At 41.8% G+C, this 57,671-nt stretch carries 66 protein-coding genes and 1 other RNA gene (2 of these 67 cut by a window edge); 63 read left to right on the top strand and 4 right to left on the bottom strand.

What is annotated here, in order from left to right:
- Positions 1 to 752, top strand: partial view of an ATP-binding protein gene (locus tag BLR15_RS04025; RefSeq protein WP_245696564.1) — the 3' end only. The gene continues 919 nt to the left of window position 1, outside the view; only the last 752 of its 1,671 coding nucleotides appear in the window; the start codon falls outside the window, past its left edge; it ends in the stop codon at positions 750 to 752.
- A gap of 10 nt (positions 753 to 762) precedes the next feature.
- Positions 763 to 1,314 carry an ECF transporter S component gene (locus tag BLR15_RS04020; protein ID WP_092984918.1) on the top strand — a complete coding sequence of 184 codons (552 nt, stop codon included), beginning with the start codon at positions 763 to 765 and terminating at the stop codon, positions 1,312 to 1,314.
- Positions 1,315 to 1,345: 31 nt separating this feature from the next.
- Here BLR15_RS04020 and BLR15_RS04015 read toward each other — a convergent pair whose 3' ends face one another.
- On the bottom strand, positions 1,346 to 1,600 hold the full coding sequence (locus BLR15_RS04015) for a ferredoxin (RefSeq protein ID WP_092984916.1): 255 nt from the start codon (positions 1,598 to 1,600) through the stop codon (positions 1,346 to 1,348).
- Positions 1,601 to 1,771: 171 nt separating this feature from the next.
- On the opposite strand from BLR15_RS04015, the gene BLR15_RS04010 reads away from it, so the two are divergent.
- Together BLR15_RS04010 and BLR15_RS04005 are read left to right on the top strand one after the other, a co-directional pair.
- Complete coding sequence (locus BLR15_RS04010; protein ID WP_092984914.1) at positions 1,772 to 2,863, top strand: LysM peptidoglycan-binding domain-containing protein; 1,092 nt, start codon at positions 1,772 to 1,774, stop codon at positions 2,861 to 2,863.
- A gap of 16 nt (positions 2,864 to 2,879) precedes the next feature.
- Positions 2,880 to 3,857 (top strand): YpdA family putative bacillithiol disulfide reductase, encoded by a 978-nt coding sequence (locus tag BLR15_RS04005; protein WP_092984912.1) that lies wholly within the window; start codon positions 2,880 to 2,882, stop codon positions 3,855 to 3,857.
- Between the two features lie 32 nt (positions 3,858 to 3,889).
- On the opposite strand, the gene BLR15_RS04000 is transcribed toward BLR15_RS04005, so the two are convergent.
- Positions 3,890 to 4,843, bottom strand: a complete 954-nt coding sequence (locus tag BLR15_RS04000) for an asparaginase (RefSeq protein WP_092984910.1) — start codon at positions 4,841 to 4,843, stop codon at positions 3,890 to 3,892.
- Between the two features lie 125 nt (positions 4,844 to 4,968).
- On the opposite strand from BLR15_RS04000, the gene cmk reads away from it, so the two are divergent.
- The 32 genes from cmk to nth all read left to right on the top strand — a co-directional run bounded on the left by cmk (position 4,969) and on the right by nth (position 33,489).
- Entirely contained in the window at positions 4,969 to 5,625 is a 657-nt protein-coding gene (gene cmk, locus BLR15_RS03995; RefSeq protein WP_176754054.1) for a (d)CMP kinase, read from the top strand.
- A 1-nt stretch (position 5,626) separates the two neighbouring features.
- Positions 5,627 to 6,199 carry a lysophospholipid acyltransferase family protein gene (locus BLR15_RS03990; protein ID WP_092984906.1) on the top strand — a complete coding sequence of 191 codons (573 nt, stop codon included), beginning with the start codon at positions 5,627 to 5,629 and terminating at the stop codon, positions 6,197 to 6,199.
- 74 nt (positions 6,200 to 6,273) lie between these two features.
- Entirely contained in the window at positions 6,274 to 7,557 is a 1,284-nt protein-coding gene (rpsA, locus tag BLR15_RS03985; RefSeq protein WP_092984904.1) for a 30S ribosomal protein S1, read from the top strand.
- A 90-nt stretch (positions 7,558 to 7,647) separates the two neighbouring features.
- Entirely contained in the window at positions 7,648 to 8,961 is a 1,314-nt protein-coding gene (gene der / locus BLR15_RS03980) for a ribosome biogenesis GTPase Der (protein WP_092984902.1), read from the top strand.
- 14 nt (positions 8,962 to 8,975) lie between these two features.
- Positions 8,976 to 10,034, top strand: coding sequence for an NAD(P)H-dependent glycerol-3-phosphate dehydrogenase (locus tag BLR15_RS03975; RefSeq protein WP_281182351.1), 1,059 nt, complete (start codon positions 8,976 to 8,978; stop codon positions 10,032 to 10,034).
- A gap of 3 nt (positions 10,035 to 10,037) precedes the next feature.
- Positions 10,038 to 10,235, top strand: coding sequence for a DUF2768 family protein (locus BLR15_RS03970; RefSeq protein ID WP_092984900.1), 198 nt, complete (start codon positions 10,038 to 10,040; stop codon positions 10,233 to 10,235).
- The gene (locus tag BLR15_RS03965) at positions 10,236 to 10,961 is read left to right on the top strand and encodes a hypothetical protein (RefSeq protein ID WP_092984898.1); all 726 of its coding nucleotides are present in this window, start codon (positions 10,236 to 10,238) and stop codon (positions 10,959 to 10,961) included.
- A gap of 118 nt (positions 10,962 to 11,079) precedes the next feature.
- Entirely contained in the window at positions 11,080 to 11,352 is a 273-nt protein-coding gene (locus tag BLR15_RS03960) for an HU family DNA-binding protein (protein ID WP_052256329.1), read from the top strand.
- Between the two features lie 60 nt (positions 11,353 to 11,412).
- On the top strand, positions 11,413 to 11,919 hold the full coding sequence (locus BLR15_RS03955) for a hypothetical protein (protein ID WP_092984896.1): 507 nt from the start codon (positions 11,413 to 11,415) through the stop codon (positions 11,917 to 11,919).
- Positions 11,912 to 12,607, top strand: coding sequence for a demethylmenaquinone methyltransferase (locus BLR15_RS03950; RefSeq protein ID WP_092984894.1), 696 nt, complete (start codon positions 11,912 to 11,914; stop codon positions 12,605 to 12,607). Before BLR15_RS03955 ends, BLR15_RS03950 begins: the two co-directional genes overlap by 8 nt.
- Before the next feature lie 2 nt (positions 12,608 to 12,609).
- A complete protein-coding gene (locus BLR15_RS03945; protein ID WP_092984892.1) occupies positions 12,610 to 13,563 on the top strand; it encodes a polyprenyl synthetase family protein in 954 nt (317 codons plus the stop codon).
- A gap of 63 nt (positions 13,564 to 13,626) precedes the next feature.
- Positions 13,627 to 14,073, top strand: a complete 447-nt coding sequence (ndk, locus tag BLR15_RS03940) for a nucleoside-diphosphate kinase (protein WP_092984890.1) — start codon at positions 13,627 to 13,629, stop codon at positions 14,071 to 14,073.
- A gap of 69 nt (positions 14,074 to 14,142) precedes the next feature.
- Positions 14,143 to 15,309: a chorismate synthase gene (gene aroC / locus BLR15_RS03935; protein WP_092984888.1), complete on the top strand. Its 1,167-nt coding sequence runs from the start codon at positions 14,143 to 14,145 to the stop codon at positions 15,307 to 15,309.
- Positions 15,310 to 15,311: 2 nt separating this feature from the next.
- Positions 15,312 to 16,364 (top strand): 3-dehydroquinate synthase, encoded by a 1,053-nt coding sequence (locus BLR15_RS03930; RefSeq protein ID WP_092984886.1) that lies wholly within the window; start codon positions 15,312 to 15,314, stop codon positions 16,362 to 16,364.
- Positions 16,361 to 17,647 (top strand): 3-phosphoshikimate 1-carboxyvinyltransferase, encoded by a 1,287-nt coding sequence (aroA, locus tag BLR15_RS03925; protein WP_092984884.1) that lies wholly within the window; start codon positions 16,361 to 16,363, stop codon positions 17,645 to 17,647. The genes BLR15_RS03930 and aroA overlap by 4 nt, the downstream gene beginning before the upstream one ends.
- Positions 17,648 to 17,660: 13 nt before the next feature.
- Positions 17,661 to 18,932 carry a tetratricopeptide repeat protein gene (locus BLR15_RS03920; protein WP_092984882.1) on the top strand — a complete coding sequence of 424 codons (1,272 nt, stop codon included), beginning with the start codon at positions 17,661 to 17,663 and terminating at the stop codon, positions 18,930 to 18,932.
- A complete protein-coding gene (locus tag BLR15_RS03915) occupies positions 18,913 to 19,389 on the top strand; it encodes a YpiB family protein (protein ID WP_092984880.1) in 477 nt (158 codons plus the stop codon). Before BLR15_RS03920 ends, BLR15_RS03915 begins: the two co-directional genes overlap by 20 nt.
- A 4-nt stretch (positions 19,390 to 19,393) precedes the next feature.
- Positions 19,394 to 19,819: a DUF2487 family protein gene (locus BLR15_RS03910; protein WP_092984878.1), complete on the top strand. Its 426-nt coding sequence runs from the start codon at positions 19,394 to 19,396 to the stop codon at positions 19,817 to 19,819.
- 149 nt (positions 19,820 to 19,968) lie between these two features.
- Positions 19,969 to 20,469, top strand: a complete 501-nt coding sequence (locus BLR15_RS03905; protein WP_092984876.1) for a QcrA and Rieske domain-containing protein — start codon at positions 19,969 to 19,971, stop codon at positions 20,467 to 20,469.
- A gap of 11 nt (positions 20,470 to 20,480) precedes the next feature.
- Entirely contained in the window at positions 20,481 to 21,155 is a 675-nt protein-coding gene (gene qcrB, locus BLR15_RS03900; protein ID WP_052256318.1) for a menaquinol-cytochrome c reductase cytochrome b subunit, read from the top strand.
- Between the two features lie 22 nt (positions 21,156 to 21,177).
- Entirely contained in the window at positions 21,178 to 21,981 is an 804-nt protein-coding gene (locus tag BLR15_RS03895) for a menaquinol-cytochrome c reductase cytochrome b/c subunit (RefSeq protein ID WP_092984874.1), read from the top strand.
- 47 nt (positions 21,982 to 22,028) lie between these two features.
- Positions 22,029 to 22,616, top strand: coding sequence for a DUF1405 domain-containing protein (locus BLR15_RS03890; RefSeq protein WP_092984872.1), 588 nt, complete (start codon positions 22,029 to 22,031; stop codon positions 22,614 to 22,616).
- Between the two features lie 49 nt (positions 22,617 to 22,665).
- Positions 22,666 to 23,355: a zinc metallopeptidase gene (locus BLR15_RS03885; protein WP_092984870.1), complete on the top strand. Its 690-nt coding sequence runs from the start codon at positions 22,666 to 22,668 to the stop codon at positions 23,353 to 23,355.
- Between the two features lie 109 nt (positions 23,356 to 23,464).
- Positions 23,465 to 23,842: a methylglyoxal synthase gene (locus BLR15_RS03880; protein WP_092984868.1), complete on the top strand. Its 378-nt coding sequence runs from the start codon at positions 23,465 to 23,467 to the stop codon at positions 23,840 to 23,842.
- A 4-nt stretch (positions 23,843 to 23,846) separates the two neighbouring features.
- Complete coding sequence (bshA, locus tag BLR15_RS03875) at positions 23,847 to 24,980, top strand: N-acetyl-alpha-D-glucosaminyl L-malate synthase BshA (protein ID WP_092984866.1); 1,134 nt, start codon at positions 23,847 to 23,849, stop codon at positions 24,978 to 24,980.
- A 2-nt stretch (positions 24,981 to 24,982) separates the two neighbouring features.
- Positions 24,983 to 26,155, top strand: coding sequence for a CCA tRNA nucleotidyltransferase (locus tag BLR15_RS03870; protein ID WP_176754045.1), 1,173 nt, complete (start codon positions 24,983 to 24,985; stop codon positions 26,153 to 26,155).
- The gene (locus BLR15_RS03865) at positions 26,115 to 27,083 is read left to right on the top strand and encodes a biotin--[acetyl-CoA-carboxylase] ligase (protein ID WP_092984862.1); all 969 of its coding nucleotides are present in this window, start codon (positions 26,115 to 26,117) and stop codon (positions 27,081 to 27,083) included. The genes BLR15_RS03870 and BLR15_RS03865 overlap by 41 nt, the downstream gene beginning before the upstream one ends.
- Positions 27,084 to 27,099: 16 nt before the next feature.
- On the top strand, positions 27,100 to 29,616 hold the full coding sequence (locus BLR15_RS03860; protein WP_092984860.1) for a helicase C-terminal domain-containing protein: 2,517 nt from the start codon (positions 27,100 to 27,102) through the stop codon (positions 29,614 to 29,616).
- 44 nt (positions 29,617 to 29,660) lie between these two features.
- On the top strand, positions 29,661 to 30,848 hold the full coding sequence (locus BLR15_RS03855; protein WP_092984858.1) for a pyridoxal phosphate-dependent aminotransferase: 1,188 nt from the start codon (positions 29,661 to 29,663) through the stop codon (positions 30,846 to 30,848).
- Positions 30,849 to 30,850: 2 nt separating this feature from the next.
- Positions 30,851 to 32,140 (top strand): asparagine--tRNA ligase, encoded by a 1,290-nt coding sequence (asnS, locus tag BLR15_RS03850; RefSeq protein ID WP_092984856.1) that lies wholly within the window; start codon positions 30,851 to 30,853, stop codon positions 32,138 to 32,140.
- Between the two features lie 76 nt (positions 32,141 to 32,216).
- The gene (locus tag BLR15_RS03845) at positions 32,217 to 32,834 is read left to right on the top strand and encodes a DnaD domain-containing protein (RefSeq protein ID WP_092984854.1); all 618 of its coding nucleotides are present in this window, start codon (positions 32,217 to 32,219) and stop codon (positions 32,832 to 32,834) included.
- Entirely contained in the window at positions 32,827 to 33,489 is a 663-nt protein-coding gene (gene nth / locus BLR15_RS03840) for an endonuclease III (protein WP_092984852.1), read from the top strand. The genes BLR15_RS03845 and nth overlap by 8 nt, the downstream gene beginning before the upstream one ends.
- Positions 33,490 to 33,539: 50 nt before the next feature.
- Here the strand turns inward: nth and BLR15_RS03835 are convergent, their stop codons facing one another.
- Positions 33,540 to 36,014: a transglycosylase domain-containing protein gene (locus tag BLR15_RS03835; protein WP_092984850.1), complete on the bottom strand. Its 2,475-nt coding sequence runs from the start codon at positions 36,012 to 36,014 to the stop codon at positions 33,540 to 33,542.
- The gene (recU, locus tag BLR15_RS03830) at positions 36,011 to 36,625 is read right to left on the bottom strand and encodes a Holliday junction resolvase RecU (protein WP_092984848.1); all 615 of its coding nucleotides are present in this window, start codon (positions 36,623 to 36,625) and stop codon (positions 36,011 to 36,013) included. The genes BLR15_RS03835 and recU overlap by 4 nt, the downstream gene beginning before the upstream one ends.
- Before the next feature lie 92 nt (positions 36,626 to 36,717).
- Between recU and BLR15_RS03825 the strand changes: the two genes are divergently transcribed.
- The 27 genes from BLR15_RS03825 to BLR15_RS03700 form a co-directional block, all read left to right on the top strand.
- Entirely contained in the window at positions 36,718 to 37,044 is a 327-nt protein-coding gene (locus BLR15_RS03825) for a DUF1798 family protein (protein WP_245696561.1), read from the top strand.
- Positions 37,008 to 37,583 carry an SLOG family protein gene (locus BLR15_RS03820; protein WP_245696558.1) on the top strand — a complete coding sequence of 192 codons (576 nt, stop codon included), beginning with the start codon at positions 37,008 to 37,010 and terminating at the stop codon, positions 37,581 to 37,583. Before BLR15_RS03825 ends, BLR15_RS03820 begins: the two co-directional genes overlap by 37 nt.
- Positions 37,584 to 37,594: 11 nt before the next feature.
- Positions 37,595 to 37,921: a cell division regulator GpsB gene (gpsB, locus tag BLR15_RS03815; protein WP_092984842.1), complete on the top strand. Its 327-nt coding sequence runs from the start codon at positions 37,595 to 37,597 to the stop codon at positions 37,919 to 37,921.
- A 10-nt stretch (positions 37,922 to 37,931) separates the two neighbouring features.
- Positions 37,932 to 38,319, top strand: an RNA gene (rnpB, locus tag BLR15_RS03810) — RNase P RNA component class B.
- A gap of 97 nt (positions 38,320 to 38,416) precedes the next feature.
- A complete protein-coding gene (locus BLR15_RS03805; protein ID WP_092984840.1) occupies positions 38,417 to 39,538 on the top strand; it encodes a THUMP domain-containing class I SAM-dependent RNA methyltransferase in 1,122 nt (373 codons plus the stop codon).
- 3 nt (positions 39,539 to 39,541) lie between these two features.
- Positions 39,542 to 42,916 carry a dynamin family protein gene (locus BLR15_RS03800; RefSeq protein WP_245696556.1) on the top strand — a complete coding sequence of 1,125 codons (3,375 nt, stop codon included), beginning with the start codon at positions 39,542 to 39,544 and terminating at the stop codon, positions 42,914 to 42,916.
- On the top strand, positions 42,917 to 43,768 hold the full coding sequence (locus BLR15_RS03795) for a sulfurtransferase (protein WP_092984839.1): 852 nt from the start codon (positions 42,917 to 42,919) through the stop codon (positions 43,766 to 43,768).
- Positions 43,758 to 44,630: a 5'-3' exonuclease gene (locus BLR15_RS03790; protein ID WP_092984838.1), complete on the top strand. Its 873-nt coding sequence runs from the start codon at positions 43,758 to 43,760 to the stop codon at positions 44,628 to 44,630. Before BLR15_RS03795 ends, BLR15_RS03790 begins: the two co-directional genes overlap by 11 nt.
- A 9-nt stretch (positions 44,631 to 44,639) precedes the next feature.
- Positions 44,640 to 45,035: a ribonuclease HI family protein gene (locus BLR15_RS03785; protein WP_092984836.1), complete on the top strand. Its 396-nt coding sequence runs from the start codon at positions 44,640 to 44,642 to the stop codon at positions 45,033 to 45,035.
- Positions 45,036 to 45,095: 60 nt separating this feature from the next.
- Complete coding sequence (locus tag BLR15_RS03780) at positions 45,096 to 45,269, top strand: zinc-finger domain-containing protein (protein WP_092984834.1); 174 nt, start codon at positions 45,096 to 45,098, stop codon at positions 45,267 to 45,269.
- A gap of 13 nt (positions 45,270 to 45,282) precedes the next feature.
- Positions 45,283 to 45,570, top strand: coding sequence for a NifU N-terminal domain-containing protein (locus BLR15_RS14510; protein ID WP_456236148.1), 288 nt, complete (start codon positions 45,283 to 45,285; stop codon positions 45,568 to 45,570).
- A gap of 26 nt (positions 45,571 to 45,596) precedes the next feature.
- On the top strand, positions 45,597 to 46,397 hold the full coding sequence (locus BLR15_RS03775; RefSeq protein ID WP_456236147.1) for a virulence factor: 801 nt from the start codon (positions 45,597 to 45,599) through the stop codon (positions 46,395 to 46,397).
- Position 46,398: 1 nt separating this feature from the next.
- Complete coding sequence (locus BLR15_RS03770; protein ID WP_092984832.1) at positions 46,399 to 46,836, top strand: BrxA/BrxB family bacilliredoxin; 438 nt, start codon at positions 46,399 to 46,401, stop codon at positions 46,834 to 46,836.
- A gap of 185 nt (positions 46,837 to 47,021) precedes the next feature.
- Entirely contained in the window at positions 47,022 to 47,978 is a 957-nt protein-coding gene (locus BLR15_RS03765) for a thymidylate synthase (protein ID WP_245696588.1), read from the top strand.
- A gap of 14 nt (positions 47,979 to 47,992) precedes the next feature.
- On the top strand, positions 47,993 to 48,469 hold the full coding sequence (locus BLR15_RS03760; RefSeq protein ID WP_092984828.1) for a dihydrofolate reductase: 477 nt from the start codon (positions 47,993 to 47,995) through the stop codon (positions 48,467 to 48,469).
- A 20-nt stretch (positions 48,470 to 48,489) separates the two neighbouring features.
- A complete protein-coding gene (locus BLR15_RS03755; protein WP_176754044.1) occupies positions 48,490 to 49,038 on the top strand; it encodes a DUF2140 family protein in 549 nt (182 codons plus the stop codon).
- An 11-nt stretch (positions 49,039 to 49,049) separates the two neighbouring features.
- Positions 49,050 to 49,571 (top strand): peptide-methionine (S)-S-oxide reductase MsrA, encoded by a 522-nt coding sequence (gene msrA / locus BLR15_RS03750; RefSeq protein ID WP_092984824.1) that lies wholly within the window; start codon positions 49,050 to 49,052, stop codon positions 49,569 to 49,571.
- Entirely contained in the window at positions 49,571 to 49,999 is a 429-nt protein-coding gene (gene msrB / locus BLR15_RS03745) for a peptide-methionine (R)-S-oxide reductase MsrB (RefSeq protein WP_092984822.1), read from the top strand. Before msrA ends, msrB begins: the two co-directional genes overlap by 1 nt.
- 16 nt (positions 50,000 to 50,015) lie before the next feature.
- Positions 50,016 to 50,522: a PTS sugar transporter subunit IIA gene (locus tag BLR15_RS03740; RefSeq protein ID WP_092984820.1), complete on the top strand. Its 507-nt coding sequence runs from the start codon at positions 50,016 to 50,018 to the stop codon at positions 50,520 to 50,522.
- Positions 50,522 to 50,743, top strand: coding sequence for a YozE family protein (locus BLR15_RS03735; protein ID WP_092984818.1), 222 nt, complete (start codon positions 50,522 to 50,524; stop codon positions 50,741 to 50,743). The genes BLR15_RS03740 and BLR15_RS03735 overlap by 1 nt, the downstream gene beginning before the upstream one ends.
- A gap of 16 nt (positions 50,744 to 50,759) precedes the next feature.
- A complete protein-coding gene (gene deoD, locus BLR15_RS03730; protein ID WP_092984816.1) occupies positions 50,760 to 51,473 on the top strand; it encodes a purine-nucleoside phosphorylase in 714 nt (237 codons plus the stop codon).
- A 123-nt stretch (positions 51,474 to 51,596) separates the two neighbouring features.
- Positions 51,597 to 53,162 carry a S41 family peptidase gene (locus BLR15_RS03725; RefSeq protein ID WP_092984814.1) on the top strand — a complete coding sequence of 522 codons (1,566 nt, stop codon included), beginning with the start codon at positions 51,597 to 51,599 and terminating at the stop codon, positions 53,160 to 53,162.
- Between the two features lie 94 nt (positions 53,163 to 53,256).
- On the top strand, positions 53,257 to 54,339 hold the full coding sequence (locus tag BLR15_RS03720; RefSeq protein ID WP_092984812.1) for an undecaprenyldiphospho-muramoylpentapeptide beta-N-acetylglucosaminyltransferase: 1,083 nt from the start codon (positions 53,257 to 53,259) through the stop codon (positions 54,337 to 54,339).
- A complete protein-coding gene (locus BLR15_RS03715) occupies positions 54,336 to 54,959 on the top strand; it encodes a phosphatase PAP2 family protein (RefSeq protein ID WP_092984810.1) in 624 nt (207 codons plus the stop codon). Before BLR15_RS03720 ends, BLR15_RS03715 begins: the two co-directional genes overlap by 4 nt.
- Before the next feature lie 99 nt (positions 54,960 to 55,058).
- Positions 55,059 to 55,679: a GNAT family N-acetyltransferase gene (locus tag BLR15_RS03710; protein ID WP_092984808.1), complete on the top strand. Its 621-nt coding sequence runs from the start codon at positions 55,059 to 55,061 to the stop codon at positions 55,677 to 55,679.
- A gap of 77 nt (positions 55,680 to 55,756) precedes the next feature.
- Entirely contained in the window at positions 55,757 to 56,434 is a 678-nt protein-coding gene (locus tag BLR15_RS03705; protein WP_092984806.1) for a response regulator transcription factor, read from the top strand.
- Positions 56,431 to 57,671: the 5' portion of a sensor histidine kinase gene (locus BLR15_RS03700; RefSeq protein ID WP_092984804.1), read on the top strand. It continues 133 nt past the right edge of the window; only the first 1,241 of its 1,374 coding nucleotides appear in the window; it begins with the start codon at positions 56,431 to 56,433; its stop codon lies beyond the right edge, outside the window. Before BLR15_RS03705 ends, BLR15_RS03700 begins: the two co-directional genes overlap by 4 nt.

The raw sequence follows: 57,671 nt of genomic DNA, 5'->3' as shown, positions 1-57,671 counted from the left end.
ATAAGACATATGGTGTCATCGTTCTGATCAGGGACATCACCGAGATTGTCAAGACTGAAACGATGCGTTCTGATTTCATTGCCAACGTATCACATGAGCTGAAAACACCGATGGTCATGCTGAGCGGATATTCAGAAGCGATTCTGGATGAAATCGTCACTGAACCGGAAGAAGTCAAAGAAATGATTAAAATCATCAAAGACGAATCCGACAGAATGAACAAGCTTGTGAATGAATTGATCACAATCGCGAGAATGGACAGCGGTGCTGATCTGCTTGATATTTCAAATAATGATCTGATGGCACTGATCAGCGATATCAGTTTCAAATTTAAACACGAAATGAATAATAAAGAAATCATATTCAAAGTGGACGCGGAAAAAGACAGTGTAACCTTCGACTTTGATTATGGTAAAATAGAGCAAGTCATAAATAATCTGCTCGACAACGCAATCCGCTATACAGAGCCGGATGATAAAATCACTTTGAAGGTCCGTGACATCGGAGAGGAAATCGTCATTTCAGTCGAAGACACGGGCATCGGTCTTAAAGAAGAACACCAGAACCGTATTTTTGAGCGTTTTTATAAAGTCGATGAGTCAAGAACACGGGGAAAGCATGGTACAGGTTTAGGCCTTTATATCGTTTCGTCGATTATAAAAAGACATGAGGGGACGATTGATCTGAAAAGCGAGTACGGCAAGGGTACAATTTTTGAAATTACCCTGCCGAAAAGTCACAGTATGGAATAGAGGAATGCCAATGGACAGAAACCGTTTAAGAAAATTAATCATCATCAGTATACTTTCAGCAATCTCATTCGTGCTGCTGCTCGTGCAGTTCCCGATACCATTCATACCACCTTATCTGACTGTGGATTTATCTGATATCCCTGCTTTTATAGGATTTATGATGTATGGCGGTGCAGTCGGGTCACTGATCATCATTTTGAAAATATTGATATATGGTCTGCTGGCTGCGAGTGAGCCGATTGGACCTCTGGCAAATCTGATTGCGTCATTTTCATTGCTATTGCCGGTATTTTTTATTTATATGAGAAAGAGGACGACGAAATCTTTGATCATCGGATTTATATCCGGTACGGTCACTTTGACGATTATGCTGTCACTTTTGAACTATTTTGTTCTGCTTCCGCTGTACGGCATGATTGTCGACCAGACAGATATCATTGAAAACCTGAGGATAATCGTCACTGCGGGAATCATTCCATTCAATATCATCAAGGGTATCATCGTAGGACTGGTTGCATTTGTCATTTATAAAAAGCTGCTGCCCAAATTGAAAAGACTTTAAAAAAAGAGGCGGTTTTCACCGCCTCTTTTAACTATTCGAATTTTATCGGATCGCCGTCAAACGGTTCTTCTGCAACTTTTATGGAGTCTGTCGGACATCCGTAAAAAGCGTCGTGCAAATCGTCGTGCAGTTCCTCAGGAACCGCCCGGGTTCCTTTATTATCATCTAAAATGACATATGCGATGCCATCATCATCATAATCATATATATCAGGAGCAGAGGCACCGCATGCCCCGCAAGCAATGCATGTATCCATATCAACGATGGTGTACTTTTTTTCAGCCATGCCTTCACCTCATTACAAAGACTTCTATATAATTTTATGATGAACATGCATCTTTTTCAATTAAACAACTTTTATTTGGCACAAAACATACATTGGACTGATAATGCTTTAAAATTCACACAAATAATAATATAATATACATGTAAGATTCAAGGTTGAGGAGAATGTCCAATGAAAGACGATTTTTATAAAGATATCGAACATAAACGTTCGCAGGAAGAGACGGCACAATCCAAAAAGAAAACTAAAAATAAAGAGAAAAATGATAATGCGAAAAAAGAAGAACCGACAATGAAACGCAGTGCCAAATATAAAGAGAAAGAAAATACAAGTAATCAATCCAATCAGGTCTACGATAAATTCAAAAAATACTTAAACAAAGAAAATCTAAATAAGAGCAAGGCCTTTTTCGCCGGTAAATTCGCTACTTATAACAAGCGATTCAATAACGAATTGAAAACAACGAAAGAAAAATTAAATGAGTTAAGAAAAAAACCGCAAAGCCAGAACAATGCTTCGGCTGAAGAACATCAGGAAGAGGATTCCAGGAAAAAAGGACTCATACCGATGATCATCGGCGGAATCATCATAGTACCGATTACAATAATTCTCGCATTTCTGATCATCAGCAATTTCTGGCCGTCAAATGACGGGATGGAGCTCGCTACCGAAGAAAACAATGCCGAAGAAAGTCAGGATGAAGAAGAGGTCAATGATGAACTGGACGAACAGCGCTTTGAAATGGAAAGGCGCATGGCTGAATCAAGGGAAGAGGATAACGGAGATTCAGAAGAAAACCAGTCAGATGAAGGTGAGGATTCAGAGGAGTCCGGAAACACCGAAGGTGACCTCGCGACAGGAGATATAGAAACCGAGTACAGCGATGAGGAAGTATCCATGCTGGAAGATGTTGCAGATGATGCAATCGAAGATAAAGAAAGCGGAAGCTCCGATGACAGCAGCAGTGAAACGGAAGATCAGACTGAAGAAGAGTCGTCCCAGCAGCCAGAGGATTCTGAGCAGGAACAATCACCAGAGGAATCAACACAGGACGAATCCGAGAGTGCTGATGAAAGCAGTGAAGAAAATACCGAAGAGGAATCCGCAGGCGAGACCCATGTCGTCACGAGTGAAGATAACTTATATCAGATTGCTTTAAGATACTATGGTGATGGCGGTTCGGAGTATGTACAGAGAATACGTGATGCCAACGGCATCAGCGGAAATGATATTAACGAGGGTCAGGAACTGATAATACCTTGATGAACGGGACAGTCACATGAAATATTATGAAACCATAGTCGTCGTCGCGGGGCCCTGTGGTCTCGCCGCTGCAATTCATCTGGAACAAAATAACATTGAGTATCTGGTGATTGAAGAAGGCAACATTGTAAATGCCATCTATAATTATCCGACACATCAGACATTCTTTTCTTCGTCAGAAAAACTGGCGATCGGGGATTTTCCTTTTATCACAGAGGCGCATAAACCTAAAAGGAACCAGGCACTTGTATATTACAGGGAAGTGGTCAAACACTTTGGTCTGAACATTAATACTTATGAAAAGGTTACTTCTGCAAGAAAGTCTGAAGACGGCTTTACTGTAGAAACCTCCAAAGGTCAGTATAAGTGCAGATTCCTGATTATAGCAACCGGCTATTACGGTCAGCCCAACAAATTGGATGTACCGGGTGCGGGGAAGGAGAAAGTCTTCCACTACTTTAAAGAGGCGCATCCTTTTTTCAATCAGCATGTGCTCATAATAGGCGGTAAAAACTCAAGTGTGGATGCTGCCATCGAACTTGAAAAAGCAGGGAGCCATGTAACCATCGTCTATCGTGGCAATGATTATTCCAAAAGCATCAAACCATGGATTCTGCCCCAGTTGAAATCGCTGATCAAACAAGGGAAAGTGGCCCATTACTTTAATGCGGAGATGATGGATATCAAGGATGACTCGGTCATTTTCAGTACGGATGAGGGGACAGTTGAGATCAAGAACGATTTTGTATTCGCAATGATCGGCTATCATCCTGACTACCGCTTTTTGAAATCACTCGGCATAGAACTCGAAGAATATAGAAATGGTCTGTCACCGGTACATGATCCTGAAACTATGGAAACGAATGTTGATGATTTATATATTGCAGGAGTCATAGCCGCAGGTAATGATGCCAACATGATTGTCATCGAAAACGGCCGTTTTCACGGCAGCCGAATCATTAAAGATATTTTAAGAAAGAAGTCGCACATATAAAAATACGTCCGGAAATATTTCCGGACGTATTTTTATGCTTCAAAAGCATTTTTGATTTCATCTTTTTTCAGGTTGGAAAGGGCGAGCATCAATTTAAGCCTCGCCTTCGGTCCGTTCAGACCATTCGAAAATATGATGCCCATTTCTTTCAGTTCGTATCCGCCGCCATGATAATCATAATAACTTCCCACAATGCCGTTGAAAGACCTTGAAACGATGACGGTTGTAATATCCGCTGCTGTCACAGCATCAAGTCCGTCCATCGCACTCGGAGGAAGGTTGCCCTGGCCGAGCGCTTCAATGATCAGACCATCATAGCCTGACTGGATGATTGCATTGAAGAAAGTTTCATCCAGGCCGACATGAGCTTTTATCAAGGCAACTTTTATTTCACTGTCGACAGTGGAATATTTATCTTGATGTTTGATGGAGTGGTGATAGTGTACGTTATCCTTCGTCAAAAATCCGATGGGGCCGTGATTTGGACTTTGAAAGGTTGCGACATTCGAGGTATGTGTTTTAGTGACGAATCTTGCCGTATGTATTTCATCATTGAAAACGACGAGCACACCTCTGTCTTTGGAATCCGTAGAGAGAGCTGCCCTGAGGCCCGATAAATAATTATACATGCCGTCGCTCCCGAGTTCGTTGGATGACCGCATAGCCCCTGTAATGATCACAGGCTGTTCCATATTCAGAGTAAGATCGAGAAAAAATGCAGTTTCTTCCAGTGTGTCAGTACCATGAGTGATGACATAGCCTTCATACTCCCCCCTGCTATCTTCTATGATCTTTTTGATTCCATCCATATCATCTATGGTAATGTGTGGCGACGGTTTTTTTATAGGATAAATTTCAGAGATGTCCACATCATCATCCAGGTGTCCTTCAATCTTCAAAGGATTTTCTTCATTTTCACTGATTACACCGTCTTTTTCAGACATACTGATAGTACCGCCCGTATGTATCGCCAGAATTTTTTTCAACTTTTATGCACCTCATAATTAAATTTGTTTGAAACTTGATAAAAGCATATCTATTATTAAGTTTAAGTATGAATCTATGATAAAATAAACAAGAATAATGAATCAAGGCAGGTAACCATCTCATGATTAATAAAATTAATATCGCCATTGACGGCCCGGCCGCCGCTGGAAAAAGCACAATCTCCAAGCGTGTAGCCGAACAATTGAATTACATTTACATTGACACAGGTGCAATGTACAGAGCAGTAACATTATTATACATAGAAAACGGAAAAGATATCATCAATAATCTCGGCAATGTTGAAATATCTTTCAAAAGACAAGACTCAAACCGTGTATTCCTGAACGACAGGGATGTGACTGATGAAATCAGATCACAGGCGGTAACTGCGAATGTAAGTGAAGTTTCAAGCTTCGAAGAGGTCAGGAACTACCTTGTCGCCATGCAGCAGAAAATAGGGCTTGAAAAAGGTGTTGTAATGGATGGCAGAGATATCGGTACGACTGTGCTGCCCGATGCCGAATTGAAAATATTCATGCAGGCATCCCCGAGAGTGAGGGCAGAGCGTCGCCTGCTCGAAGAAAAGGCGAGAGGTAACAATATCGACCTGGATAAACTCACATCTCAGATCATCAGACGTGATGAACTCGATATGAGCCGTGAAATCTCACCGCTGGTGCAGGCTGATGATGCGGTACTGCTGGATACTACCGAACTGTCCATTGAAGATGTCGAAGCACATATTTTATATTTGGCTAAGCAGAAGATAGGAGTAGAGTAATATGCTATATAAAGTCGTAAGAGCAATTGTAAAAAGGTTTTATCATACAAGATTCAAGGTGACTGTCATCGGGGAGGAAAGGATACCGGATTCGGGCCCTGTTCTCATCTGCAGCAATCATATGTCGGAGTTTGATCCGCCGCTGGTGGCAGTCAGTACAAAGCGTGAGATGTCTTTCTTTGCAAAGTCGGAACTTTTTAAAATACCAGTTCTCGGAAATCTGATTGGACGTCTCAATGCCATACCTGTGGACCGCGGTAAAGGTGACAGACAGGCATTGAAAAAATCCGTCGAAGCTTTGAAAGAAGGCAATATGCTTTTGATATTCCCTGAGGGCAGCCGGACTAAGGACGGAAAACTTCAGGATCTCCAGCAGGGTGCAAGCTTCATTGCCGTCAAAGGCGGAGCGAAAATCGTACCTGCGGCAATCAAGGGCAGTTATAACCGTCAAAAAGGCATTACGCTGGTATTTGGCAGACCGATTGATGTAAACGGATTGGTTGAAGAGGGGAAAAACCGTAAGGATGTAACATTGAAATTGAAAGAAGAAATTAATAATTTGTTATTATCATAACAATTACTTGACAAATCAGCATATTTATAAGAAGTTAGGTATATAGTCTATAGTAATGTAATGGAGGCAGGCACATGACGACAGATAATATCTTGAACGAAGAGAACAACGAAGAAGAGAATTCACAGGTCGAGGAAAATTCACCTGAAGAAGAGATTCCGGCTTCACAAGAATCACAGGGAGAAACGTCAAATTCTGAAGAGACGGCTGAACAGGCATCATCAGACAGCAGTTTTAACGAAGGCGACAAAGTAACCGGTACTGTGTTTAAAGTGGAAGAGAAGTTTGTTAGAGCGCATATTGACGGTACTGACTTTGAAGGTATTATTCCAATCAGTCAAGTGACTAACAAAAGAATTGAACATCCTCAGGAAGTCGTCGCAGAAGACGATACGATAGAGGCTGTTGTTATTAAAGTGGAAGATGAAAGTGAGCGTCACAACCTGATCCTTTCAATCAGAAAGCTGGAAGAGGATAAAAGTTATGACGACCTGATCGCTTCCAAGGAGAATGACGAAACAATCTCCGGTACCGTTATGGAAGTTGTCCAGGCGGGCCTTGTAGTGGATGTGGGTGTAAGAGGCTTCATCCCTGCATCACTTTTGTCAGACGAATATGTGGAAGATCTGGAACAGTTTGCAGATCAGACGCTTGAAGTCAAAATGGAAGACATTGATAAAGATAAAAACCGTGTCATCCTAAACCGCAAGAAAATCATCGAAGTCGAAAAGAAGGCAGATCGTAAGACGCAGCTTGAAAAGCTCGAAACCGGCGCGACTGTTGAAGGTGAAGTTGTCAGAACGACCAATTTTGGTGCTTTCATCAACTTGGGTTCCATTGATGGTCTGGCTCATATCTCAGAGCTGAGCTATGAAAGAGTTGAAAATGTCGAAGATGCTGTAAATATAGGAGACAAGGTTGATGTCAAGATTCTTGATGTCGATGTTGACAACGAACGTGTCAGCCTGTCTATCAAGCAGGCACAGGAAAGCCCGTTCGAATTATTCATAAAAGAGCATAACAGCGGCGAAACTCTTGAGGGCACAGTGAAAAGACTTGTCGATTTTGGTGCATTTGTTCAAGTGGCACCCGGCGTGGAAGGTCTCGTACATGTGTCCGAAATCAGCCACGACCATGTCGCACATCCTTCTGATGTACTGGAAGAAGGCCAGGAAATACAGGTCAAAATCCTATCCTTGAGCGAGGACAGCGGCAAAGTTTCACTGTCCATCAAAGAGACGACAGAACGTGTTGAACAACCTGAACAATCATCAAAAGTCTACAGAGACGAAACTGATGAAGATCAACCAACATTAGGTGATGTGTTTGGTGATAAATTTAAGAATTTAGATTTATAAACCGATAAAACATTTGATGATAAAGGGCGATGGAAATCGCCCTTTATTTTATTTTTATGGTAAAATAATTTAAGGTAAGGAGGCGAAATCATGTATAAACCGACAATTGCTGTTGTTGGCCGTCCAAACGTTGGAAAGTCAACTTTATTTAACAGAATCATAGGAGAAAGAAAAGCGATTGTGGAGGACACGCCTGGAGTGACTCGTGACCGGCTGTACGCAGATGGCGAATGGCTGAATCATGAATTCAATGTAATCGATACCGGCGGTATCGAAATAAAGGATGAACCTTTTCAAGAACAGATTAAAATGCAGGCTGAAATTGCCATATTGGAAGCGGATGTCATACTTATGATCACAAACGGCAAAGAAGGTGTGACTGATGATGATATGCATGTGGCACGCATACTGCAGAAATCTGAAAAACCGACTATATTATTAGTGAATAAAATAGATAATTTTGAAATGAGAAATGAGATTTATGACTTTTACCGGCTGGGGCTGGGCGACCCGTTCCCGGTATCCGGTTCCCACGGTCTCGGTCTCGGAGATTCATTGGATGCAGCAGTGGAACACTTTAAAAATATAGAAGTCGACCTCGAGAAGGATGATTCTGTAAAAGTTTCACTTATCGGCAGACCCAACGTTGGAAAATCAAGTCTGATCAATGCGATACTGAATGAAGACAGAGTCATCGTTTCAGATATCGCCGGAACGACCAGGGATGCAGTGGATACCGAATATACTTTTGAAGATGAAGAATATACTCTGATAGATACTGCCGGCATGAGAAAACGCGGTAAAGTATATGAATCCACAGAGAAGTACGCAGTATTAAGGGCTACACGGGCGATTGAACGTTCTGATGTTGTTCTCGTCGTAATCAATGGTGAAGAGGGTATCATAGAACAGGATAAGCGGATTGCGGGTCTTGCACACGAAGCAGGACGCGCGATTGTCATTGTGGTCAATAAGTGGGATGCAGTGGAAAAAGACGATAAAACAATGAAAAAATTCGAAGATGAAATCCGTCAACAGTTCCAGTTTCTGGACTACGCGCCGATCACGTTTTTATCGGCGAAAACCAGATCACGTCTGACTACTTTGTTCCCGCTGATCAAGCTGGTTAACGACTCTCATAAAAAACGTGTCCAATCAAGCACCCTCAATGAAGTGATCGTCGACAGTGTAAGCATGAATCCGACACCGACCGATAAAGGCGGACATCGTCTGAATATCTTTTACGGAACACAGGTCAGCGTAGGACCGCCGACATTTGTCATGTTCGTCAATGATACCGAGCTGATGCATTTCAGTTATAAAAGGTATTTGGAAAATCAGCTGCGGCGGGCATTTGATTTCCATGGGACACCGATTCATATCATCAGCCGAAAAAGAAATTAAAGGAGCGTGTACTTGTGAACATTTCAGTTTTAGGTACTGGAAGCTTTGGTACAAGCTTGGCAATGGTCTTGACAGATAATAAACATGATGTAAAAATGTACGGCAGAAATGAAGCAGTTGTTGAAGAAATCAATGAAAGCCATACAAATCTTCATTATTTGAAAGATGTGGATCTGCCCGCTGCATTACGGGCGACCAGTGATCTGACAGCAGCCGTCGACCATGCTGATCTGCTTGTCATAGCAGTACCTGTCAAAGCAGTCAGAGGACTGACGAAAGACATACATCGTATATTACTTGAGAAAAATAAAAAGGTTCTTATCGTCCATGTTGCCAAAGGTCTGGAGCTCGACAGCTATTTAAGAGTTTCAGAAGTGATAGAACAGGAGACAACACCTGAAACTGTCGAAGATATATGTGTCTTGAGCGGGCCGAGCCATGCCGAAGAGGTTGCCTTGAAATCACCGACGACCGTCAGCACAGCATCTCTTCATAATAAGGGTGTGACGACGATACAGGATGTATTCATGAGTAAATACTTCAGGGTATATGTAAACGAAGACCTGGTAGGCGTTGAAATTGGCGGCGCACTGAAAAACATCATCGCACTCGCGGTCGGCACTTTGCACGGATTGCAGTTTGGAGATAACGCAAAGGCTGCTATAATCACAAGAGGTCTGCAGGAAATTGCGAGACTGGGTACAAAAATGGGTGCAGATCCACTGACTTTCCTTGGCCTGACAGGTATGGGCGATCTGATAGTCACTGCCACAAGCCGTCATTCACGCAACTTCAGATGTGGGATTATGCTTGCAGAAGGATTGAGCCTGACAGAAGCGGAAGCCAGAATGGGCATGGTAGTGGAGGGCGTCAATACCACACGTGCCGCCTATGAATTAAGTGAGAGTCATGGGGTTGAAATGCCTATAACCAAAGTGCTTCATCAATATCTTTTTGATGATATAAGCAAAGATGAAGCATTCTATAAACTGATGATGCGGGAAAAGACTTCCGAGACGATTGGTTTAAAAGAACTTCTTAACGAGCAATACAGAGATTGGAGTAATCAGTAAACTATGTTTGGAATATCAGCAATGGACCTTATGTGGCTGTCTTTTATATCAATGGGGTCGATGGCGCTAGCAGCTGTATTGATTTATGTTGCGCGCTACGTCATTAAAATAAAAGTAATCAGTGTGATTGTCTCCATATTTGCATGGGGACTGCTGCTGTTGGCTTTTATTCTTATGATACCTGTTCTGGGGGGCAGCTAGATGAAACTTAAATATAATGTTAAAGTAATAACTGTTCTTTTATCAGTTTTGTTTTTAAACGCATGTATGTATCCTGAATCTGAAGAGCAAAACCAGATGCCGAGTGAATCTCAGATTGATATGGTTCAGAATGCTGTAGAGCAGTACCAGGAAGATACAGACGGCCTGCTTCCGATTAAAACTGTAACCGAAACACGTGAATACTTCGAATATCAGGTGGATTTCGATAGACTTGTACCAGATTATCTGGATGAAAGACCGGCTATATCATATGAGGCGGGCGGGTATTATCAATTTGTAATTTTGGATGCCGAAGAAAATCCAACAGTCAAATTGGCCGATTTAAGAATCACTGAAGAAATACGCTCACTGCAGCTCAGAGTGAACGGCATGGGAGATCATGTTGAATTTGAAGAAACCATCGGACCGAATGTATACAAGCTGGACTTGGATTTCTATAATTTAAATGAAAATCCGACAGTGACGAGCCCATATTCAGGCGGTGCACTGAATGTCTACTACAGCGGCGGGGAAAATTTCATTGTTGATTACAGAGAAGAAATCGGCAGAATCATCGATGAGAACAATCTGCAGTTTGAAACCGGTGATGATGTACGCGAAGTATTATATGAATATACACCGGTCGTGCCAATATATTCACCTGAAATTACAGTTAATGAAAATAATGACCCGATTTTTATGACTAATGTGCATAAAAGTGCATAGTAAAGCCATTTTTCTGCCAAAAAACCATAAAATTCATTGCAGTGGTCAAACGACTGTGTTAAAGTCAAAACATAATGATAAAACCTATCATTATACTCATTATGGGAGGTGGAATAGTATGAACAAGACTGATTTAATCAATGCTGTCAGCGACAAAGCTGATCTTACAAAAAAAGAATCAGGTGCTGCTGTTGACGCAGTATTTGAGTCAATTCAAGATTCCTTAAAAAAGGGTGAAAAAGTGCAGTTGATCGGTTTCGGTAACTTTGAAGTCCGCGAACGTGCTGCACGTAAAGGCCGCAATCCACAATCTGGTGAAGAAATTGAGATTGCAGCTTCAAAAGTACCGGCTTTCAAAGCAGGTAAAGCACTTAAAGATGCAGTAAAATAATTAATGAATTAGGCCTAACGGTTGATGTTAGGTCTATTAATTTATAAGGTGATATTTTTCATGAAAGCTCTTATACAACAAATAGAAAAAGATCTGAATAATAACAATCTGAAATTACATAATGAGCCATTCTTCACTTTCTTTTCAGATGAAGAAAATATCATACGAGATGCTCACATTTGCCATGCGGTTTTGTTTTTCAATAAAGCATTGCAGATTTTAGATGAAGAACCATATGATGCAGATAGGGAAGAGCACGTTTTGACCGGCGACTACTTTTTCAGCCAGTTTTATAAAATATTAGCATTACATAATGAGTATAAAGTGATAAACGATGTGTCCAGCATTTCCAAAGAAATCACTTCTAACAAATCAGCCTATGCCACATCTGATAAAAACCCCCCTCATGCTGAATTAAAAAGTCTTTTATTTGCACCTCTCATTTATCTTGTAGATAATGGTTATGCACATAACAACCTATTACAGTTAATCAATCAATACATCGACAGTATTAACATAGAAAACTTACCATATATATCAAAGAGTACAGGTGACAATAATGGATAAAGAACAACGTGTACATAAAATATTCAACGCGATTTCAAAAGATTACGACCATATGAATAACATCATAAGTTTCAACCAGCACACACTGTGGAGAAATAAAACAATGTCCCATATGTTTCTTGACAGTGATATGACTGTTCTTGATGTATGCTGCGGTACCGGTGACTGGACAATTCAGCTAGCAGCGAGCGGTGCCGAAACCACCGGACTCGACTTCAGTGAAAATATGCTTGAAGTTGCCGAAGGTAAAACAGCGCAGTGGGATAATATATCGCTTATCCACGGCAATGCAATGAATCTGCCATTTGAAGATGATCAGTTTGATTATGTGACTATCGGATTCGGTCTCAGAAACCTGCCTGATTACGGGGCTGCAATCGCAGATTTCTACCGTGTTCTAAAACCGGGCGGGACGCTGGTCATCCTGGAAACATCCACACCGGAAAATAATCTGATCAACTCGGGCTTTGAACTTTATTTCGGTAAAATCATGCCCATGCTCGGCGGCATCATTGCCAAAAAGAAGGATGAGTACTCATGGCTTCATGAATCCACGAGTTCGTTCATATCCAAAAATGAACTGAAGTGCATACTGTATACCACAGGATTTACAAACATTAAAATCATTCCCCATACTTTAGGAACGGCAGCCAGCCACTTTGCAATAAAACCGATTGATGGAGATTAATGATGGTATCTTTAAAAACATATCTGGCACCTGATTTTATAAAAGTAGACAGACTGATCAGAAAAAACCTTGAACCGGCCGGCGTACTGTCCAATGACCTGAGTGTCGGACTGTATAAATCAGGTGGCAAAAAATTGAGGCCGACTTTATCCATAGTTGCGGGAAAGCTGGGGAATCCCGACAGGATGGAAGACGTCTACAAAGTGAGTGCGAGCCTGGAACTTCTTCATATGGCGACGCTGGTCCATGATGATATCATTGATGACAGTGAGCTTAGAAGAGGAAAAGAGACCGCTTACTATAAATATGGATACTTTCAGGCGGTAAATACCGGCAATCTGCTGTTATCAACAGCCGTACAAATGGTGAGCGGCATCGAACATGAAAAATTCCATAAAACATATTCAGCTGCAATTGAACAGATTGTGAGCGGCGAACTGCTTCAGTTCAACCATCAGTTCAATGAAAATCAGACTTATGATGATTACTACGAAAAAATCTATCGTAAAACTGCATTGCTTATTGTCCTCAGTGTAGAACTCGGAAGCTACGCAAGCCATCTGGATGAAGTGACGATGTACCATCTGACTGAGTTCGCTCATCATATTGGTGTGAGTTTTCAAATCATAGATGACTGTCTGGACTTTACTGGTGATGAGTCTGAACTCGGCAAGCCAAAATTTTCCGATCTGGCCAATGGCCATTTTACTTTACCTGTTCTTCTTAAGAGAGATAAGGATGAGCAGTTCAAAAAACAGTTGACTGAGTTTAAAAACAATCCTGAGATCCTTGACTCACTGATTGGACAGATACTGGAATCAGATGTTCTTGAAGAATCACTAAAAATCAGCTCCGACCATTACGATGAAGCAATCGCCCATCTCAGTGATATCGAACAGCCTGTTAAGGGATATTTGCTGGAAATAGCAGAAAAACTCAAAAAGCGCCTGAAATAAATTAACAATAAAATTAATTAATGATAATATAAGAACATAACTAATTTATAAGGAGATTTAATGATGGAAAAAACTTTTCTAATGATTAAACCTGATGGGGTACAAAGAAATCTTATCGGGCCGATTGTTTCAAGACTTGAGAATAAAGGTTTCAAAATTGCCGGTGCAAAATTGATGAATGTGTCAGAGGACCTTGCTAAAACACATTATCAGGAACACCAGGATAAACCTTTCTTTGGGGAGCTGGTTGACTTCATTACTTCAGGACCGGTTTTCGCAATGGTATTGGAAGGTGAGAACGTAATCTCTACTGCAAGATTGGTAGTTGGTTCGACAAACCCTCAAGAAGCAGCGCCGGGAACTATCAGAGGCGACTTTGGTTTAACTGTTGGAAAAAACATTATCCATGGTTCAGATTCAGCGGAAAGTGCTGAAAGAGAAATCAATCTTTTCTTTGATGAAGCTGAAATACTCGACTACAGCCTGATTAACAAAGACTGGATTTACTAAACAAAAAAACAAGGAGCTGGGTTATTACTCAGCTTTTTTTAATATAATTTTAGAGGAGAAGGTGGAATTATGAGATTTTTAACATCAGGCGAATCACATGGACCCAAACTTACTGCGATAATCGAAGGCTTTCCATCAAATATGCCTATTGATAAGGAACGTATGGAGGCTGAATTGATAAAAAGGCAGGGCGGATACGGCCGCGGCCGCAGAATGAAAATCGAGAAGGATACATTCACATTCGGTGCCGGCGTCCGACATGGAAAAACTCTCGGCAGTCCTATAATGATTGAGCTGACGAATGACGATTTTAAAAGCTGGACAAAGATTATGGGCAGTGAACCGCTTACTCCGGAAGAAGAAGAGAATATGAAACGTGTCATTACCAAGCCTCGTCCGGGACATGCTGACCTTGTCGGCGGTATTAAATATAACGCACGTGACTTAAGAAATGTTCTCGAAAGATCGTCGGCAAGAGAAACTGCTGCGCGCGTCGCTGTCGGTGCACTATGTAAAGAGTTGCTGCATTCACTTGATATAAATATGACGAGCCGTGTGACTCAAATCGGTGAAATCAAGGATGAAGGCGAATATTCTTATTCAGAAATCGCTGAAGGTGCAAATCAGTCTTCAGTACGTATGATTTCAGATGAGCAGACAAAGAAAACGGAAGAACTGATCGATACAGCAAAGAAAAATGGGGACACAATCGGTGGAATCGTCGAAGTCATTATCGAAAACCCGCCGGTCGGTCTTGGGTCCTATGTTCATTACGACAGAAAACTTGATTCTAAAATTGCAGGAAGTGTCATCAGCATCAACGCTTTCAAAGGTGTAGAATTCGGGATGGGATTCAAACTGGCGCACACCCCGGGATCACAGGTGCAGGATGAGATTCTTTACAGCAGTGAAGAAGGATATACCCGCAGGACAAATAATCTCGGTGGTTTTGAAGGTGGAATGTCTACAGGGATGCCGATTGTTGTCCGTGCAGTAATGAAACCTATTCCGACCCTTTATAAACCATTGATGAGTGTCGATATCAATACGAAAGAGCCATTCAAGGCTACCGTTGAGCGCAGTGACGCATGTGCAGTGCCTGCAGCATCCATTGTCTGTGAACATATGGTTGCAATAGAAATGGCCCGTGCAATACTTGATAAATTCCCACATGATAACTTTGAAGAATTGAAACAGGCTGTCGAAGAATATAAAGAGAGAACTAAAAACTTCTGATCATGCACGAATTCAAAACGACTTACCCTGACAATAACTACACCGTCCATGTGGGACATGGCATTTTCAATAAAGTTATGAAGCACTACACATCACATTATAACGAAGTCTTTTATATAGTAGATGTAACAGTTTACGGGCATTTCAGAGATGGAATATTAAAAGACATCGAAGATCCGATTCTTATAGACAGCGGTGAGTCGGCAAAAACTTTTCAGTCATTCATGAACCTGACCGAAAACCTTCTTGAACAAGGTATCAAACGTTCGAGCCTTGTTGTCGTCATCGGCGGAGGAGCTGCGGGTGACGCCGGAGGTTTTGCAGCCGCTGTAACTTTAAGAGGTGTGGACTTCATTCAGGTACCGACGACCATATTGGCACATGATTCAGCAATAGGCGGTAAAACTGCAATAAATTCAAGTCACGGTAAAAATCTTATCGGTGCATTCCACAGACCTTCAGGCGTTATATATGATTTGGAATTTTTAAGCACTTTGCCTGAAAGTGAAATTATGAGCGGGTTTGGAGAAGTTTTTAAACATTCACTATTAAACAGCAAAGAGGCTGCCCGCAGCCTGATGGCTAAAACTGCTTTTGGAATCAGCATTGATGCCATTGAAGAAAGCATCATCGATGGCATTAAAACTAAAATGGACTATGTGTCCTCAGATGAGTTTGAATCCGGTTCAAGAAAATTTTTAAACCTCGGTCACACTTTGGGTCATGCAATCGAATACCAATATAAGATACCGCACGGCCAGGCCATCATTCTCGGTTTATATGCAATGATGTACATTTCGAACAAGACTGCTGAAAATGAAATTTTTGACCTGCAAAAATATCATGAATACTTTTCAGGTCTGGATTACCCGGTCGGACTGCTTGGTGAAATGGATATAGAGCAGATGATCGACCTTATGAGACACGATAAGAAAAATATAAAAAATGAAGCAATCGGTTTTGTCTTAATAGATGAAAGTTTTTCTCCTTATTTTACAGAATTGAATATCAGTACGCTTGAGAATTATTTAAGCGGGATAAAGGAGTCCATATGAAATCATTATTAAATCATAAATTTACCGGTAGTATAAAAGTGCCCGGCGATAAGTCAATCACACATCGTGCCCTGATGATGTCCTCTCTTGCAGAAGGGACTTCAACAATCAAATCACCACTCGAAAGTGATGATACTTTCAGAACATCAGAAATCATGTCACAACTCGGTGTCAGCATTACAAATGAAGCGGGCATGATAACAGTGACATCTCCGGGAGCAGAAAATTTAAAAACACCCGGCGATATTCTGTATACTGGTAATTCGGGAACGACAACCCGTCTGCTTATGGGATTACTCGCAGGACTCGGCATCAATGCAACAATGGAAGGGGACAGTTCCATAGCCATAAGGCCAATGGACCGTGTTTCAGGACCGTTAGGTGAAATGGGCGCCGACATCTCTTTGAAAGATGGTAAATACCCGCCGATAAAAATTAAACCGGGTATGTTAAATGCCATTGAATACAATATGCCGGTTGCGAGTGCACAGGTGAAAAGTGCAATTCTATTTGCCGGTCTGTTTGCAGATGGTGAAACGATAGTACATGAACAATTTAAATCACGGGACCATACCGAAACCATGCTTAAGCAGTTCGGGGTCGATATCATGGTTGAAGGGTTGACCGTCAAGCTTCAAGGCGGACAGTCATTGAAGCCGCGGGATGTCCTCGTGCCGGGGGATATATCATCAGCAGCCTTTTTAATGGTGCTGGCGGCAATAACTGAAGGATCCGATATTTTAATAGAAGATGTCTCCCTCAATGAAACCAGAGCAGGCATCATTGATGTATTCAGACAGATGAATGCGGATATTGAAGTGAACAAAACTTCAAGCGAGGGTGAAGCTATCGGCAATATCAGGGTGAAACACAGCGAGAATTTAAGCTCTTTTGAACTATCCGGCGATATCATCCCGAGATTGATTGATGAAATTCCAGTCCTTGCAGTACTGGGTGCTTTTGGCAGTTCACCGAGCGTCATAAAGGATGCTAAAGAACTGCGTTTTAAGGAAACGGACAGATTAAGGGCAGTTATAGATGAACTGAGTAAATTCGGCATCAGATTCGAGGAATTCGATGATGGATTCATCGTCCATCCGATTACTGAAATCAAATTGACCGATAATGACTTCAAAGGTTATCACGACCATCGTATCATCATGATGCTGCTCGTCATGGGAATTGCAGCAGGTAAGGATATCAACATCGACGACCCTTCTGCAATCAGTGTTTCCTATCCCGGTTTTTTGGAGGATCTGGAGCAGTTAAAACAGGCCAGATGAAAGGATATGTATAATGCAGGAACAAATTTATCAAGTCGTTGATTATTTAAACAGGGGTGAATACCCCGAACAGAAATTGAATGACATCATCAATAATCTTTTTCAAGTCAAAGAAGAGGATGATCTTGATGCATTGTTCATACTTGGAGACGCATTGATTTCAAGCGGGCTTCATAATTATGCTGAAAAGGTATATGTCCACCTTTATAATCAGACTGAACATGATGATGAAATACTTGCCTACCTCACTGACCTGATGATTACAGATGGTCGTCTGGACGAGGCGCTCAGTCTGATCAACAGTTCTAAGAGAACTGCAACGGTCATGATGCTGAAAGCTGAAATATTCCAGCAGTTGAATATGAATGATATCGCTGTAAAAGCATTGTTTGATGCAAAAGAGCTTGCAGACGATCCAATCATCGACTTTGCCATTGCCGAACTTTATTTCCATGACGGGGATCTGACAGAGGCGAACAGACATTATCAATTGATGCTGAATCAGGAAATTGAACAGGTCAATCAGGTGGATATCAATCTGAGATTGGCTGAAATTAATATGAACCTTCTGAATCTGGAAGAAGCGCAAACTTATTTCAAGGCGGCAGAAGATGATAATTTCACTAATGATGACTGGTACCGCCAGGCGCTTCTTGAATATCAGCTGCAGGAATATGATAATGCCACCGGTCTGCTTGAAAAAGTTCTGGATAACGAACCATACTATATGAATGCTTATATTTTATTGATGAACATCCACGAGACACAGCACGATCTGCCGAAAGCTATTGAGGTCATGCAGAAATATTTGTCGGAGGACGATAAGAATCCTCTTGTTTATTTCCATATTGGCAGACTGCACTTCAGAACGAACCAGCCGGAAGATGCTCTCGAGTATTTTCTGAAAGCGATAAATATCGATCAGGATTACGATGATGCGTACCTGATGCTTTTTGAGACTCTGCTGAAGCTTGATGCCACTGAAGACATCGAAGATTATATAGATGGTTTCGATTTCCATGCATTATCCGGAGAATCCCTGTATCTTCTGGCGAAAATTTATGCCATCAATGAAGATGATGACAAGGCGATGAAGTATTATAAAGAAGCCTCACCGCTGATAGGGGACTCATTGGAATTTTACGAAGACTACTTTTATTACTTGAGTGAAATCAGACATCCGCTGCGCAGAGACATCCTTGATAAACTTGCAGAGCTGGATCCCGGCAATATGAAGTGGCAGGATGAAAAGGAGCGTTTGAAAGATGAGGACGAAGAACCATAAACGAGATTTCTTAGATTATGTTCTCTATCATTTTGATTTTGAAGACAGGGTGGCCGTGTGGATATTGAACTTCATAAAAGCACACCCGACCATTATCGATTATGTATCTTTCAGTGACATGACCATAGACCGCAGGCTGAGGATTGCGGAAAAAACTACCGGCCGTCCGACACTTGTATTAGAAAAAGGGTCGATTGTGACGACAGACGGCGAGGTCATATTACATGAGCTGAACAGTAATGATATGGAGCCGGTATTTCTGGAATTTGTTTTCAGTACACCGAACAAGCGGTATGATGAAATGAAGAATAATGGATGTGACAGTAATCAAAGTCATGTTTACGACGAGATGAAAGTTCTTGAAGAACAGATTGATACAGCCCTGATGAATAATGACAGAGATCTGTTTTACAGATTGACTGAAGAACTGAAAAACAGAATAGCACGTGAAAGGTGAAATCATGTTATACAATTTTAATGATATTAAAAACCTGAAAGACCAGCTTGAGTTTGTGGATACTGCCGTCATTCCATTCGTCAGTGCGGATTTGGATGAACAGGCACTGACGCATGCCAATGATATCGAACTGGTACAGCTTGTCACCATACAGCTTGAAAAACAGTTTAAAGGAAGAATCTTCATCACTCCTGCAATGACCACAGTCCTTTCAGATACTGAAGTTTTAAAACAGTACCAGAAACAGCTGTATGACTATGGATTTAAAAATGTAGTCATACTGACACATTTAAATTTGGATGATGAATTCAATTCGATAAGACTGAATCAGATTCCGCTGCAGGATATGAGCAGCGACATTAAATTTGACCTTGTCAATGATGAAGTCAAAAAAGTGATGAAATCCATAATTTCCATTTGGAACAGTTAAATTTGAATACTTTTTACACAATTATCGCATAAAGCGAGCATGAAAAATTGTGAAAGCTTATTGACCGTCGGATTTTAATAGGCTAAAATTGATATGTCCTAGTTATATTTAATGTAAAAGAACGCATGTGTTTGAGGGGGGAAATTAAAATGTCGCAAAAAGTTACAAGACGTCAGTTCTTGAACTATTCCTTAATGGGTGTTGGATCATTTATGGCGGCTGGTATGATACTTCCAATGGGAAGAATGGCACTTGACCCGTTGTTCCAGGACGATTCCGAAGGGTCGATGATAACGACCAGTGTTACAGTTGATGAAATCACCGAAGAACCGATGCAGGTGGATTTCACATTTGAACAGGAAGATGCCTGGTATACAAGTGAGGTAACAGATTTTGCCTGGGTTTATAGAGATGGTAATGAGATTATTGCATTCTCACCTGTCTGTAAGCACCTTGGCTGTACAGTAACATGGGCTGCTGATGATAATAATCCGGAAAGATTCTTCTGCCCATGTCATAACGGTTTATATGAGAAGAATGGAGAAAACGTACCAGGAACTCCTCCAACAGGGCCATTGGATCAATTCGAAGTTGGCGAATCCGATGGATTTCTTACAATAGGCCAAGTATTTCCAAATGAATTAGTATAGGAGGGAACTAAATGTTCAATAGAATTTATGATTGGATAGATGACCGCATGGATATAACTCCTATTTGGAGAGATGTGGCAGATCATGAGGTGCCGGAGCATGTTAACCCTGCCTATCACTTCTCTGCGTTTGTCTATTGTTTTGGAGGTCTGACATTTTTCATAGTATTAATTCAGATTTTATCAGGTATGTTCTTAACAATGTATTACGTACCGGATATCGTTAATGCCTGGAATTCTGTTTACTATCTTCAACATGATGTAGCTGCTGGTTTGATTGTCAGAGGTATGCACCACTGGGGTGCAAGTTTAGTTGTTGTAATGATGTTCTTACATACTTTAAGAGTATTCTTTACAGGTGCTTATAAAGCTCCAAGAGAGTTGAACTGGGTTGTCGGTGTGTTACTATTCGCAACAATCCTCGGTCTTGCATTCACAGGATATTTATTACCTTGGGATATGAAAGCATTGTTCGCAACTAAAGTAGGACTGGATATTGCAGGCAGTGTGCCGTTTATCGGTGATTGGATTCAGACGCTGCTAGCTGGTGATGATACAATTATCGGTGCTCAGACACTGACAAGATTCTTCGCTATCCATGTATTCTTCCTGCCTGCTGCACTGTTTGTGTTGATGGCTATTCACTTCATCATGATACGTAGACAAGGTATCGCAGGTCCACTATAGGAGAAATGGGAGGTAAAAATATATGAAACGTGGAAAAGGACTGACATTTGTCGGAGATTCCCGAATACAGAAATATGATAAACCGAAGCTCAATCGCGACTATTCAGAATTTCCCGGGCGCACAGAAGAATTTTACCCGGATTTTCTTCTAAAAGAATGGGTAACAGGAGCAGTTTTCCTTATCGGATTTTTATGTCTGACAGTTGCACACCCGGCACCTCTTGAACGTGTTGCCGATGCGACTGATACAGGCTACATTCCTTTACCGGACTGGTATTTTCTATTTCTTTATCAAATATTAAAATACACTTATGCATCCGGACCATTTAACGTTATTGGTGCAATCGTAATACCAGGTATCGCATTCACTGCGTTATTATTGGCACCTTGGCTGGATAATAAGAAAGACCGTCACTGGAAACGCCGTCCGATCGCTAGCGGACTGATGCTGGCGACTGTCGCAATTATTTTCTACACGACTTGGGAGTCGGTTGCATACCATGATTGGGAACAGCAGGATGCCCAGGGGCAGATCGTATTCTCAAATCTTGATGCTGAAGATCCCGTCTTCAACGAACTGATACGTACCAACTGTACAAGTTGCCACGGCGGTGAACTGGCAGGTGGGTCAGGTCCTAACCTGATTGAACCTGAATATGATGCAGCAACTGTAGAAGCATTCGTAAGAAATGGTGTCGGAGATGTAATGCCGGCATTCGAAGACCAGCTGACTGACGATGAAATTGTAGCAATTTCAGAATTTGTTGCTGATCTTGAGGAAGTTTCTGATGACGAAGCCCAAAACACACCCGATTCTGGTGAATAAATTTTTAAAACCCCTTTTTACAAGGGGTTTTTTTCTTAGGTGATTATATGAATAAAGTAATCGAACTGATGTATAACAAGTGGTTTTTACTATTATTGCTGGTCAGTAACTTTATAGGAACGATTTATGGCTATTACTGGTATGGCGGACAGCTCTCAAAAACAGAATGGTACTTTATGCCTTTTGTACCAGACAGCCCGACTGCAACTTTGTTTTTAAGCATCCTTATTGTTCTGATACTGATGAATAAGAAATGGGGACTTATCGATGCACTGGCATTCACCACATTGATCAAATACGGTGTATGGGCCGTTGTAATGAACCTTCTTACTTTTATGGAGACCGGTTTCATATCATGGATCGGCCTGATGCTTGTCGCTTCGCACGGGGTAATGGCTGTTCAGGCTTTTTTATTCCTGCCATATTTGGAAATAAAACCGGTACATCTGTATATTACTGCAATCTGGCTCTTTCATAATGATGTCATCGACTATGTATACGGACAGTATCCCGTGTATGGCCAGCTATCAGAGTACAGTGACCATATCGGCTATTTTGCTTTCTGGCTGACTGTACTCGTTCTGGTACTTCTGCACCAGCTTGTTCCCAGAAGTAATTCGTTGACGAATGACTAAAAATTAAAGTAAAATATAATCAGAGATAATATAGGAGGGAATTGATTTAATGGGTATCATCATCTATTTTGTATTATTGATGATTGTTCCAATGCTCGCTCAAATGAATGTTAAATCCACTTTCAACAAGTACTCAAAAGTACGTTCCACCAGTGGTTTGACAGGCAGAGAAGTGGCAGAGGAAATTTTACATGAAAATGGTATTTACGATGTTGCAGTGGAAAGGGGTCAAGGTTTTCTAAGTGACCATTATGACCCGAAAAACAAGGTGATCCGCCTTTCTCCGCACAACTTCGATAAACCGAGTGTAGCAGGTACTGCAGTTGCCGCACACGAAGTCGGACACGCGATACAGCATGCAACCGGCTACAAGTTTTTAAGTTTCAGATCGGCATTGTTCCCTCTTGCACAGTTAGGCAGTAACTTTTCATACTTCCTGATCATAATGGGTATGTTACTGACAATCGGTATGAATTCACCATTCGGTAATACTTTGCTATGGGTGGGTATCGGCCTGATGGCATTCGCTGTCCTGTTCCAGCTTGTAACATTACCGGTTGAGTTTGATGCTTCCAGCCGGGCGATGAAGCAGATAGAATCACTGAACATTGTGAATGAAAAAGAGTACAGACATGCCAAGAAAGTTCTGAATGCTGCAGCGATGACTTATGTGGCAGCGACAGCAGTTGCGGTTGCAGAACTTGTCAGATTCATCTTAATTGCAAGAAGCCAGAGCTAATCAATTATAAACACAGCCGGAAATTTCCGGCTGTGTTTTTTTATCGATTATTTCACATAACAAAACATTTTATCTATAATAGTAATATAATGATTATTGGGGGACCATTATGAAAATAGCTTTGATTGCACACGATAAGAAAAAAGAAGCGTTGATAACTTTTGCAGAAGAATATAAAGATACTTTCAAATTGCATGATCTGTATGCTACAGGGACCACCGGCAAAAGATTGATGGAAGAGACCGGCCTGAAAGTCCACCGCTTTAAGTCAGGGCCACTTGGCGGAGATCAGGAAATCGGTTCGATGGTTGCAAACGGCAACATTGATATCATCATCTTTTTCAGGGACCCGCTTACGGCACAGCCCCATGAACCGGATGTATCTGCACTTCTGAGACTTTCAGATGTCTATGATGTTCCGCTGGCGACAAATGAGGGTACTGCCAGTGCAGTGATGCATTATCTCAACCAACTGGATAGAGAGTGATAATATGAAAATAGGAATTACATGTTACCCGGGCGTCGGGGGCAGCGGCATTATAGCAACAGAACTTGGCATACAAATGGCGAAGAGGGGCCATCAGGTCCATTTCATCACATCAAAAGTGCCGTTCAGACTGACCATCGACCACCCCAATATATACGTACATCAGACGGACGTGAACAGTTACAGCGTTTTCCAGTATCCGCCGTATGATATAACCATTTCCAGTAAAATTGCAGAAGTGATCAAATATTATGATCTGGATGTCATACATATGCACTACGCAGTGCCTCACGCTGTCTGCGGCATACTTGCCAAACAGATGTCGGGCAGTGATGTAAAAATAGTGACGACTCTGCATGGTACGGATATTACCGTGCTTGGCCATGATATGACTTTGACAAGCGCCATTAAATTCGGAATCGAATCGTCGGATATAACGACTTCTGTGTCAAACAGCCTGAAAGAGGATACGTACCGTCTGATCAGACCTGAAAAAGAAATTACAACTGTTCATAACTTTATAGATGAGAATAAATTTAACATGTCTGATAAAGAATATACTGCTGCAAAACTGAAAGTACGTTATGGAATTAATGAACATACTAAAGTCATCATGCATACATCAAATTTCAGAGCGATTAAGAGGATTGAAGACATTATCAGAGCTTTCAACATCGCATCTTCCGAAATTGATGCTGTACTTGTGCTGGTCGGAGACGGACCTGAGATGAACCGCATGAGGCATCTTGTAACTGATCTTGGTCTGACGGACAAAGTCATTTTTGCCGGCCAGCAGTCTGATGTAGTACGATTTTATAAAATGTCCGACTGTTTCATGCTGCTGAGCGAGCAGGAGAGTTTCGGGCTTGCTTTACTCGAAGCAATGAACTGCGGAGCAGTACCGATAGGCTCCACCGCAGGCGGCATCAGTGAGGTCATCCAGCATGACGAAACCGGCTATATAACAGATGTCGGTAACTATGAGCAGGCAGCCAGATACATTGTGGCGCTGTTGAGCAACGATGAAAAATACAAAACGATGCAGCAGAACATGCTGAATGAAATTGAGTCCAGGTTTAAAAGTGAGAGTATAATCGACCAGTATGAAGACCTGTATTTTTCACTAAAAGAGGAATAATGATGAATGAATTGTTCAGAATTGGAGAAACGGTAATCAGTACATTGAATGAAAATGGCTTTGAAGCGTATTTTGTCGGCGGCTGTGTCAGAGACTACTACATGGACAGGCAGGTGCATGATGTGGATATCACCACCGATGCTAAGCCGGACGAAATCGAAGCACTTTTTGAGAAGACGATCGATGTCGGGAAAGCACACGGCACAATAATCGTACTCGTACAAAATATCCCCTTTGAAGTGACGACATACAGAGCGGACGGGGAGCATGGCGTCCGCCTTCTGGATGAAGATCTAAAAAGAAGGGATTTTACCATGAATGCCATGGCGATGTCACAAAACATGATATTTTATGATCCTTTTTCCGGAAGAGATGCCATAGAAAAAAAAGAGATCATTACTGTAGGGGAACCGGATGAAAGGTTCGAAGAAGATCCACTCAGAATCATCCGTGCAATCAGGTTCATGTCAGTGCTGAAGTTTTCCATAGAATTGTCCACTGAAAAATCTATGATGAAAAATGTCCATACAGTAGAGTATATCTCAGTCGAACGTATAGTCGGAGAGCTTAAAAAGACATATGCCGGTGACGGCTTGAAGCATGCCAAAAAGAAGCTTGTCCAGGCCGGACTGAAGGCATTCATCCCATTTTTAAAACACATCGGCCATGATGAATATTTACATTCCCATGCGGAGGATTTTATGGACGAGCTCATCATACACTCTGTAAAGAATGATGGGCTGACCGCCAGACTCAAAGATTTAAAATTATCCAACGCTGAAATCGAACTCGTTAAAAGCAGCAGATCATTGCTTCAGGCTGTGGCCGAGGATGTCCATCCTAGGGAAATAGCCTATCAATATCATGAAGACGTAATCAGGCGGCTCATCAGATTGAATCAGTACAATGAACTGATTGAAGACGTGTCCGCCCTTGACTCGGCACTTGCCCTACAGCCGTCACTTATTATAAGAAGTAAAAAAGATCTTGATATAAACGGCAGACATCTGATGAATCTTTATGATCAGAAAAGCGGACCGTGGATAAAAGAATGTTTGAATATAATTGAAAATGAAGTACTATTTGAAAGGTTAAATAATAATCATGATGATATTATCAAATGGGTGAAAAAACATGTTGAATTTGGACCAGAAAGTATTGAAGTTATTAAATAAAGAACAATTTCTATCCGGGCAGAAGATGGCCGATCAGCTCGGGGTGTCGCGGACCGCAGTCTGGAAATCAATACAAAACTTGAAGAGAGACGGATATAAAGTGGAATCTGTGACGAATAAAGGCTATATGCTGACGCGTTCATCTGATAAGCTGACTGAAACGCTGCTGTCTTCCATGATTTCACAATCAGATTTATTCACAGATATCATTTACCGGGAATCCGTCGATTCGACCCAGAAGGTCGCATTTCAGTACATATCTGAAAAACAGCAGCCGTTCATTGTCGTTTCAAATGAGCAGACCGGGGGCAGGGGACGCTTCAACAGAGAGTGGCTGTCTCCGAAAAGTTCCGGCCTGTATATGTCCGCAGTATTAAAACCTGATATCGAACTTAATGAAATCATCAAGTTCAATCTGTTTATTTCTCTTGCAATCGCCCGCGCTATTGAAAAATCATTTAATCTGCAGACAGGCATCAAATGGCCGAATGACATTTATATAAACGATAAAAAAGTGTGCGGATTTTTAACAGAAGTTCTCAGTGAAAACAATATGATACAGAGCATCATCTGCGGCATCGGAATCAACCTTTATGAAACCCAATCCGTAAAAGAAATAAATAATGCCACTTCCATCGAGAGCGAATTGCGTAAAAATGATAGAATGGTTATTGAAATGGAATTGTTTCTGAATCATTTGGTAAAAGAAATAGAGCACTATTATGAATTATTCCTATCCACTCCATTTTCAACGATTAAAGATGACTGGGTTTCCAAATCCATCATTTTTGGCAGGGGCATGAGAATTTCTGAAATGAACCGCTCCTACATGGGAAAACCGGTTGATATTACGGATGATGGGTTTTTAGTCGTGACGGATGAAGCAGGAGAAATACATAAAATTATAAGTGCTGATATTGAATTTTAAAAATTGGTGATATTTAATGATTAATCAGAAGTTTGCTGTTGTGGACCTCGAAACGACGGGCAACAACAAAAATAAAGACAGCATTATCCAGCTGAGTATCGTATTTATAAACAACAGACAGATCGTCGATCAATATTCCACATTTCTGAGTGACAATACAGATCTTTCGGTTTTTATTCAGGAATTGACGAATATTGATGAATCGATGCTCAGGGGCGCACCCGCTTTCAAAGACGTTGCACCTGAAATATATGAAAAACTGCAGAATCACGTATTTGTTGCACACAATGTCGACTTTGACCTGGCGTTCCTGCAAAATCATTTCAATGAATGTCATTTGAACTATTCACCGGATCTGACGATTGACACCGTCGAACTGTCGAAGATATTTCTGCCTGCAGAAAACAGTTTTCAATTAGCTGAAATCACTTCCACCATCGGTATAAATTTATCGAATGCACACAGGGCGGATGAAGACGCCTACGCCACGGCAGAACTTTTCCTGTATTTGCTGGATAAGATGGAAGGGACGAACAGCGAAACTTTAAAGCAGCTGTATCACTTGTCCAAACATTTGAGATACAGTCTGGCAGATCTGATATTCAGTCTGTTGTCAGAAACAAACATGGAAAAGCCCGGGGAAAATTTGAAACTGTACAAAGACTTTTATATAAGAAAGTCCGGATCTTCAGATGATAAAATACCTGAAGTCACAGTCCGGGAGCTTTATGATAAATATGTGAATTACAGAAATATCGAGCATAGGGAAGGTCAGCTCAGGCTGGCGAATGAAATATTCAGCCACTTTGAAAGAGGAGAACATCTGGCAATTGAAGCGTACACCGGAGTCGGAAAGACCAGTGCACTGCTGATTGCAGCAATCAGTTTCCATTCTCTGTATGACGAGCAGATTCTGGTTTCCACCTCCAGAAAAATTCTTCAGAATCAGATGGTGAATAATGAACTGCGCCTGCTGACCGGGGCACTTGATCTGAATATAGATTATGTGAATTTAAAAGGCCGTGAAAATTACCTGGATCTGAACGCTGTCAGTTCCCTGCTCGAAACAGAAGACAACAACCCTGAAGTGGTGCTGCTCAAAATGAGACTATTGACCTGGCTGCTCGAAACAGAAACCGGAGATCTGTCAGAAATCGGCCTGAAAGGGCCTGAAGAGGCATATTATAAGACCATGCTCATACAGACCGGCAGAACACAGGGTCATTATTATTTTGACCGTGCATTTGAGAAAGCGGATAATGCACCCGTTGTATTTACCAATCACTATTTCATACAGGACTGCCTGGAACTATTGAACGGCTCAAAATATCTTATTGTCGATGAAGCACATCAGCTCAATAGGTCTTTAAACCAGAGAACCCGGACCGAGTATAATTACCAGAGTATGAAATTCTTTGTCGGACAGGTGGGCACACCGAGACAGAACAGGCTGCTGAGTTCCTATATTGAGAACAATGATTTCAAATCTGCATATTTGCTGGAAGAACTGATGGAGAAACTCAACCAGCATGTAGACATGCTTTTTGATGCCATCCAGGCAAATAATATAAAAAGCGTGCAAAGTATCATCAACCGTTCAATGGAATTCTGTTCTATCTTTTTAGGAACGATCCGGGGGACGAATCAATATCAGGCACTGTACAATCATATCCATTTTTTCCAGACGACGTTGAAAGATTTGAATAGGGCGATAGACGATGGGAACTACAATATTGACAATGATAAAAATATTCAGAGGGTGAAGTTCATTGTCACCCACCCGAAATTTCAACTGCTTGATGAAAGTCATCATATTAAATCATTGATCATGATGTCAGGCACTTTGGAAGTGAAAGGCTCATTCAAACATCTTGACTATGCATTTGGAGATGCCGGGTTCAACAGTGTCGTCATCCAAAATGAAAAACTTTTCGACAACACGAAATTATTCATTCCGGATGACATACCGGCATATGACAAGAATGACGACGAATATTTATATGCTCTGGTCGACTATCTGTCAATGTATCTGACAGAGACCAACAGCAAGCTACTCGTCATCTTTTCCAACTACGAGCTTCTGAACAAAGTATATGAACTTACAAAGGAAATCGAGCTGTTTGATGATTTCGTCGTATTAAGGCAGAACCGGTCGGCCTCGCATGATAAGCTGCTGCTTCAGTACAATCAGCTTGAAAATGTGCTGCTGCTTGCGACTTCCAGTTTCTCTGAAGGCATCAATATAGAAGGCAGTGATGATAAGTGCATCATGCTGTCAAAACTGCCTTTCCCGATTCCTAAATATAATGATTTCAAACATTTTTACAGTGAAGATCTTCCTCAGGCGGTATTCCAGTTCAGACAGATGATCGGCCGTGTCAAAAGAAATAAAAAAGATCATGGTCTTATACTGCTGCTTGATAACAGGATACTGTCAAAACCATATAAAAATGCATTTTTAAAATATTTTCCAGATGAAAATATAATCAAAGGCTCACGCAATACTTTTAAACAGTACCTGAGTCATTTATAATTAGTATATCCAAATAAAATATCATACTTAAAAGGAGCAGAAATATGGAACTCTCTCAACGTGTTCAAAATTTAACACCGAGTCAAACACTGGCCATTACGGCCAAAGCTGCAGAACTGAGAGCGGCCGGTGTCGACGTCATCGGACTTGGAGCAGGTGAGCCCGACTTTAATACACCTGATGAAATCATAGAAAAAGCTTTTGATGCTGTAAAAAAAGGTGCGACCAAATATACGCCTGCAGCCGGAATTCCTGAACTGAAATCGGCGATATCACAAAAGATGCTGAGAGATCACCAGCTGGAGTACGGACCCGACGAAATCTTCGTCGCTTCCGGTGCAAAACATGTATTATATAATGTTTTCCAGGCTTTGATCGACAGCGGAGATGAAGTGATCATCCCTTCTCCTTACTGGGTGAGCTATACGGAACAGGTTAAACTTGCAGAAGGTACACCGGTACTGGTATACACGGATGAATCCACATCTTTCAAGCTGACTCCGGAACTTTTGAAGGAAAATATCACCGATAAGACGAAAGTGCTCATGCTGAATTCACCGAACAATCCAACCGGCATGGTTTATTCCAACGAAGAACTGGAAGCACTGGCTGAAGTTGTTGCTGAAAACGATCTGATTGTCGTTGCCGATGAAATATATGAAGTTCTGGTATATGGTACCGAACATCACTCAATCGCTTCCGTCAATGAAGATATGAAAGCCCGCACGGTAGTCATTAACGGCGTGAGTAAATCCCACTCAATGACCGGATGGAGAATCGGATATGCATGTGGGGACAAGGCTCTGATCAAAGGGCTGACAGGGCTCGCGAGCCAGTCTACTTCCAATCCGTCAACACCGTCACAGTGGGCGGCGGTAGCAGCTTACGAAATGGATCGTTCATTCCTGACAGAATTCAATGAGACTTTCAGACAGAGGAGAGACCATGCCTACAATCTGCTTGAAGAAATTCCATACACTACATGCATCAAGCCTGAAGGTGCATTTTATCTTTTCCCAAATTTCAAGGAATGTACGGATAAGATGGGTTACGATACTGTAGACGATTTCGTCAAAGATCTGCTTGAAAACGCACATGTTGCTGTTGTTCCGGGATCGGCTTTCGGCCTGGCAGATAATGTACGCATCAGCTATTCAACAAGTGAAGAAATAATGACAGAAGCAATTACACGAATCAAAAATTTTGTTACAGAGAGATTAGAAGGAGTTTAAGAATGAAGATCACGATTAAAGAATCACCGAAATATGAAGGTCAGGAAGTAACGATCGGCTGCTGGCTGCTCCAAAAGCGCGGCAGCGGCAAACTTCAATTTTTACAGCTGAGGGACGGTTCAGGATTTATGCAGGGTGTTGTCGTCAAGGCAAATGACGAAGAACTGTTCACCGTAGCCAAAGGACTCAACCAGGAAACTTCAATGTACGTCACCGGTACGATCAAGAGCGATGACCGTTCATCATTCGGTTATGAAATGGAAGTCAGCAATATAGAAATCATCCAGGCTGCCGAAGGCTATCCGATTACGCCTAAGGAGCACGGTCCAGAATTTTTACTTGATAACCGCCATTTATGGTTACGTTCAAGAAAACAGCATGCTGTGATGAATATCAGAAATCAGATCATCAAAAGTACACATGACTTTTTCTTCGACAACGGCTTTAAGAAAATCGATTCACCGATTCTGACGAACAGCTCGCCTGAAGGGACGACAGAACTTTTCCATACGAAATACTTCGATGAAGATGCCTTCCTTTCACAGAGCGGTCAGCTGTATGCAGAAGCCGCTGCGATGGCTCATGGTAAAGTATTTACGATGGGGCCGACTTTCAGAGCTGAGAAATCCAAAACACGCCGTCATCTAATCGAGTTCTGGATGATTGAGCCTGAGATGGCATTTTACGAACATGACGACAGCCTGGAAGTCCAGGAGCAGTATGTCGAATATGTCGTTACAAATGTACTCGGGCACTGTAAGCTGGATCTGGAAGCACTCGGCAGAGACACTTCCGTTTTAGAGAAAATAAAAGCACCTTTCCCGAGAATCACATACACTGAAGCAATCGACCTGCTTCATGAAAAAGGGTTCGATGATATCGAGTGGGGTGATGATTTCGGTGCACCGCATGAAACGGAAATTGCGAATCATTATGATAAGCCAGTCTTCATCATTAACTATCCAAAAGCAATCAAATCATTTTATATGGAAGAAAATCCGGAAGACCCGCGCACTGTCCTGTGTGCAGATCTGATCGCACCGGAAGGATACGGGGAGATCATCGGCGGCAGTGAGCGCATTCATGACTACGATACTTTGAAACAGCGTATAGAAGAGTCGGGCCTCGATGCTGATGCATATGAATGGTATCTTGATTTGAGAAAATACGGCAGTGTGCCGCACTCAGGATTCGGACTTGGTCTGGAAAGAACAGTTGCATGGTTATCCGGTGTTCAGCACGTCCGTGAAACTTCACCGTTCCCAAGACTGCTGAACCGTCTGTATCCATAATAGAACATGTAAACCGAGAGCAGTGTGCAGCAATCTTATTGCGTACACTGTTCTTTATTAGAAAGGAGGTTCATATATGATTGATAAATATATACGCAATATCACTGTCCCGGTCAATAAAATACTCTTTGACCATTACAGCGAGCTCGATCTGGATGAAAGTGAACTGATCATACTGATCAAACTGATGCAGCACCATAACGATACACAGCCGCTGCCTGATATTACAAAATTGATCAAGGGGACCACCCTGACCACCAAATCAATCAATATGATCATCCAGCAGCTGCTCACGAAGGAATTTATAAAAATCTACAATGAAACGGATGGTCAGCAGCATGTTGAACTGCTGAGCGTTGAACCTACATATAAGAAACTGGAAGCATTTCTGTCGCCGGAGCAGCAGCAGGCTGCCGACGCTTCACAAATTCAGGAACTGTTTTCATTCATAGAAAATTTATACGGCAGGGCGCTGTCCCCGAATGAATTTCAAAGAATGAACAGCTGGCTGGATGATTCCGGATATTCTGTTGATATGATAAAGGAATCCGTCAATCTTGCCTATAAAAATCAAATCACTTCACTGCAGTATGTAGAACGGATATTAAACAATTTGAATCATACACCGCTTGAACCGAAAAAAGAGCGGCCGCCGATCAGAAATTGGCTGAAAGGAGAAAGTTTGGATGATTAGTGGTAAAAAGACAGTTGAAATGCTGGATGTCATCGATTCCATGTTTCCGGATGCCGAAGCGGAACTGAATCATGACAACACTTTTGAATTGACCATCGCCGTGTTATTATCGGCACAGGCGACAGACAACCATGTCAATAAAGTGACGAGCAGCCTGTTTAAAAAATATAAGACACCTGAAGATTATGTGGCGGTTCCGCTTGAGGAACTTCAAAATGATATACGCACAATCGGCCTTTTCAGAAATAAGGCAAAGAACATCCAGAAATTATGCAGGGACCTGATTGATAAATTTGACGGTGAAGTGCCCGAAAATTATGAAGATCTCGTAAGCCTGGCGGGAGTGGGGCGGAAAACTGCGAATGTTGTACTTTCAGTGGCATTCGATATCCCGAGAATTGCTGTTGATACCCATGTGGAGCGCGTCAGCAAAAGACTCGGCATTGCCAGATATAAAGATAATGTCACACAAGTCGAAGAGACATTGATGAAGAAAATACCTGAAGACAGATGGAGCAGGGCGCATCATCAGCTGATTTTCTTTGGACGGTACCATTGTCTTGCGAGAGCCCCGAAATGTGAGATATGCCCTCTGATGGATGATTGCAGGGAAGGGCAGAAAAGAATGAAAAGAAAACTGAAAGAAGAGAAATGAAAAAAGGTCCAAATCCCTTACAATCGGGGATTTGGACCTTTTACTGCATATTATGCCGCGTCATCTTCGGCTTCTTCGGTGCCGTCATTGCCGTCTTCTGATTCTGCAGGTTCCTCAGGCGGGTTTTCTTCTGTTTCGGTCTGTGTTTCCTCAGTGCCGTTCTGCGGCTCTTCAGCCGCTTCTTCCCCGCCGCCGCTGTTTTCGGCAGGTTCCGTTTCCTGTACAGGTTCTTCGGTTGCATTTTCTTCCGGCGCTTCTGATTCATCTCCGGTGACAGGTGTTTCTTCTTCCGCTTCATTATAGCTTTCTTCAGGTGCTTCATTGCTTTCGCTGTCATCGCTGTTCCAGTACCAGTTCCAGCCGCCCGAGTCATCTGAACCATTGTCAGAACCGTTGTCTGAGCCGTTTGAAGTGTTGTTCTGTGATTCATAATCTTCCAGCTCTTCGCTGCCTCTCACTGCAAGTTCACCGTTATCCAGACGCACGACGCTTTCCGGTTGTTCAAAGTCCTGACCGTTATACGAGCTGATGGTCTGCATGATGTCTCTGAAGAACCACTGTGGCGTAATATGTTCATCCGTTCCGACAAATGAAGTTTCTCCGCCTTCTTCAGTCTCCGTAAACCCTGTCCAGACACTCATCGTATATTCAGGTGTATAGCCGACGATCCAGGCATCTTTCGCTGCATTATCAGGGATGCCGTATTCTTCCCTGGTCTCCCTTGTATAGGAAGTGGTGCCTGTCTTGGCGGCAATGTTCAGACCATCCATCTGAATATAGTCGGCACTGCCGTAAGGTTCAAAAGTATCTTTCAGCATATCGGTCAGCATATATGCCGTATAATCTTCAATAACCTGATCGGATTCCGTTTCAAACTCTACGGTATCTCCGTCATTGGTCACGACATGTCTGACGGCGCTGGCCTCATTATACTCACCATTATTACCTAGTACGGAATAGGCTTCAGCCATCTGAAGCGGTGTAAATGTCGATTGTTCCCCACCAAGCACATCATTGAAGTTGACATTGTAGTCGCCGTCCGATTTGCCTGAGTAATCAAGGCCTGTCGCTGCTGAGAACTCTTCCGGAACGGATTCCCCGGCTTCATCCTGCACCGTTTCAAAAGCTTTGATTGCAGGTACGTTATAGCTTCGGCTCAGGGCTTCCCTGATAGGGACCCGGCCGTGATTCTGCATGTCATAGTTGGCGATGGACACATTGTCATATCCTTCCGGTGAATATTGCTGTTCATCTTCAATCGTTTGATCTGTCCGCCATTCCAGCTCTTCAATCGCCGGTCCGTATGACAGGAAAGGTTTCATGGTCGAACCGACATTCCTTTCCACCAGTGCCTGATTATGATCCACGACTTCCTGATAATCCCTTCCGCCGGATATGGCGACCAGGCCGCCGCTCTGTGTATCCAGGATGGTAGATGCGATATCAAATGCATCTTCCTGGAATTTCGGATTGTAGTAATATTCCCTGTTATCCGTCAAATCCTGCAGATTTCTCTGAACATCGGCATCCATGTTTGTATAAATCTGAATACCACTTGCCATGAGCTCACTGATATCCGAGTTTTCAAAACCTGGATGCTGTGAAATTTCATTCTTGATAAAATTGATATAGGCGGCATATTCCGGATCTTCAGGTTCTGTTGAAGCACGTTCATCATCACTGCGGTCTACCAGGTTTGCGTATAAGTCCTGATTTTGTGCTTCCTCATACTGCTCCGGTGTGATGCGTTCATGTTCATTCATCATTCTGAGCACTATATGTGCCCTGTCATAACCGCGGTTATCTTCAACGTACAAGTTGTACCTGTTAGGGAGCTGAGGGAGACCCGCAAGATATGCCGATTCTACAAGGTTCAGCTCATCAAGCTCCTTATCAAAATAATACAGACTTGCTGTTTTGATACCATATATGCCGTCGGAATAATAGATTTTATTCAAATACATTTCAAGAATTTCATCTTTTGAGTATTCCTGTTCCAACCTGTAGGCAAGATACGCTTCCTGTGCTTTTCTTTTTATCGTGGTCTCTTCGGTAAGGAACACTCTCTTGACGACCTGCTGGGTTATGGTGCTGCCGCCTTCACTGCCGAAGCCGTCAAAAACATTGCTGACAACAGCACCGCCGAGTCTCCAGAAATCGATGGCACCATGTTCATAAAAGCGGTTGTCTTCTATCGCCAGAACTGCATCGATCACATGATCAGGCACATCTTCTATATCGACCTGCTCACGTTTCTGTCCCTGATAGACAGTCGTGACAAGTTCATCGTTCCGATCATATATCTGTGCAGGCACCGGGTCCCTCAATTTTTCCTCACTGAACGCAGGCGCCGTTGAAGCGTAGTAGGCGAAGAGCATAGAGCCGAGGACTAAAAAGACCAGTCCGATCAGAACCGTGAATATCACGACTCTTTTGATTATTGATTTTCTGCTCAGCTTCTCTTTATTGCCACGCTTTGTCCGGTCACCTTTGGATCCGGTACTTCGTTTATAGTTATCTTTCATTGAAATTCTCCATTCCGAAAATAAATTTCATCCACAGCTGTCAGATAATCAATCCGAGGATTCATACCTTGTCTGATGATGCAGCTGCCAGATTTAATATCTTTATAGGCAATCGATTTGCGCTTTCCATCCAGATAATTACGCCAATGAACTAAAAATGTTCCGAATGGCATCAAATATGTCTCATCCAGGCTGGAAAAGCGTATAATAAGAAAGACGATACCGCCATGTTCATAACACTGTTTCATATGGTCGACCTGATGTGCATGGATATTTATAAATGGAAATCGCGTCTTGTTTTTCGTCTCTTTTGCTTCAAAGTCTATATATTTTGCTTTATAAATACCGTTATAGTCACTTGTAGAAGGTGTTTTGAAATACGCTTCATCGATCTTCGCCTTGTTTCTCGACGGGTAGTCCACATTGACAATTTGAACCGGTGTCGGTTTCTTATGGATGACCGCACGGGAAGTCTGCAGGTAATAATTGTTCGTTATATCCAGATCCTTTTCAAGGGTCATGCCCCGCTGACCGTATTTCACCCTTTTGTCAGGTTTAGATCTACGGCTGTTAAAGTACTGCCTTGGCTTAATGCCTTTTGGATACTTCATGTACATCGCCTTTCATTATAATATATGTCATAATATTATACATTAATTAGCATCGATTAAACCAATGAATTATTATAAGGAGTGTGACATTTTTGTCAAGTAATCATACTAACAGAGAGTATGTTCAATTAATGGACACTATTTATGAAAGATATCATAAAGCCCTGAACGGTTACGAATTCGATTTTAAAACCGAAGTCGAACCATTTCTGGAAGAGAATAAAGCACTTGCTTCAAATATATTGAACTTCGATACGGATTCAAGATTCCATGACAGTACAAGGGAAAAGACATCTGCGGAACTCATGGAACTGCTGATGGCCTGCCATACGTCCAGATTCCGGGAGAGGCATTTCTACGAGAAGTATAAATTCATCAACCTGTGGCTGAAACATGCGAAAGAAGAGGGATTGATGTGAGAATACTGATCAGCGGCTACCGACCGTATGAACTCGGCATATTCAAATCCGACCAGGATGAAGTGAAAGTTCTGAAAGCCTTCATACGTTCCAAGCTGCTCGAATATATCGATGAAGGTGCGGAATGGTTCATCATCCAGGGAAACACCGGGATAGAACTTTATGCCTCTGAAGAGATCATTGCGCTGAAAGAGGACAATTACGATGTTAAGCTCGGAGTACTGATGCCGTTTTATCAGTTTGAAGAAAGGTTTAACGAAAACGACCAGGCCATACTCCAGTCGGTGCTTGCCAAATCGGACTTCAAGGATTATATATACAAAAAACCGTACAGCAACCCCGGCATGTTTAAACACATTAACCGGTTTCTGATTTCAAACACAGACGGGGCAATTATCGTATTCGATGAGGAGGCCGATTCAAAAGTCCGCTTTCTTTATAATCAAATACTTGAATTCCTCGAAGAAAATCCTTATAATATTGAAAGAATACAATTTGATGAGATAAACAGTTATATTGATTCCAGGTTTGATAATTAAGAGGTGAGGCAATGAGTGAGACGACTTTAAAATTGTCCGCAAAAGACATTTTTGAAAAAGAGTTCGAAAAGTCAGTCAGAGGTTTTAAACCCATCGAAGTGGACAGCTTCCTTGATGATGTCATCAGTGACTATCAAAAGATGTCAGACATGAATAATAATTTAAAACGGTTGGAAGAAGAAAATGCCCGGCTGAAAAAAGAAGTCGAGGATTTGAGGATCAGGGTCGCAACAAACTCCCGTTCCCAGGAAAACCAAAGTCAAAATCATCAAATTGATATTTTGAAACGATTGTCAAACTTAGAAAAGAAAGTTTTTGGCCAATCAAAAGTGAATTAAGTCAATTCGGTATCTCGGATAATCGCTATATCATTCAAGGTATAGAGGAAAGTCCATGCTCACACGCACCTGAGACGGGCGTAGTGTTCGTGCCTGATGAAACAATAAGTCAGGGCAGTTCGTGAATAACGGCTGACGGCGGTGAAACGGCCTAAGTATCCTTATATGGCCGGACTAGCATTAAAGTGCCACAGAGACGAGCTTATTATGAAAGTAATAAGGTGGAACGCGGTAAACCCCTCGAGTGAGCAATCCAAACAAGGTAGGAGCACTCTCCGCCGGAAATTCAACCCAAAGAGAGATATTACAACTGTAATATAGACAGATGATTATCACCAATGTGCGAGTGTGACTAGTGCACGTCTGCAGCACAGCGGTACAGAACATGGCTTACAGAGATACCGGACTAGAGACAAGCTCTCCATTTTGATGGAGAGCTTTTATTTTATATAATGAGACTGATGCACAATAAAACAACAAGTCGGAGGATAAATTATGAATTTTAAGTTGCTGGCAAATACACCCATGGGTCTCGAAAAAGTCGTGGCGAATGAAATAGAAACACTGGGGTATGAAACAACACTTGAAAACGGACGTGTATACTTTGACGGTGATGAAGCGGCAATTGTAAAAGCGAATCTGATGATGCGAACTGCGGACCGTTTCAGAATCATCATCGGTGATTTCAATGTGGACACGTTTGATGACCTGTTTGAAATGACAAAAGCACTGCCGTGGTCGGACATACTCGGCCCGGATGCAGAATTTCCCGTCACGGGGCGCTCACACAAATCAACTTTGTACAGTGTGCCGGATGTACAGCGCATCGTTAAAAAAGCGATCGTTGAACATTTAAAGGATGCATTCAGCCTGGGCGGCAAGCTGAGTGAGACCGGTGCACGCTATAAGGTCGACATCAACATCCTGAAGGACAGGGCGGTCCTGACGATAGATACAAGCGGTGATGCTCTGCATAAAAGAGGATACAGAAGAGAGCAGGGCGAGGCACCGATCAAGGAGACGCTTGCTGCAAGCATGCTGCGCCTTGCCAATTATGACGGGACGAAGCCGTTGTATGACCCATTTGCCGGTTCCGGAACGATCGCGATTGAAGCGGCACTGATCGCATTGAACATCGCACCCGGTGCCAACCGTACTTTTGACAGTGAGAGCTGGGATATCATCCCGGAAGAATTATGGGAAGATACACGGATGAAGCTTGAGGAAGAGGCGCTCTATGATAAAGAAGTCATCATTCATGCTTCTGATATCGATCCGCATATGATAGAGGTCGCAAAGATTAATATCATGGAAATAGGGTTGCAGGATAATATCAAACTCGCAATTACGGATATCCACGATCTCACGATTTCGCATGACAACGTACAGCTGGTTACCAACCCGCCGTACGGAGAGCGTATCGGCGAGGCGAAAGAAGTGGAGGAGATGTACAGGAGAGTGGGCGAACTCATGTCAAGACACCAGGATTTGAGTGTATATCTGATGACATCCAACAAAGAGTTCGAGCATATTATCGGTAAACGTGCGACCAAGCGCAGAAAACTTTTCAACGGTTATATAGAAACGACTTTTTATCAATACTGGGGGAAGCGGTAAACAGTGGGAGAAGAATTAAAAACACTTAATGTTCTGTACAAATTAAAAAAAGAAATTCTCAAATCACAAAATGACACACTCGTGTCCCAGATCGATCATGCGATATCGAAGACATATAAAAACCAGCTGGTCTTTTCCTTCATCGGCCATTATTCTGCCGGGAAATCTTCATTGATCAACCATTTGCTGGAGCAGGATATTCTGCCTTCATCTCCTGTACCGACAACAAGTAATACTGTTGCGGTACAGATCGGGGATGACACGGAGATCAGTGCATTTCTGAACCAGTATCAATATGTTGCAGTGAAGGATTACGGGGAACTCCGCAGTCTGAATACAAGGGATATTGATATCAGTGCCATAAATATCGATGTCCGGCACGATGATTTCAAAAATAATACGGTCCTTCAGGATACCCCGGGTGTCGACTCCAATACAGACAGCCACAGGGAATCCACGAACCGTTTTTTACTTAACAGTGACTTCATATTCTTTACGGTGGAATACAACCATGTAGAGAGTGAGCACAATATGGCGCTTCTGAAAGAATTATCGATGATGGGGATACCTTTAATACTGATCATCAACCAGATCGATAAACATGATGATCAGGAAATCAAGATGGATACTTTCCTGTCCAGAATTAAAAATACCTTGAAGGACTGGAACATCAGCCTTCATGACATTATTACAACAAGCATCTACGAATCACCTTACAACCAGGTCGGCAAATTGAAATCATTCATACATGAACTGGAAAGAGAGCGTCAAAGACTGCAGGATGATTATTTCAACAGGATCACTAAAACGATTGAAAACAGCCAGCTGGAATATTTGGAAGATGAACTGTCCGCTCTGGAAAGTGACGATGAAGATATCGATACGCGGGATATTGACGCGGTTAAAAACCATATCAAATTTCTCAGCCGGGAAATGGAAAAATCCAAAGTAGAATCCCTGCACGATGATGAAGCACTTTTGAATGACCATGTGAAAGATTCAGCCAGGAAAATCGTGAAAGACAGCTACATCTTTCCTCACGAGGTCAAAAGTTCAATTACTAATCATTTGAAAATTATTGCCGGTGAGGTCAAAGTGCCCGGATTGTTCGGTAGAAAGAAAAAAGAAGAACAGATGCTCCGTGAATCCAGAGCGGAGATCGAACAAAATTTGAATGATATATTCAAAACTGAAATCAATGCACCGATCAACAGTTTTTTCGGGGGACTCGGACTGACCGGAAAACCGTTCAGATATGAGTTCAATAATGACCTGCTGATCGAGGAAGAAATCACTCATTTGAATAATCAGTTCATACTGAATTATCTGGATAAGTTCAAGGCGAACATCATCAGTGATGTTGCAGGAGAGGTCATGAACCACCTCCCTGTCATGGAAAAGTCGGATGCCGGTGAACTGAAGGAGCAGTCCCATCTGGATGACAACCTGGATAAGTATGAAAATATATTGAAACTGCTCAGTCTCCGGGATTCCATAGAGACGACAAGCTACAGGCATTTCTATATCCATATGGATGATGAGATTGATAAGCTTAACCTCATCGAGGAAGTGGAATTGGATGAGGAGGCAGAAACTGCCGCAGTTGGGGATGATATGAAGGATGACTTCAAATTCACCGATGAGGGCAGAGTCGATCTCGGCTATTATCATGAGGTCATCGGCCGCTTGGACGGCAAAGAGCGATACAGCGACTTCCAGAGAGTAATCCGGGATAAACTGGAACGGATTGATAAAGGAAAGGCGAACATCAGTGTATTCGGCGGATTCAGTGCAGGCAAGACCACTTTCATCAACGCCCTGCTGAATAAAGCCCATCTCGCCATGAGCCCGAATCCGACAACGGCAACAATTACAGAGATCAATAACAATGAATCCAGTGAAATACTGTTTAAAACCAGTCAAGATCTGATTGATACTCTGGAGATGCTTTCCAACGAGCGCCACTCGTCAGTGGAAGAGTACTTCAAGTGGATCAAAAGAGAGCGGCAGAATGTCCCTGAAACATATAAACCTTTTCTTGACGGAATTCTCAACAAGTATGATGTTTATAAATCAGATCTCGGCATGAAGCGAAAAATTGATACAGACGAGCTGATCAAGACAGTCAGTTCGGATGAAGATTCAACATTTGTCCATAAGGCATTCGTATCTCTTCAAAATGAAATCACCGACAAATATACTTTGATCGACTCGCCGGGGATCAATTCCATCAACCAGAGGCATACCAAGGAAACGAGGAACATCATTGCAGACAGTGACCTGATCATCTATGTGTCATATTACAATCATGTCTTCTCAAGAAGCGATGAGACATTTTTAAAATATATACAATCGATCAAAGGCGAAGACTTCCCGATCATCTTCATCATCAACGCTGTCGATCTGATGAGAAGTGAAGCGGATAAAAACCAGGTCATCGACTATATGTCAAATGCGCTCATATCTCTCGGCATCACCCATATGATTTTTCCGGTTTCAAGCAAACGTGCACTTAACAATGAAGACAGCATGTTTGATGAAGCGAAGGAAAATATATTGAATATAACTGATAAACTCGCTTCCAACGTCCAGGTCCAGTCCATCAGGGAAACTACTCAGCAGCTGAAATTAAATATCGAAAGCAACATTCGTCAGTATGAGAATGCCGACCTTGAACGCACACGTATAGAAACCGGCAGGCAGAATATACTGTCCGACCTTGAAACTTTCAGTGCATACACTTTTCAGAGCAATCTGTACCAGGAGACAGATGTGCTGCTGTCATTCATCAGCAAACGGCTTGAGCTGAAGCTGTACGATTACTTGAAAGGATTTATCACCGTTTCTGATATCCAGGATAAAAACTATCTTGTCAAAAATGAATCTCTGCTTAAAAACGAACTTGAGCATTTTCTGACGATTGAAGTCAGCACGGTCTTCAATACGGTTTACCGGCAGGCTGAAGAAATGATGATCCAAAACATCACACAGTTCAATGAAAGACTGAGTGCAGTAAATACACCGCACACATTGATATTCAACCGCCAGCCAGAGGATGAGCCCATAATAAAAGTGGATGTTTCTGAATTCGGAACATACAGCAGACGCCTTCACCAGGCGCGCAATAATCAAAAGGCGTTCAGAGACAACCTTCTGGACTTTGCCGGACATATAAGCGGTACACTGGATATCAGTAAACTGAATAGTGATATGGAAAGTCTGATCGATGAGTATTTAAATAGAGTTCAGGAAGATATTTCACAGCAGAAACCTGTCATTATCGAAGGGTTGAAACAACCACTGCCGGTCATCCGGGAAAGCGATTATGAAGAGGATCAGAAGCTGCTTGAATCTCTGACTGAAATGAAGGGTGATTAAATGTCTATTATAAATAAAGATGATTTGCAAGAACTGGAAAAGGAAGCGACTGTACTTCTTGACTGCCGCAATTTAATGGATAAGTTCGAAGAGTCGAAGCGGCTTGTGCAGTCGGATGAAATATCTGGAGCGGTCCACATACCCCAGATGCCGTTCATGTTCAAGTTTGACGGCATCAATGAAGGCAGGCACCCTCTTCCGGAACAGAGTGTCATCGACGAATTATACCGCACATTGTCAAATGACGGAAAATATGAACTGCTGCTGTTTGCAGATGACAACAGCTTCTTCCATACGCGCTTATACTTTCTTTTTATGCTGTATGGTCATGACGTTTATCTGTTCAATGATGATCTGGATGCTTTAAGGGCACAGGCGGATGACTTTCATGATGCAGATGTGGATCTCCCGATTAAATTTGATTCGGCCGGTTCAGTTTTCAGCCGTGACATCCATTATTCCATGGAAACACTTGAAGAGAAGATGCAGCAGAACGTACTGCTCATAGATGTCAGAAGTGAAGACAGATATCTCGGAATCACGGAGCCGATTGACTATAAGAAAGGGCATATTCCCGGTGCGGTCAATATTCCAAACAGCCTGATCTATACAGACGGCCTGCTGGACCTGAGTGCGATGGATCATGCACTGGATAAACTCAACGAATATGATGAAGTGATCGTCTACTGCGGCTCGGGTATGAGTGCGACGCCGATGTTCACACTGCTCGATCACAACGGCATCAACGTTAAAGTGTATACAGGCAGTTTCTCTGAATGGATCACAGATGATTCAAATAATGTGGAGACATCGCCAAATACTTTGGAGGGTGTTCATTTCAATGAAAGATAAAACTTTGGTAATAGACGGCATGGCATTATTATTCCGCCATTTTTATGCAACGAGTTTCAGAAACCAGTTTATGGTCAACAATAAAAATATTCCGACAAATGGCATCCAGGGCCTCATCAGACATACCATGAAACTGGTTGAACTCACACGGCCTGAAAATATGGTCATCACGTGGGACATGGGAAAAGACACGATACGCAATGAATGGTTCAAAGATTATAAAGCGAACCGGACAGCACCGCCTGACGAGATGATTCCCCAATTTGACTACGTGAAAGAAATCATTCATGATATGGGTTTTTATCAACTGGGCATACACGGCTATGAAGCGGATGATATCATCGGAACGCTCTCTGTGAATTATGATGACCTGATCATAGTGAGCGGTGACAGGGACCTGCTGCAGCTCCTCGGAAAGAATAATGATATATGGCTGACGAAAAAAGGGGTCACAGAGTATCATTACTATAATGAACAGAACTTCATGGATGAATATGATATCACTCCTGAGCAGTTCGTCGATGTCAAAGCACTGATGGGCGATTCGGGAGACGGCTATTACGGCGTAAAGGGCATCGGTGAAAAAACTGCACTGAAACTGATCAGGGAATACAAGAATGTAGAAAACATCATTGAAAATATTGATTCACTCAGCAAAGGACTCCAGACAAAAATATTGAACGATATGTCTTCTCTGCAAATGTCACATAAACTGGCAAAAATCATTACAGATGTAGAGTTCTCACATGATGAATATATGGAACATCGCAAACTGATCATCGATACAGAGAAAATAGATCAGACACTCGCCTCCCATGATCTTCGCATCACACAAAAATACTTGCATAATTTGAATATATAGGAGGGCAATATGGCACTTATATATATCGATGCTGCGGCCAGGCAGAATCCTGTATATGCTGCAGGAGCCGCAGTCATCAACGATGAGGGCACAAGGCATGAGTTCAAGTTTGATCTGGGGGCGCTCGATAATCATGAAGCGGAGTGGGCCGTACTGGATAAAGCGGTCGATGAGGTGATTGCATTAAATATAACATCTGTTATCATACATACTGATTCAAAAATAATCAGTGACAGCTTTGACAGATATTTTGTTAAAAATAAAAAGTTCCAGCCATATTTCAACAGTGTCCGCAGGAAATCAGCCGGGTTTGATCTGTTTCTCGTCAGCCATACACCGAGAAACAGAAATAAATCAGCGGATCATCTTGCGAAAGAAGCACTTTATAAGTACACGAAGAAATGATGAAAGTCATTTCTTTTTTTATCTCGTGCTTTTCTGTATAATTAATTAAGGAGGTTGAAGATGAAACAGGAAACATTATATAAAATCAACCAACTTGAAGAAAAGTATTGTCATGGCTGTTTACTGAAGAAATTAAACCGTGACCGCGGAAGTCATACGAGTGCACACAAATTTTGTATCAGCCAGTGCTCTGTCGGCCTCAAAATCCGCAGCCACGGCAATCAATTACAATAGGAGGATTTATCAGATGGAAATTATAAGAATTGAACCAACACCAAGCCCCAATACTATGAAAATCACTGTTAGTGAAGAAAAAGAGGATATGAAGTCGGCGACTTACAGACAGGCGTCGGACGAAGCACCGGAATTCATCAACAGAGTATTGGAGCTTGAAGACGTTACAAGTGTTTTTCATGCAATGAATTTCATTTCAGTGGACAAGTCGCCAAAAGCTGACTGGGAAACACTGATACCTGAAATCGAAAACACTTTTAATGCGGACAACGATAATTCTGATGTAAAAAAAAACCAATAAATAGTTCTCCGTTCGGTGAAGTGAATGTGCAGATTCTGACTTTCAAGGGTATTCCTTATCAGATTAAACTCAATGACGGGGAAGAACACAGAAAACAGCTGGAAGACAGGTTCGTAAATGCGGTTTCTGAAGCCACGATGCCTGAAGATAATATCATCATGGGCAGAAAGTGGGAACAGAATTCAACCCGTTACGGGACGCCGGAAGAAGTTTTCAGTGAAGTCATTGAAGAGATCAACGCACTATATGATGAGGAGACCCTTGATAAGCTGGTTGAAGAAGCAAAAAGCAAACAGCCGCCGTCTCCTAAACAGTATCGTAAACTGAGTGTACAGGAGTTCAGGGAGGCGGAAGACTGGAAAGAACGTCTGAACCTCCTTGATCATATGGAAAATCCGACAAAGGATGACTATGAACTGCTTGAACTTGCTCTTAAGGACGAGAAAATGCAGGTCAGAAGAACAGCTGTATATCTGCTTGCAATGATTGAAGATAAAGAGACACTGCCTTACTTAAAAGCCGGTCTCGAAGATAAAGCCGTACCTGTCAGAAGAACTGCAGGGGACGGATACAGTGACCTGGGACTGAAAGAAGGATTGAATGACATGTACCCGCTGCTTGATGACAGAAGCCCCATCGTCCGCTGGCGGGCTGCAATGTTCATATATGAAGTGGGCGACAAGGAAAGCCTGCCTTACTTGTATGAATATCAGGATGACTCGCAGTATGATGTCAGATTACAAAAAGAAATTGCCATCGCACGCATAGAAAAAGGCGAAGAGGCCATGGGCAGCGTGTGGAAGCAAATTCAGGAAAGGGAGAGATAAATTGAATCCTTATGAAGAGTACATGAAGGAAGTAGCAAAGCCTATGCGGGATGAACTGACGAACCGCGACTTTGAAGATTTAACGACACCCGACACGGTGGATGCATTCATGGATAACGTAAAAGACGACGAGACAGCATTTGTCGTCATCAACAGTGTCTGCGGATGTGCAGCCGGCCTCGCACGCCCGGCTGCAGTCACCGTCGCTGAACAAAACCCAAAAAAGCCGCATCATAAAGCAACTGTTTTTGCAGGGCAGGACAGGGAAGCCACAGCGAGACTGAGGGAGTTTATCGGCGAAGAGCCTTCCAGTCCGTCATACGCTTTGTTCAAAGGTAAGAATCTTGTTCATTTTATGCCCCGTGAACAGATTGAAGGCCGCGATATCAACGATATCATGATGGATATAAAAGATTCGCTGGACAATAATATTTCATAAAAAAACCAGGAATGCCATTCCTGGTTATCGTTTTATACTATTCAGTTATGCACAGTGATACGAACCATGCTGCCATGAGGGCCAATCCGATTGAAAGTATCATTTCCATGAGCCAACACTCCAAGTAATCATTTTTATTATCATAATCAATTATATATAAGTTTAGTGGAAAAGAAAAGAGGGGTATTATGAATAATTTTGACAAGGTCTATCATCAGCTGCTTGAGCGGATCAAATCAGAAGGCTCTTTTAAAGATGACCGGACCGGGACAGGCACATATTCAGTTTTCGGTCATCAGATGCGGTTTGATTTATCGGAAGGTTTCCCTTTACTCACTACAAAAAAAGTTTTATTCAAAATGATTGCTACTGAACTCATCTGGTTTATACGCGGTGATACGAATATTAAATTTCTGCTTGAATACAATAATAATATCTGGAATGAATGGGCGTTTAAAATTTGGGTGGAGTCAGATGAGTATGAAGGTCCGGACATGACAGATTTCGGGCGCAGGGCACTGAAGGACGAAGCATTCAATGAATTGTATAAAACAGAAATGGATAAATTCAAGGAGCGGGTGCTCACTGATGAGGCATTCAGTGAAAAATACGGCAACCTTGGAAATGTCTACGGTAAACAATGGCGCGACTGGATTGGACCGGACGGTCAATCGGTGGATCAGTTGAAGAACGTCATCGATGCCATCAAGACCAACCCGGATTCGAGAAGGCATATCGTCACTGCCTGGAACCCGGCAGAAATTGATACGATGGCTCTTCCGCCGTGTCATTCATTTTTCCAGTTTTATGTCAATGACGGCAGGCTCAGCCTGCAGCTGTACCAGAGAAGTGCAGATGTATTCCTCGGTGTACCATTCAATATAGCAAGTTATTCACTGCTGCTTTTGATGGTCGCCAAAGAATGTGGTTTAGAAGCAGGTGAATTCGTGCATACTATGGGTGATGCCCATATATACTCCAATCATCTGGAGGCTGTGGATAAACAGCTGTCTAGAGACAGCTATGAACCGCCGGCTGTAAATATAAACAGCGATGCATCGATTTTTGAAATTGAGTATGAAGACTTTGAAGTGGTGGATTATGAATCTCACCCATATATCAAAGCAGCTATTGCAGTCTGATCAGGAGGGTTAGAATGGTATCGTTAATCGTAGCACATGCAAACCAGAATGTTATCGGCTTTAACGGGGATATGCCCTGGCATCTTCCCTCAGATTTAAAAAACCTTAAAAATCTGACCGAAGGCAACACGATTGTCATGGGCCGTAAAACACTTGAAACTTTACAGAAACCCTTGCCAAACCGTAAAAATGTTGTGTTGACAAGGAATAAGGATTTTAAATTTGACGGTGTGGAAATCATCCATGATATCGATGAAATTAAAAACCTGGAAGGCAGGATCTTTATTTTCGGGGGCAGCAACGTCTATAAACAGACAATGCACCTCGTAGATGAAATGTTCATCACAAAAATTCATGAAACTTTTGCGGGTGACACTTTCTTCCCCGAGTACGATGTCACAGAATGGGAAATCGAAGAAATTACACCTGGCGTAGTGGATGAAAAAAATAAATATGCACATGAATTCATGCATTTAACAAGAAAACTGTAAAGTGGAATGAGACCATGAATATGTGGAAATGGCTGTTTATAATACTTTTGCTGCTCAATATACTTGCAGTGGGTTCCCTTTATATATTTTTATCTGGTGATTACGGTGAAGTCGAGACCGGCGAAACCGGTGAAGCTGAAGACGAAAATATGATAATATTACAGAACAGCACTGTAGAAACCTTGTTGAATTCATTTCTGCAGGAAGATCAGGCAAATGATATAGAGGTTTCAATTGATGAAAACAGTATCGAGCTTTTATCTGAAAATGAATATCTGGATATGAATTTCGATACGACATTTAATCTGAGCCCGCAAATAACGGAACATTCGTTAATATTCGAAGTCAGTAATATCTCCGTAGGGCAGCTGCCCCTGACTGAAGATATGCTTTACACTTTAATCAGGACAAGTGCCGACCTGCCTGAGGGCATGGAATTCAGCACAGACTCGAAAGCGCTGATCATCGAAAAATCAATATTTGACGATTACAGTGAACTGGCACTTGATATCGAACAAATTGATCATCAGAATGACGCGTGGTACTTTTCTATTGAAAATTTAAACTGAGGTGATTTATTTTGGCAAAAGCAACATTGGGAGGCGGCTGTTTCTGGTGCCTCGTTAAACCTTTTGATCAGTGGGACGGTGTGAACGAAGTCATCTCAGGCTACTCAAATGGCGAGGTGGACAATCCAACTTATGCACAGGTAAGCACTGGAACAACCGGTCATATTGAAGTCGTACAGATAGACTATGAAGAAGATGTGATTTCTTTTGAAGAAATATTGAACATATTTTTCAAAACATTCGACCCCACCGACACAGGAGGGCAATTCGGAGACCGAGGCAGCCAGTATATGCCGGCAATCCTATACCATGATGAACAGCAGAAAGAAACTGCTGAAAAGGTTATTGAGGAAATTGACGGCAGCAACGTGTTTGACAAACCGATCAATACACCTGTCATGCCGCTCGAATCATTTTATGAAGCAGAAGAGGAACACCAGGATTTCTACAAGAAGAACCAGGGACATTATAATGCATATTATAAAGGTTCCGGACGTAAGGCATTTATAGAAAATCATTGGGGTGAATCGTAATGAGTGTACGAAAAAATATTGAGGAATTAAATTCAACAGAATATAATGTTATGAAAGAACAGGGCACTGAACCGCCGTTTCAAAATGAGTATTGGGATCATTTCGAAGAAGGGATATACGTTGACAAAATCAGCGGAAAGCCTTTATTCACTTCTAAAGATAAATTCCATTCCTCATGCGGATGGCCCAGCTTTGCAAAAGGTGCATCCGATGACATCACTGAACACTTTGATGATTCATTCGGTATGAGACGCACCGAAGTACGCAGTTCGGAATCGGACAGCCACCTTGGACATGTGTTTGATGACGGGCCGGAAGAACTCGGCGGTTTACGTTATTGCATTAATTCTGCGGCAGTCACTTTCATACCTAAGATTGAACTTGCAGAAAAAGGGTATAAAGACTACGTAGATTACTTTAATGACTAAATAGGAGTTGATACACATGTTCAAAAATTTATTTGGGAAAAAGGATGACTCACCTGTCGACAGTACACTTGAAATCAAAAGTCCATTCAATGGCAAATATGTAAAACTTGAGGATATTCCAGACCCGGTATTTTCAGAGAAGATGATGGGTGAAGGCTTTGGCATCGAACCTTCCGATGGTGAAGTCGTTTCACCGGTTGAGGGAGAAGTAATGCAGGTCTTCCCGACGAACCATGCAGTCGGAATCAAAACCGCTAATGGAATCGAATTGCTGATTCACATCGGTCTTGAAACCGTAGCTATGGAAGGGGAAGGTTTTACCGGCCATGTAAGTGAGGGCGACAGTGTTGAGGCAGGCGATAAACTTGTCACTTTTGATATTGATCTTGTAAAAAAAGAGGCAAACAGCACAATTTCACCGGTCATCATCTCGAACAGCGATATTTTAAAATCATTCGATATTGTTGAAACCGGAAATGTTACGGGTGCAGAGACGGTTGTTGCCAAAGCTGAAGTGAATTAATGAAAAATTATTCATATTATCAATATATCAAAACACGTGCCGGTGAAAAATCGGAGATTGGTATTTTGAGCGAATGTATCAAAAAAGACAGTATGTTTCCCAAACAAGAAACTGACTACCATCAACTAAGTGATTATTTGGAAAGAAACCCTTATCCTGATATTAATTTGAATGTATTCGATGATTCTTATCAGGACTATGAAAATTGGTTAAACCACTGACAAAAGGAGATTTAAAATGAGCATTCATATTAACGCACAAAAAGGTGACATAGCAGAAACAATTCTATTGCCGGGAGATCCATTACGTGCAAAGTATATAGCAGAGAACTTTCTTGAAGATGTTACCTGCTACAATGAAGTCAGAAATATGTTAGGTTTTACAGGCACTTATAAAGGCAAGCGCATCTCTGTACAAGGGACAGGCATGGGCGTGCCGTCAATCTCAATTTATATCCATGAATTGATGGAAGAGTACGGTGTCAAAAATCTGATCCGTGTCGGGACTTGCGGTGCCATTCAAAAAGATGTAAATGTACGTGATGTCATTTTGGCACAAAGTGCATCGACAGACTCATTTCAAAATAGGAAACTGTTTGGAAACTTTGATTATGCTCCGACGTCCGACTTTGACCTGCTGCTGTCAAGTTATAATGAAGCGAAGAAAAAAGGTCTGGAAGTCAAAGTGGGTAACGTATTTACTGCAGACTCATTCTATGATGAAAAGGGCGACGTGGAAATGATGGCCAAGTACGGTGTGCTTGCCCTTGAAATGGAATCTTCCGCACTCTTTACAATCAGTAAAAAGTTTGATGCCAGAGCTTTAGCCATCTTGACGGTTTCAGACCATGTACTGACAGGCGAAGCAACTTCCAGTGAAGAAAGACAGACAACATTCAATGAAATGATAGAAGTTGCCCTGGATGCGGCTCTGCCATTTGCTGGTGAATAATTTTTCGATAATTTATAGTTTATAATGGAACAGTGGAATTTCCACTGTTCTTTTTCTTTTAATATTGTCTACCTACTGATAAACTATAAGATATTATGCTCTTAGAAGTTAGGTGTGTGTAACTTGGACGAAAATAAAAATAATAATGAAACAACCCATAAATCCAAAAGAATCAGCATCAATCCTTTCTGGCTGATCATAACCATCCTTGCTGCTGTAATCCTGTCCAGTGTGATTACAGCGTTAAGTCTGGAAGCAGGTTCGGAAAAGGCGGTCAACGTCGGAACTGATACCAGAAGTGAATTCTCTAAATTATATAGTGTGTACGATACCATTTCCACAGATTTTTACGATGAGGTCGACAACGAGGAATTGATTGAATCCGCAATAGATGGAATGGTTCAAGGTCTCGATGACCCTTACAGCGAATATATGAATGTCGATGACACAGAAGCCTTTCAGGAAACTGTCACCGGGGATTTTGAAGGTATCGGCGCAGAAGTGATGCAGGAAGGCAACCGTATTGTAGTGACTTCGCCTATGCGCGGCTCACCCGCAGAAGCAGCGGGAGTAGAACCCGGAGATCAGATCACTGCTGTTGATGGTGAGAGCATAGAAGGTATGACAACGACTGAAGCCGTACAGCTTATCCGCGGTGAAAAAGGTACTGATGTAGTACTTACAATCGTCCGCGGTGAAGGAGAACCTATTGACATAACAGTGACAAGAGACACTATTCATATTGACAGCGTTACTTATGAAGAAGTTGATAATGTCGGTCATATCAGTATCAACAGATTCCAGGAAGGTACAACCGAAGAATTTGAAGAAAGTATCAATCAGGCTGCTGACGATGACGTAGAAGATATCATCGTCGATTTCAGATACAACCCGGGCGGGCTGCTTTCAGAAGCAGTATCGCTGATCAACCAGTTTGTTCCAAAAAATGAAGTTGCCCTGATGCTGGAAGACAGCAATGGAGAGAGAGTCGAACTGGAAACCGAGAACCGCCATAACAGCAACACAGAAGACATGAATGTATATATATTGATAAACGAAGGATCAGCAAGTGCATCCGAAGTATTTACAGGAGCTCTCAATGACCATTTCGATGATGTTGTCATCGCCGGCACACAATCATTCGGTAAAGGTGTAGTGCAGCAGACACAAAATTTCAATGATAATTCAATGTTGAAATATACTAATACGAAGTGGCTGACACCGGAAGGCACCTGGGTCCATGAAGAAGGCATTACACCTGATGTAGAACTGGTCAATCCTGACTACTACAGGGTGGAAGTCATTAATGAAGATGATGTCTATACTGAAGGACAGGAGAGCGAAACGATCACTTCCATAAAAGTTGCACTTGATACGCTCGGCTATGATGTCGGTACAATCAACGAAACTTTTAATGAAGAACTGATTGATGCAGTCATGAGTTTCCAGGAAGACCATGATATTGAAGCAGATGGAAATGTGACAGGAGACACGTCGATTACATTGATGTCCGAGCTCAGGACGTATATCAATGAGAATGATGCACAGCTTGAGTACCTTGTTGATTATATCAATGGTGAATACAGCGAAGAAGAAATAGAAGAGACAGCACAGGAAAATGCACAGAATATAGAAATAAAATCAATTGAAGAACTTCAGGAAGAAGCTGAAGGGACAGAGGCAGAATAATTTCAGGTCGCACAAAGTATTTTTGTGCGACTTTTATTGTGCCAAAAGTCGAAATGGTTTAAAGTTATATCATAAAGAAAAAATGGAGGTTATTATGGAATCTTCAAAAAGAAAGGTTATTTTAACCGGCGGCGGTACAGTGGGCCACGTCATGCTGAATAAATTACTTATCCCCAGTTTCCTGAATAATAATGTTGAACCTGTATATATTGGTTCAAAAACTGGAATTGAAAAAGAAATCATCAGCCCAACCTCAATAAGGTATTGTAATATATCCAGCGGTAAACTGAGAAGATATATTTCATTTGAAAATCTGAAGGATATTTTCAAAGTGACAAAGGGGATATTTGATGCCCGAAAAATTTTGAAAAAGGAAATGCCAGACCTTGTATTTTCAAAAGGCGGATTTGTCAGCGTACCTGTCGTACTAGCTGCAAAATCATTGAAAATTCCGGTCTATATTCATGAATCTGATCTGACACCAGGACTCGCAAACAAAATTTCAACAAGGTTTGCGACTAAATGTTATGTCACTTTCAAAAAAACGATGGACTATCTGCCGGAAAATAAGGCTGAATATTTAGGTCCTGTCATAAGAGATGAATTATTGAATGGTTACAGCGAAAAAGGGTATGAACTGTCAGGGTTCAAACCTGAAAAACCTATTTTAATGTTCATGGGCGGTTCACTGGGATCGAAATCCATAAACAGATTTGTAAGAGAAAACATCTCTGTATTGACAGATGAATTTCAAATCATTCATCTGTGCGGTAAAGATAATATTGATGAAAATCTGAGTCATAATGAAAATTATATTCAATTTGAATTCGTCGGAGATGAGCTTGCACATTTCATAAATATTTCAGATATCGTCATTGGCAGAAGTGGTTCGAATGCCATTTATGAATTGCTGTTAAATCAAAAACCTATGATCCTCATACCCCTGCCGCTCGGTCAAAGCAGGGGCGACCAGTTGGAAAATGCCCGTTATTTTGAAGAGAAAGGTTATGCAAAGGTTATTCAGGAAGAAGATTTGACACTTAATAATTTCAACGCTGCATTTAATGATATAAATGAGACACGTCAAGATATCATTATGACCATGAAACAGTTCAAAGGCGGGTTCAAACCTGACACACTGGTATCCAAGCTGCTGAATGAGGAGGAAGTCGAGTGAGCCGATTTAAAAAATTATCCTTGTTCCTGGTCTTCACTTTAATATTCGGTGTCATTGCCGTCTTTCATGAATCCAGACCTGGACAGTGGATTGACAGGGAAGTATATGAATTCATATACGCTTCAGAAAGCTTCATAACAACTGCATTTATGCTCGGCTTCACTCAAATAGGAGAAGTGCTGTCCATGGTGATCCTTTCCATCATCATGATAGCTATACTGATGCTCTACAAGCTTAAATTTCATACTCTGTTCTTTGTTATCTCGATGATTGCGAGCAGCATCATGATACCTGTGATGAAAAATGCCTTCGACAGAGAAAGACCATCATTATTAAGACTGATAGATATTTCCGGCTTCAGTTTTCCAAGCGGACATGCCACAGGTTCGACCATCTTTTTCGGTTCCCTGATGGCAATCATCAACAAAACATCTTTGAAGAACAAGAGTGTTTTGTATGCTTTATGTGCTTTTTTTATTTTGATGATTTCATCTTCAAGAGTATATCTCGGCGTCCATTATCCTACGGATGTCATCGCGGGTATTACAATCGGGACAGCCGCAGTAATAGGTACCAGCTACCTGCTTCATAACAAATTTAATAAAAGCAGATACGTCTGATTATATGACATGGCAGTGCAGATACTTTTGCATTGCCATTTTCCATTCACGCAATTATAATTAATCTGCATTATATAATTGTAAAGAAGGTGATTTCAAATGGCTGTAAATTTATATGAATCCATAACGTTGGAAAATGAAAGAATCAGACTTGTCCCTCTCCAGTTGAGCCATGCAGAAGAACTGCAGGACATCAACCATGAGAGCATCTGGTCCTATATGTTGTTTCAGGCAACGACACTGCCGCTCATGACAGAGTGGATAAAAAGCGCCATAGAACTTAGAAATCAATTGAAAAGCATCCCTTTTGCAGTTATATTGAAAAACAGCGGAGAAGTTGTCGGCAGTACGAGGATACAGCATATTGACTATGAACGGCAAAGTTGTGAAATCGGTGCGACATGGTTTGGTACAAAAGCACACCGGTCCTTCGTAAACTCGGACAGTAAGTTTCTGCTGCTCGAATTCTGTTTTGAAACTTTAAATATGATGAGAGTCCAGATCAGGGTGGACGAAAGAAATGTAAGAAGCCACCGGGCAGTTGAAAGACTCGGCTTTACCAAAGAGGGGATACTGAGAAAAGAACGTAAGCTTCACGGCGTTCCCCGCAACTTGATCGTCTATTCGATCATTGATGATGAATGGGCGGATGTGAAGAAAAATCTGATGATAAAACAGCAGAGTTACATGCTGGACATGCCTGATTTTACGGCAAGCTGACACATAATTCATATTATGTGTTTTTTATTTTTCATATAAATAAAAAGTGGTATGATAGCACAAAGGAAGTGAATGGATTGAAGCATGTACTGGTTATAGAGGATGAGCTTAATTTAGCTCGTTTTATAGAGCTTGAACTGACCCATGAAGGGTACTCTGTAACATTGAGTGCCGACGGGGAAGATGGGCTCGACAAAGCATTGAATTATAATTATGACTGCATCTTATTGGACTTGATGCTGCCGGCTTTAAACGGCCTTGAAGTCTGCCGCAGAATCCGTAAATCCAAAAATACGCCAATCATCATGATTACCGCCAAAGGGGAAACTTACGACAAAGTGGTCGGATTGGATTACGGGGCAGATGACTACATAGTAAAACCGTTTGAAATCGAAGAACTTCTGGCAAGAATCCGTGTAATGCTGAGAAGGGCGGATGATTCGGAAGCCGGCAATAATAAGATTCTTTCACTGCATGGGATTTCAGTGGACATTTCCGCTTACAAAGTGACAATTGATGATACCGAATTGGAACTGACCAAAACGGAATATGAACTGCTTTATCTTCTTATGAAAAATGTCGGCATCGTTCTGAGGCGGGAGCAGATATTGGAACATGTCTGGGGATATGACAGTGAAGTTGAAACCAATGTGGTGGACGTCTATATAAGATATTTACGCAATAAGCTCAAACCCTTCAACAAGCACAAAGTAATAGAAACTGTCCGGGGAGTCGGGTACGTGATAAGAACATGAACAAAAACTCCTTAAAGTATAAATGGCTGAGATTATCCACACTGATAATATCATTCACCTATCTGATATTCAGTACCCTTCTGATTTATTTCACCAGTCTTTATTTAAGAGACCTCGAAGAAAGGGCACTGGACAGAAGTCTTGAGGAACTTCAGCATATTTATGAAACACAACCCATCAATACTATTTCAAGAAATGATATTATCACAAGCCTTTATGACGAACAGACAATGATTCTTTATACACGGAGCGGCAATATCGTTACAACTGAACCGACGAATCAGTTGCATGACCTGCCGTTAGACTTCGTGCCGGTCAGTGATACAGTCATCACATCGATGGAAACAGATGACGGCAATTTTCTTGTTGGCCGGTCTAATATCGATACTATGTATTGGAATGGTTATCTGACAGTCATTCATCCACTGGATAATTATTATCTGATTATTCGGACCATGGTCCTCATTGCATTGATTATTGGTTTTCTTTCAATATTATTCACTTCGATAGTCAGCTACTTCTTCTCCACACAGATGGTCAAGCCGATTCGAAGCATTGCCAATCAATTGAAACGGATAGAAGGGGAAGGTGTTTCTGAACGTCTTTCATTATCTACAGATACCGAGGAAACCGATTATATGGTTACCTCATTCAATAATATGATGGATTCACTTGAAGAGTCGTTCAATCAGCAGAAACAGTTTGTGGAAGATGCTTCCCACGAACTCAGAACGCCGCTGCAGATTATCCAGGGTCACTTGAAACTCATCAACCGGTGGGGGAAAAATGATCCTAAAATTCTGGAAGAGTCCCTGAATATATCCATCGATGAGCTCCACCGCATCAATAAGCTGGTTGAAGAGTTATTACTGCTGACAAAAAATAATCCAAGGCAGCTGGAGGAAGTTGAAACAGTAAATATAATAGATGAGATCAACTCCCGGGTCGACAGTATGAGAAAGATCCATCCTGATTATCATTTTGCTGTTGAGCACTCGCATGACTCCATACCATTTAAGATCAATAATCATCATTTAGAGCAGTTATTACTGATTTTCCTCGACAATGCTGTAAAGTATGATACAGAGTATAAATACATCATTACCAAGACTGAGAAACATAATGAATATTTCGACATTATAATAATGGACCACGGTATAGGTATACCAGAAGAAGATCTTGAGAATGTTTTCAACAGATTTTACAGGGTGGACAAATCACGCAGCAGACAGCAGGG

This window comes from Lacicoccus qingdaonensis, from assembly GCF_900101075.1.
GTDB lineage: Bacteria > Bacillota > Bacilli > Staphylococcales > Salinicoccaceae > Lacicoccus > Lacicoccus qingdaonensis.
The sequence above is the reverse complement of the archived record's forward strand: the minus strand, read 5'-3'. Positions and strand labels throughout refer to the sequence as shown.

Excerpts from the sequence above, each read along its gene's own strand:
- BLR15_RS04020 (WP_092984918.1), top strand. The coding sequence starts at position 763 with ATGGACAGAAACCGTTTAAGAAAATTAATCATCATCAGTATACTTTCA.
- BLR15_RS04015 (WP_092984916.1), bottom strand. The coding sequence starts at position 1,600 with ATGGCTGAAAAAAAGTACACCATCGTTGATATGGATACATGCATTGCT.
- BLR15_RS04010 (WP_092984914.1), top strand. The coding sequence starts at position 1,772 with ATGAAAGACGATTTTTATAAAGATATCGAACATAAACGTTCGCAGGAA.
- BLR15_RS04005 (WP_092984912.1), top strand. The coding sequence starts at position 2,880 with ATGAAATATTATGAAACCATAGTCGTCGTCGCGGGGCCCTGTGGTCTC.
- BLR15_RS03990 (WP_092984906.1), top strand. The coding sequence starts at position 5,627 with ATGCTATATAAAGTCGTAAGAGCAATTGTAAAAAGGTTTTATCATACA.
- rpsA (WP_092984904.1), top strand. The coding sequence starts at position 6,274 with ATGACGACAGATAATATCTTGAACGAAGAGAACAACGAAGAAGAGAAT.
- der (WP_092984902.1), top strand. The coding sequence starts at position 7,648 with ATGTATAAACCGACAATTGCTGTTGTTGGCCGTCCAAACGTTGGAAAG.
- BLR15_RS03970 (WP_092984900.1), top strand. The coding sequence starts at position 10,038 with ATGTTTGGAATATCAGCAATGGACCTTATGTGGCTGTCTTTTATATCA.
- BLR15_RS03965 (WP_092984898.1), top strand. The coding sequence starts at position 10,236 with ATGAAACTTAAATATAATGTTAAAGTAATAACTGTTCTTTTATCAGTT.
- BLR15_RS03960 (WP_052256329.1), top strand. The coding sequence starts at position 11,080 with ATGAACAAGACTGATTTAATCAATGCTGTCAGCGACAAAGCTGATCTT.
- BLR15_RS03955 (WP_092984896.1), top strand. The coding sequence starts at position 11,413 with ATGAAAGCTCTTATACAACAAATAGAAAAAGATCTGAATAATAACAAT.
- BLR15_RS03950 (WP_092984894.1), top strand. The coding sequence starts at position 11,912 with ATGGATAAAGAACAACGTGTACATAAAATATTCAACGCGATTTCAAAA.
- BLR15_RS03945 (WP_092984892.1), top strand. The coding sequence starts at position 12,610 with ATGGTATCTTTAAAAACATATCTGGCACCTGATTTTATAAAAGTAGAC.
- ndk (WP_092984890.1), top strand. The coding sequence starts at position 13,627 with ATGGAAAAAACTTTTCTAATGATTAAACCTGATGGGGTACAAAGAAAT.
- aroC (WP_092984888.1), top strand. The coding sequence starts at position 14,143 with ATGAGATTTTTAACATCAGGCGAATCACATGGACCCAAACTTACTGCG.
- BLR15_RS03930 (WP_092984886.1), top strand. The coding sequence starts at position 15,312 with ATGCACGAATTCAAAACGACTTACCCTGACAATAACTACACCGTCCAT.
- aroA (WP_092984884.1), top strand. The coding sequence starts at position 16,361 with ATGAAATCATTATTAAATCATAAATTTACCGGTAGTATAAAAGTGCCC.
- BLR15_RS03920 (WP_092984882.1), top strand. The coding sequence starts at position 17,661 with ATGCAGGAACAAATTTATCAAGTCGTTGATTATTTAAACAGGGGTGAA.
- BLR15_RS03915 (WP_092984880.1), top strand. The coding sequence starts at position 18,913 with ATGAGGACGAAGAACCATAAACGAGATTTCTTAGATTATGTTCTCTAT.
- BLR15_RS03910 (WP_092984878.1), top strand. The coding sequence starts at position 19,394 with ATGTTATACAATTTTAATGATATTAAAAACCTGAAAGACCAGCTTGAG.
- BLR15_RS03905 (WP_092984876.1), top strand. The coding sequence starts at position 19,969 with ATGTCGCAAAAAGTTACAAGACGTCAGTTCTTGAACTATTCCTTAATG.
- qcrB (WP_052256318.1), top strand. The coding sequence starts at position 20,481 with ATGTTCAATAGAATTTATGATTGGATAGATGACCGCATGGATATAACT.
- BLR15_RS03895 (WP_092984874.1), top strand. The coding sequence starts at position 21,178 with ATGAAACGTGGAAAAGGACTGACATTTGTCGGAGATTCCCGAATACAG.
- BLR15_RS03890 (WP_092984872.1), top strand. The coding sequence starts at position 22,029 with ATGAATAAAGTAATCGAACTGATGTATAACAAGTGGTTTTTACTATTA.
- BLR15_RS03885 (WP_092984870.1), top strand. The coding sequence starts at position 22,666 with ATGGGTATCATCATCTATTTTGTATTATTGATGATTGTTCCAATGCTC.
- BLR15_RS03880 (WP_092984868.1), top strand. The coding sequence starts at position 23,465 with ATGAAAATAGCTTTGATTGCACACGATAAGAAAAAAGAAGCGTTGATA.
- bshA (WP_092984866.1), top strand. The coding sequence starts at position 23,847 with ATGAAAATAGGAATTACATGTTACCCGGGCGTCGGGGGCAGCGGCATT.
- BLR15_RS03870 (WP_176754045.1), top strand. The coding sequence starts at position 24,983 with ATGAATGAATTGTTCAGAATTGGAGAAACGGTAATCAGTACATTGAAT.
- BLR15_RS03865 (WP_092984862.1), top strand. The coding sequence starts at position 26,115 with ATGTTGAATTTGGACCAGAAAGTATTGAAGTTATTAAATAAAGAACAA.
- BLR15_RS03860 (WP_092984860.1), top strand. The coding sequence starts at position 27,100 with ATGATTAATCAGAAGTTTGCTGTTGTGGACCTCGAAACGACGGGCAAC.
- BLR15_RS03855 (WP_092984858.1), top strand. The coding sequence starts at position 29,661 with ATGGAACTCTCTCAACGTGTTCAAAATTTAACACCGAGTCAAACACTG.
- asnS (WP_092984856.1), top strand. The coding sequence starts at position 30,851 with ATGAAGATCACGATTAAAGAATCACCGAAATATGAAGGTCAGGAAGTA.
- BLR15_RS03845 (WP_092984854.1), top strand. The coding sequence starts at position 32,217 with ATGATTGATAAATATATACGCAATATCACTGTCCCGGTCAATAAAATA.
- nth (WP_092984852.1), top strand. The coding sequence starts at position 32,827 with ATGATTAGTGGTAAAAAGACAGTTGAAATGCTGGATGTCATCGATTCC.
- BLR15_RS03835 (WP_092984850.1), bottom strand. The coding sequence starts at position 36,014 with ATGAAAGATAACTATAAACGAAGTACCGGATCCAAAGGTGACCGGACA.
- recU (WP_092984848.1), bottom strand. The coding sequence starts at position 36,625 with ATGAAGTATCCAAAAGGCATTAAGCCAAGGCAGTACTTTAACAGCCGT.
- gpsB (WP_092984842.1), top strand. The coding sequence starts at position 37,595 with ATGAGTGAGACGACTTTAAAATTGTCCGCAAAAGACATTTTTGAAAAA.
- BLR15_RS03805 (WP_092984840.1), top strand. The coding sequence starts at position 38,417 with ATGAATTTTAAGTTGCTGGCAAATACACCCATGGGTCTCGAAAAAGTC.
- BLR15_RS03795 (WP_092984839.1), top strand. The coding sequence starts at position 42,917 with ATGTCTATTATAAATAAAGATGATTTGCAAGAACTGGAAAAGGAAGCG.
- BLR15_RS03790 (WP_092984838.1), top strand. The coding sequence starts at position 43,758 with ATGAAAGATAAAACTTTGGTAATAGACGGCATGGCATTATTATTCCGC.
- BLR15_RS03785 (WP_092984836.1), top strand. The coding sequence starts at position 44,640 with ATGGCACTTATATATATCGATGCTGCGGCCAGGCAGAATCCTGTATAT.
- BLR15_RS03780 (WP_092984834.1), top strand. The coding sequence starts at position 45,096 with ATGAAACAGGAAACATTATATAAAATCAACCAACTTGAAGAAAAGTAT.
- BLR15_RS14510 (WP_456236148.1), top strand. The coding sequence starts at position 45,283 with ATGGAAATTATAAGAATTGAACCAACACCAAGCCCCAATACTATGAAA.
- BLR15_RS03760 (WP_092984828.1), top strand. The coding sequence starts at position 47,993 with ATGGTATCGTTAATCGTAGCACATGCAAACCAGAATGTTATCGGCTTT.
- BLR15_RS03755 (WP_176754044.1), top strand. The coding sequence starts at position 48,490 with ATGTGGAAATGGCTGTTTATAATACTTTTGCTGCTCAATATACTTGCA.
- msrB (WP_092984822.1), top strand. The coding sequence starts at position 49,571 with ATGAGTGTACGAAAAAATATTGAGGAATTAAATTCAACAGAATATAAT.
- BLR15_RS03740 (WP_092984820.1), top strand. The coding sequence starts at position 50,016 with ATGTTCAAAAATTTATTTGGGAAAAAGGATGACTCACCTGTCGACAGT.
- BLR15_RS03735 (WP_092984818.1), top strand. The coding sequence starts at position 50,522 with ATGAAAAATTATTCATATTATCAATATATCAAAACACGTGCCGGTGAA.
- deoD (WP_092984816.1), top strand. The coding sequence starts at position 50,760 with ATGAGCATTCATATTAACGCACAAAAAGGTGACATAGCAGAAACAATT.
- BLR15_RS03720 (WP_092984812.1), top strand. The coding sequence starts at position 53,257 with ATGGAATCTTCAAAAAGAAAGGTTATTTTAACCGGCGGCGGTACAGTG.
- BLR15_RS03710 (WP_092984808.1), top strand. The coding sequence starts at position 55,059 with ATGGCTGTAAATTTATATGAATCCATAACGTTGGAAAATGAAAGAATC.